Genomic DNA, 57671 nt, shown 5'->3' on the forward strand with positions numbered 1-57671 from the left:
CGCGCGCACCGGCCGCCGTCGCCGTGCTCCTCGTGCCTTTTCCCCCGTCGGGGGCTGCTCAGTTCCAGCCCCGCGAGTCCTGCTTGAGCGCGGTGTCGACGGTCAGGGCCGTCGCCACCACGAGGCTCAGCAGCGGCTCGGGCAGCTGGTAGTGGATCTGCAGGACGTAGTTGTCCGCGGTCGTGAAGAGCGTCTTGGCGAGGCCCTCCCAGGTCTTCGTGATCCGGGCGACCTCGTTGTCCGCGTGGTCGACGATCGCGAAGTTCCACGCCCGCCAGTTCTCCGCCTTGATCGCGCCGACCTGCTGGCCGTTGGCGTTCATCGCGAAGTTGATCTTCCCGATCATGTTCTGCTGGACGATCTCGCCGACCTGCGACCCGTCCGGACGCGACACGATCACGCGGGACTTGAAGAACTTCGCCGGCCGGGTCAGCAGCAGCTGCGGCTGGCCGTAGGCGTCACGGATCTCCAGCTTGTGGGTCATGAACTGGTCGAGGCTGGAGACGAAGCGCAGGATCTTCTTCAGCGCGCCCTGCCCGACCTCCATGACCGAGCCGATGTCCCGGCCGTTCTGATCCATGACCTTGTACTCGTTGGTCACCTCGATCAGCTTGGCCTTCTGGTTCACGACCAGGACGGGCTCGGTGAAGAGGGTGCCGCCGCCGGGGCCGCCGGCCGCGACCCCGGCCTGCTGCTGCACCTGGCGCTGCACCTTGGGGTCTGCGCCCTGCGCCTGCGGGGCGCCGTACTGCTGCGGAGCGGCCTGCTGCTGGGGAACGGCCTGCTGATGCGGAGCGGCCTGCTGATGCGGAACCTGACCGGCGGGCTGCTGTGCCGGGTTGGTGTGCTGGGTCCACTGCGAGCCGTCCCAGTAGCGGAGCGTCTGCGGCGCTCCGTGCGGATCCGGGTACCAGCCTGCCGGAGTGTTCGATTGCGTGGTCACCGGGGCACACTACCCTGATATGACCGGTACCTGACCAGTCCGCACGGAGCGGTGTTCATCGCCCGTTCACTCCGAGGCGATCGCCGGGTCGCTGACGCCGGGGTGGCCGTTCTCGACATGGCCGGCGAAGCCGCGCAGGAAGGCCGGGTCGGCGTCGCAGGTCACCGTCACGTCGTACCAGCGCTTGCTGGCCGTGAGGTCCACGGTGTGCCTGACGGTCGCGCCGGGACGTACGGTGACGGTGGCCGGGTGGCCGCCGTAACCGTTCGCCACCTTCAGCTTCACGGTACCGGAACCCTTGTTGGTGAAGGTGAGTTCCAGGTCGTCGCCCACGTGCCGCGCGCTCGCCTCCGGTCCCGCGGCCTTGCCCCTGCCCTTGAAGACGCGCAGGAAACCGTTGGGGCCGTGCACGGCGAGATCGTGCACGCCGCCGGAGTAGGCCGAGTTCCAGGTGTCGGAGAGGGACTTGCCGGCCGTGGTGGTGTAGGTCCAGGGGCCGTCGGTGCGGTTGCCGGAGGTCACCAGGAAGGCGGCGCCCGCGTGCGCCCCCGAGGCGAACGCGAGCGTGAGGGTGCCGGCCGCGGTGTCCGCGGAACCGTCCACCACCGGGACGTACTTCAGCGGGCGGGTGGGCCGGTGGCCGCGCTCCTGCTTGGGCAGGGCGGGGTTGGCGGGCGGCTTGGGCACGTAGTCGGGGTGCCGGTTGTGGTCCGGCGGCTCATAGGCGGCCGTGGACGGCAGCGCGACCGGTTTGGTGTCCTTGCGGGAGAAGTCGAAGGCGCTCGTCAGGTCGCCGACGACGGCACGGCGCCAGGGGGAGATGTTCGACTCCTGTACACCGAAGCGACGCTCGATGAACCGGACGATCGAGGTGTGGTCGAAGGTCTCGGAGCAGACGTAACCGCCCTTGCTCCACGGGGAGACGACCAGCATCGGCACCCTCTGGCCGAGCCCGTAGGGGCCGGCGGCGTGGCTCGCGTCCCCCTTGTACAGGTCGAGGGAGGCGTCCACGGTCGACTTGCCCTGGGCGCCGGAGGCCGGCGGGAAGGGCGGTATGACGTGGTCGAAGAAGCCGTCGTTCTCGTCGTAGGTGATGAACAGCGCGGTCCTGCCCCACACCTCGGGGTTGGAGGTGAGGGCGTCGAGGACCTGGGAGACGTACCAGGCGCCGTAGTTGGCGGGCCAGTTGGGGTGCTCGGTGAAGGCCTCGGGGGCGACGATCCAGGAGACCTGCGGCAGCTTGCCCGCCTTCACGTCGGCCTTCAACTGGTCGAAGAAGCCCTCGCCCTTGCGCGCGTCGGTGCCGGTGCGGGCCTTGTCGTACAGCGGGTCGCCGGGCTGGGCGTTGCGGTACTGGTTGAAGTAGAGCAGGGCGTTGTCGCCGTAGTTGCCGCGGTAGGCGTCGTCGATCCAGCCCCAGCCGCCGTTCGCGTCGAGGCCGTCGCCGACGTCCTGGTAGATCTTCCAGGAGACCCCGGCCTTCTCCAGGCGCTCGGGGTACGTCGTCCAGCCGTAGCCCTTCTCGTCGTTGCCGAGCACCGGGCCGCCGCCCTGGCCGTCGTTGCCGACGTACCCGGTCCACATGTAGTAGCGGTTCGGGTCGGTCGAGCCCATGAACGAGCAGTGGTAGGCGTCGCAGATGGTGAAGGCGTCCGCGAGGGCGTAGTGGAACGGTATGTCGTCGCGGGTCAGGTGCGCCATGGTCGTGGTGCCCTTGGCCGGCACCCACTTGTCGTACTTGCCCCCGTTGAAGGCGGCATGCGTGTCCTGCCAGCCGTGCGGCAGGTCCTGGATGAACGCGAGGCCCAGGTCGTCGGCGTCCGGGTGGAAGGGCAGGATGTCCTTGGTGCCGTCGGACTGCTTCCAGACCGACCGGCCGTTCTGCGTGACGGAACGGGGGTCGCCGAAGCCGCGGACGCCGCGGAGCGTGCCGAAATAGTGGTCGAAGGATCGGTTCTCCTGCATGAGGACGACGATGTGCTCGACGTCCTTGACCGTCCCGGTGCGATGGAGCGCGGGCAGGGCGGCGGCGCGCTGGATACTGCTGGACAGCGCCGTGAACGCCGTGGTGGCGCCCGCGAGTTGGAGGAAGCGGCGCCGGTTGACTTCGGCCATGGGTCTGAGGGTCCTCTCGTCCTGACGTACGTGATGCCGCCCAAATGACGGAATCTGCGCGGAGCGAGTGTTCCAAGAGCAACAAACGTCAGGGAAGGGTCTGGTGGCGCCTGTGTGAAAGTCGACGGTCCGTGTGGTGCCGTCAACCGGTCGCGGCGGCCGCGCACGCCGCACAGGATCCGGGTGCGACGGATTCCGTAGGCCGTCTCGCGGGCCGCGTTCGCACGAAGACCGCCGCGCCGGTCCGAGCCGACCGACGGCTCATCAGCCTTTGCGTCAGGGGCCGCCCCTCGCCGACGGACGTGCCGGCTCCGGCTCCGGGAAGGCTTGCGTCAGACGGAAGTTCCCGTTGCGGCGGGCGGTGTCTGTGACCGGCTCGCGGACCACCGCGGGAGCGCCGTGGTCATCGTCCGCGGCGGCCGCGACATCCTGGTCCCCGCACCACGCCCCCGGCGGGGCCCCTTCCGCCTGGCACTGCCGGACGGGTGCGCCCTCACCCCGGAGCCGGCCGCGTGGTCCCCGACGGGAGGGACCGGGGGATCGCCACCGACGGCCGGCCGATCCCCGTCGTCCCCGCCGCACCCTCCCTCCGAGAGCCTGCCGATCGAGGACGGGGGAACCCCGCGCACAACCGGCAGACGCCGCGCATGCGCCCCGCGGCGCGGGCCGCCGAACGACAGAAGCTCGCACTGTCTTCGGGGTCCCGTACCAGGCCGGTGCCCACTCACCAGCGGCCCCTTCCTGACGGCCGTCTCAGGGACAGCACCTCGCACACCTGCCGGGACCGATCCGCCACAAACGCATTACCGGCATAAATGGTTCATTTTCGAATCAGACTCTCCCGGGATGCGAAATCAGACCGGAGACGGCACCGTAAATACACATGAAGCTGACTGGAACCGGACAAAAGTTCCACCCGGTACGCTGGAGGCTGCTGCTGGCCAGCGCCACCATGCTCTTCGTCGAGCTAGCGCTGATCAGGTGGGCGGGCGCCAACGTGGTCCACCTCAGCTACTTTTCGAACTTCGTCCTTCTGGGGTCGTTTCTCGGCATCGGGATCGGGTTCCTCATCCCCGCCGCGCGCGGGCAGTGGATCATACGGTGGGCACCGGTGCCGCTCGCGGTTCTCGTCGTCCTGGTGCGCGCGTTTCCGGTGCAGGTGCGTCAGAGCAGCCCGCAGATCATCTACTTCACGTCCGTGAAGACCACCGGCTTTCCCGAGTGGGTGACGCTGCCCGTCATCTTCCTGCTCACCGCGGTGATCATGACCGCGATCGGCAAGATCACCGCCGACCTCTTCCGCCGGCTTCCCTCACTCGATGCCTACCGCTACGACCTGCTCGGCAGCCTCACCGGCTCGGCGTCCTTCGCCCTGCTCTCCTGGCTGCGGGCTCCATCGGTCGTATGGGGCGTGCTCGCCGCCGCGGCCCTGCTGATCCTCGGCGGACGACGCAACATCCTGCGGTACTCCGTCCCGCTCACGGCGATGGTCGCAGCACTGTTCGTGGAGACGACGACGGTCGGCATCTCCTGGTCGCCCTACTACAAGATCCAGGTCACACCGTTGTCACCCACCGTCCCGGAGTACACCATCTCCGCCAACGGCGTCCCGCACCAGGCGATCGTGCCGCTTTCGGTGCTGACGCAAGCAGGCTCACCCTATCGGCAGGCATACGACCAGACCCCCGCCAATCCGCACAAGCGCGTGCTCGTCATCGGAGCCGGCAACGGCAATGACGTCGCCGTCGCGCTGGCGCACGGAGCGCAGCGTGTGGACGCGGTCGAGATCGATCCCCGACTGCAGCAGATCGGCGCACAGCTGCACCCCGCCAAGCCGTACGACGACCCCAGGGTGCACGTCCACATCAACGACGGACGGGCTTTCCTGGAGCGGACGAACAGCAAGTACGACCTCGTCGTCCTCGCGCTGCCCGACTCGCTGACGCTGGTGGCCGGGGCGAGCAATCTGCGCCTGGAGAGCTACCTGTTCACGCAGCAGGCGTTCGAGGCTGCGCGCGATCACCTGACGCCGCACGGCGCCTTCGCCATGTACAACTACTACCGGACGAGCTGGCTGGTCGACCGCTTCGCCGGCTCTCTCAATGACATCTACCGCCATGCGCCGTGCGCAACGACGTTCGCCGCGAACGCGGCCGTCCTCGTGGCCGGAATGACGACCGCCGACCAGTCGTGCAAGCAGACCTGGCGGCCCAGCGCCGCGGTCCCGGCGGCCGCCAGCGACGACCACCCTTTCCCGTATCTGCTGCACCGTGACATCCCCACGCTCTACCTGGGCGTGCTGGGCGGGATCCTGCTGGTGACGCTCGTGGCGGTGCGCCTGACCGGGGTCCACATCCGCAGGACGCTCCGCTACACCGACATGTTCCTGATGGGCGCTGCCTTCATGTTGCTCGAAACGAAGAACGTGATCGGCTTCGCGCTCTACTTCGGTACGACCTGGCTGGTCAACGCCCTGGTCTTCATCGGCGTCCTGCTCGCCGTCCTCGGGGCGGTCGAGGCCCGGCGCCGGATGCAGCGGGTCAGCCGGCTGCCGCTGCAGCTACTGCTCTTCGGCACCCTTGCGATTGCCTGGCTCGTCCCGGCGCACGTCGTGCTCTCGCTGCCCTTCCCCGGACGACTCGCCGCCGCCATCGCCCTGGCCTTCGCCCCCATCTTCTGTGCCAACCTGATCTTCTCGGACCGCCTCGCCCTCGCCCCTGATCCGGCATCCGCGTTCGGCGCGAACCTGCTGGGCGCCCTGACCGGGGGTGTGCTCGAGTACCTCGCCCTGGTGACGGGCTATCAGGCACTGCTGCTGGTCGTTGCCCTGCTGTACCTGGGTGCGTGCGTCGTCATGCGGTTCACCGGGCGCCGGCCGGACGCGCAGTCGACGTCTGCGCCGGACGGCATGGTGGCCGTCAACAACCAGTAGACGCACGCCGCTGCCGTGCGGCAATCTCCAACACCTCTTCCGCGAGGCAGAAGTCGTGTTGCGCTCCCGCGAAGCCCGTCTCGACGATGTCGGCATCATCCAGAGACGGGAGCCGCCCGCATGCCGCACATGACTGCCTTTGCCAGGAACCGGTGGTACGTCGCCGCCTACGGCGAGGAGATCGGGCGCGAGTTGCTCGGCCGGACCATCCTCGGTGAGCCGCTCGTTCTCTACCGCGCCGAGGAGGACGGCACCCCGGTCGCCCTGCACGACCGGTGCGTCCACCGCCGCTACCCGCTCTCCTCGAGCGGCCTGGACGGCGACCGGATCGTCTGCGGTTACCACGGTTTCACCTACGACCGCACCGGCGCCTGTGTGTACGTACCGGGCCAGAAACGCATCCCGCGTACCGCACGCGTCGCCTCCTACCCGGTGGTGGAGCAGGACTCGCTCGTCTGGGTGTGGGTCGGCGACCCGGCACTCGCCGACCCGCAGACCATCCCGCGGGCCCGGCACCTGGACTCCCCCGGCTGGACCACCGTGCGCGGCATGGAACCGATCGACGCCGACTACGGCCTGCTCGTCGACAACCTCCTCGACCTGTCCCACGAGACGTATCTGCACGGCGGTTACATCGGCACCCCCGAGGTCGCCGAGACGCCCATCATCACCGAGGCGGACGAGGACGCGGGCGTGGTCCGGGTCAGCCGGCACATGGACGATGCCGAGTGCCCGCCGTTCTACGCCCGTTCGACCGGCATCGAGGGACGGATCACCCGCTGGCAGGACATCGAGTACCACGCGCCCTGCCTGTATCTGCTGCACAGCCGGATCGCGCCGATGGGCGTCGTACCGGAGCCGGACGGCAGCGACCCGCACGGCTTCCACACCGAGATCACCTACGCCATCACACCGTCCGCCGACGGCAAGGTGTACGACTTCTGGGCGGTGTCCCGGGACTGGGCAACCGAGGACGCCGAGGTCACCGAGTTCCTGCGGGCCAACAACCACACCGTCGTCATGCAGGACGTGGACGCGCTCAACCTGCTGCAGCGCACCCTCGGCACCGAACGCACCGGGTACCAGGAGCTGAGCGTCAACATCGACACCGGCGGCCTGGCCGCGCGCCGGATCCTGGCGCGGCTGGTCGAGGAGGGCGACAAGCCGGTCGAGGGGGTCCGGTGAGCCCCGGCACCGGCGGGGTCCACCGGATCGGCTGGCTGCCGGGCACGGACCTGCTGCACGGCACCTGCCACTGCGGTGTGCAGCACACCGCCGAGGACCCGGTGCTGATGTGGGAGTGGATGACGGCGCATCCCGAAGGACACGGCAGCGAAGAGGCCGTACGGTGACCGAACTCGAACTCGTCGTCAGGAAAAGGGAGTTCGCGGCCGCGGGCGTGCTGGCGCTGACCTTGCGCGATCCGCTGGGCCGGGAGCTGCCCTCCTGGGAGCCGGGCGCCCATCTGGATCTGCTCCTCGGGCCCGGGCTGGAGCGGCAGTACTCGCTGTGCGGGGATCCGGCGGACCGGTCGGCATGGCGGATCGCGGTGCTGCGCGAACCCGCCGGGCGGGGAGGGTCGGCCCGGGTGCACGAGCAGGTGGGCGAGGGCACGAAGGTACGGGTCCGCGGGCCGCGCAACCACTTCCGGCTCGAGCCCGCGCCCCGCTACCGCTTCATCGCGGGCGGCATCGGCATCACCCCGATCCTGCCGATGCTCGCGGCCGCCGAACAGGCGGGCGCCGACTGGACGTTGCTCTACGGCGGACGCACCCGTTCATCCATGGCGTTCACGGGCGAGCTGACACGCTACGGCGACCGGGTCACCCTCGCCCCGCAGGACGAGACCGGCCTGCTGGACCTGGGCCCGGTGCTGGACGACCTGTGCGAGGGCACCCTGGTGTACTGCTGCGGTCCGGGGCCGCTGCTGGACGCCGTCGAGGAGCGCTGCCCGGCCGGGGTGCTCCGGGCGGAGCGGTTTCGGCCGGGGGGCCAACAGCGGTGCGATTCCGAGCAGTTCGAGGTCGAGCTCGCCCGTAGTGGCCGTACCGTCACCGTCCCGCCGGAGGTGTCCGTGCTGGACGCGGTGCGGGCCGCCGGGGTCGAGGTGCTGTACTCCTGCACCGAGGGGACGTGCGGCACCTGCGAGACGGACGTGCTGGAGGGCGCCCCGGATCACCGGGACTCGGTCCTCACCGAGGAGGAGCGGTCGGCGGGTGACACGATGATGATCTGCGTGTCCCGGTGCCGGGGCGCCCGTCTGGTGCTGGATCTGTGACGCGGTCCTGAATCAGGACGTCAGGTACGCCTCCACCTCACTGAACTGCCCGGCCGGCCAGCCGGTGTTGGCGCTGACGGTGAGCCGGAGGTACCGCAGGTTCGTGCTGCTCGGCAGGGAGACGGTGGCCGTGTTGCCGGTGGCCGGGTCGAATCGGTAGCCCTGGGAGCCCACGGCGGTCGAGTAGTTCGAGCCGTCGGTGCTGCCGAGCACGGTGATGGTCTGGGTGCGGGCGCCCCAGGCCGAGGACGGCGGCAGCTTCAGCACCAGGCGGCGTACGGCGTAGGACGCGCCGAGGTCGACCGTCCAGGACTGCGGGAAGGCGTTGTTGGTGGACTCCCAGTAGGAGTTCGCGTCGCCGTCGACCGCCTTGCCGGGAATGTAGACGTCCTGGGAGCCGGTCGCGGCGGCCGGACGGCCCTTGGCGAGGTTGCGGTTCGGGTCGGGGTCGGGGTTGCCCTGACCGGGCTGAGGCCAGGTGGAGCAGTCCGGCCATGTGCTGTTCCAGCCGGAGTTGCCGCCGCCGTCGCTCAGGGTGAAGGAGCCGGAGTCGGCCGGGTAGGGGCAGTTGTAGATGCCGGCGGCCCCGACCTGGGTGGCGGTGACCTTCCCGAAGGTGGCCGCGCCCTGCGCCTCGGCCTGGAGGACGACGGTGCCGGTGTTCCGCACGGTCGCGCCGGTCACGTTGACGTTCCGGACCGGGTAGCCCCGTCCGCCACCGGAGACGAACTCGAAGGCGCTGTACGGGCTGTCGGTGATCGTCGTGTTGGTGATGTCGACGGTCGCATTGATCGCGCTGTCGTAGGAGTCGACGCGCAGCGCGCCCATCGGATGGTTCCAGTTGGGGTTCATCGCCCCGGTGCGGACCAGGGTGTTGCCGTCGACGGTGATGGTCCCCGACAGCGGGGAGAAGGGATCCATGAACTTCTGGTTGGAGATCGCGATACCGCTGCCGAGGGCGTTGGTGTCGGAGATCAGGTTGTTCTTCACGGAGATGTCGGTGCCGCCGTAGATGGCGATGCCGTTGGCGAGGTTGGGCTGCGAGATCGTGTTGCTCTCGAAGCTGGAGTTCGTGTCCGGGGAGTACAGCGACCACATGGCCAGGGCGTCGTCTCCTTGGTTCCGCAGGAAGTTGTTGCGGACGACGACGCCCTTGGCGGTGCCGTTGAGGTTGATGCCGTCGGCGGTGGTGTCGAGGAAGCGGTTGTTCTCCACCACCAGGTTGTCGTCGTTGCCCATCAGCCACATGCCGCACTTCATGTGCTGTATCCACATGCCGGAGACGGAGGAGTTCGGGCCGAGGGAGCCGTTCACGAAGTTGTCGGGGCTGGAGTCGACACGTTCGGTGACCTCGCCGATGACCGCGAAGTCCTTGATGTGGACGTTTCCGGAGGAGCTGGACTGGTCGATGAACCGGGAGGTGTGCACCACCGAGTACCAGCTGCCGGCGCCCTGGAGCGTCACGTTCTGCACGCCGTTGAGGGACGAGGTGATCTTGTAGTCCCCCGGCGGGATCCACACCGTTCCGCCCTGTGCGGCGGCGATGGCATCCCGGAAGGCCTGGGTGGAGTCGCCGTTGCCGCTGGGGTCGGCGCCCTTGGAGACCACGGACACCGAGCCGGCGGGCTGGGAGGCGGGTGCCGCGACCTGCTCGAAGTCGGCGACGTCGACCGTGACCTGGGTGCCGGTCGACTCGAAGGCGACCTTGTCGCCCGCCTGGATGTTCTGGCCGAGCATCAGGCGCGCGTCGTCGAAGAAGTGGTGCCGCTTGGCGCCCGGGATCCAGCCAGTGTCGATGTAGGAGTACTTGGAGGTGACGGTCAGGGTCCTGGCGAGCTTGACCCCGTTGACGTACACGTCGAGCGTGCCGGACTGGCCGTCGGGGACGCTGTAGGAGACGTTCACGGCGTTGGCGGCCCGGGGTGCCGTGAACTCCACGCGCTGTCCGGAGTTGAGGCGCACGGCCTGCCGTCCGGAGGCCTCGGAGGCGAGCGTGCCCTGGGTGTAGTCGGGGCCGATCTTGGTGCCGTTGGTGGTCGCCGACTCCGCCTCCACCGAGGTGAAGGGGAGGCCGGCGCCGGCGGCCGCGTGGGCGGCGGGCGCGACGGCGACGAGCATGCCGGCGGCGAGGGCCACAGCGACCGCAATGACTGGCATGCTCCTGACAGTTCTGCCCATGGTGCTCTGCATGTGCTGATCCCTTCGGGGTGGGGGCGCGGGGATAGCGCGGTGCGTCGGCGGCTCAGCTCCGCAGCCAGACCGCCGTGTCCTGCGGCAGCCGGCCCTTGTCGTCCAACGGGCCGCTGGTGAGGATGAGTCGGGTGTGCTCAGGCAGCTCGGCGGGGGTGGGCGCGAGGTTGACCACGCAGGTCATGCCCTCGGCACGGGTGAAGGCGAGGACGCCCTCGGGGGCGGACAGCCAGGACAGCGGGCCGCCGCCGAAGAGGGGGCGGGCGGCGATGGCCTGGCGGTGGAGCGAGAGCATGGAGTCGGGGTCCTGCTGTTGACGGTCGACCGCGTACCACGGCCAGTCGGCCGGCTGGGGCAGCCAGGGCTCCTGCTGGGAACCGAATCCCGCGTACGGCATACCGGCGGCCCACGGCAGCGGCACCCGGCAGCCGTCCCGGCCGGGATCGGCTCCCTGGGACCGGAAGTGCATCGGATCCTGGATCCGGTCGACCGGAATCTCGGACTCGGGCAGGCCCAACTCCTCCCCCTGGTAGAGGTACACCGCGCCGGGCAGGGCCAGCGACAGCAGGGCGGCGGCCCGGGCCCGCCGGGTGCCGAGCACCAGGTCGGTCGGCGTGCCGAAGGCCTTGGCGGCGAAGTCGAACCCGGTGTCCTCGCGGCCGTAGCGGGTGACCGTACGGGTGACGTCGTGGTTGCACAGCACCCAGGTGGCCGGAGCTCCGACGGGGGCGTGCTCGGCGAGGGTGGTGTCGATCGTGGCGCGCAGCCGGTCGGGGTCCCAGGGGCAGGAGAGGAAGGAGAAGTTGAAGGCGGTGTGGAGTTCGTCGGGGCGCAGATAGCGGGCGAAGCGCTCGGCGTCGGGGAGCCAGACCTCGCCGACGAAGACGCCGTCGTACGCGTCCGCCAGGCGCCGCCAGGAGCGGTAGATGCCGTGGAGTTCGTCGCGGTCGACGAAGGGGTGCGGCTCGGGGTGCGTGGCGAGGTCGGGCAGGGCAGGGTCCTTGGCGAGCAGGGCGGCGGAGTCGATGCGGAAACCGGCGACGCCCCGCTCGAACCAGAACCGCAGGATGTCCTCGTGCTCCTGGCGGACGGCCGGGTGGGACCAGTTGAGGTCCGGCTGCTCGGGCGTGAACAGGTGCAGATACCAGTCGCCGTCGGGCAGGCGGGTCCACACCGGTTCGGTGGAGCCGACGAACTGCGAGGGCCAGTCGTTCGGTGGTAGTTCGCCGTGCGCGCCGCGCCCGGGCCGGAAGTGGAACAGTTCGCGCTCGGGGCTGCCGGGTCCGGCGGCGAGCGCGGCGCGGAACCAGGGGTGCTGGTCGGAGACGTGGTTGGGCACGATGTCGACGATGGTCCGGATGCCCGACTCCCGTGCCTCGGCGATGAGTTTCTCGGCCTCGGCGAGGGTGCCGAAGGCCGGGTCGATGGCGCGGTAGTCGGCGACGTCGTAGCCGCCGTCCTTCAGGGGTGACAGGTACCAGGGGGTGAACCACAGGGCGTCCACGCCGAGTTCGGCGAGGTACGGCAGCCGGGCGCGGACGCCCGCGAGGTCGCCGGTGCCGTCGCCGTCGCCGTCCGCGAAGCTGCGGACGTAGACCTGGTAGATGACGGCCGAGCGCCACCAGTCGCGGTCCTTGTGGGCATCGGTGGGCTGTCCCACGGGGCTTCCCTTTCTCGTGAGGCGGTGCGGAGCCTTCGGTGAGGCGGTGCGGCGTGTCAGCCCTTGGTGCTGCCCGCGCTGATCCCGGCGATGATGTGCCGCTGCAAGACGAGGAACAGCGCCACCATCGGGATGCTGGCGATCACCATCGCGGCGATGAGCACGGTGAGCTGGATGTTCTGCGACAGCTGGACCAGGGCCACGCTGATCGGCTGCTTGTCGGTGTCGGAGAAGACCATCAGCGGCCACAGGAAGTCCTGCCAGACGGCGACCAGCGCGAAGATCGACACCACGCCGAGCACCGGCCGGGACATGGGCAGCACCACCGACCACAGGATGCGCAGCTTGCCGGCGCCGTCGATCTCGGCGGCCTCCAGCACATCGCGTGGCAGCTGGTCGAAGAATCGTTTGAGCAAGTAGAGGTTGAAGGCGTTCGCGACGGCCGGCAGCCAGATGGCGAGGGGGTCGTTGAGCAGGCCGGTGTGGATCAGCGGCAGGTCCGCGACTGTCAGGTACTTCGGTACGACCAGGGCCTGCGCCGGGACCATGAGGGTGGCCAGGATGCCGCCGAGGATCACCTTGCCGAAGGCGGGCCTCAGCCTGGACAGGGCGTAGGCGGCGGCCGTGCAGAAGACCAGCTGGAACGCCCAGGCGCCGGCCGCCTGCACGACCGTGTTCCACAGGTGCTGCGGCAGCTGCATCAGGTCCCAGGCGTCGGTGTAGCCGCCGAGGTGCCAGTGTTCCGGGACCAGTGTCGGCGGAGTGCGGGCCACCTCGTCCGGGGACTTCATCGCGCCGGTCACCATCCAGTAGACCGGGAAGAGGAACGCGAGCGCGAAGAGGACCAGGACGGCCGTGAACACCGTCCAGTAGACCGCCCTGCCGCGCGGGCGGGCGAGGGTGGCCGGGGAGACCAGGGTGCGGGTGCTCATGCGCTGTCCCCCTCGGTGCCGGTCAGCCGCAGGTAGACGGCGGAGAAGGCGCCGAGCAGCACCAGGAGCATGACGCTGAGGGCGCAGGCCCCGCCGAAGTCGTTGTAGAGGAAGGCGTACTTGTAGATGAGGTAGAGCACGGTCACCGTGGCGTTCTCCGGGCCGCCGCCGGTGATGACGAACGGTTCGGTGAACACCTGCATGGTGGCGATGATCTGCAGGAGCATCAGCATCAGGATCACGAACCGGGTCTGCGGGACGGTGACGTGCCGGACGCGCTGGAGCAGGTTCGCGCCGTCCAGTTCGGCGGCCTCGTACAGCTCGCCGGGGATCGACTGCAGGGCGGCGAGGTAGATGAGGACGGTGCCGCCCATGTTCGCCCACGTCGCCACGATCACCAGGGAGACGAGCGCGGTGTCGGTGCCGTTGGACCAGTTGGACGTCGGCAGGTGGAGGAAGCGCAGCGCCTCGTTGGCGAGACCGGCTCCGGGGTCGTAGAACCACTTCCACAGCAGGGCGCTGACCACCGGCGGGATCATCACGGGCAGGTAGACCACGACCCGGAAGAACGCCTTGGCGTGCCGGAGTTCGTTGAGGACGAGGGCGAGGAGGAAGGGGATCGCGAAGCCGATCAGCAGGGCCAACAGGGTGAAGGTGAGCGTGTTGCGCCAGGCCGCGCTGAACTCGGGGTCGTGCAGGACACGGGTGAAGTTGGCGGTGCCGGCCCACTGAGGCTTCGAGCCCGGCGTGTACTTCTGGAAGGCGATGACGACCGCGCGGATCGCCGGGTACCAGGAGAACAGGGCGAAGCAGACGAGGCCGCCGAGGAGGAAGGCGTAGGCGCGGGCCTGGTCGGCGAGGCGGCGCCGCCTCCGGCCCCCTACCGGGGGCGGCGCCGGGACCGGGTGGACGGCGGCCTGCGTCACGGGCCGCCGTTCGGCCGTCTTCGTCATGGCGGTCAGCTCCGGGCGAGGATGGCGTCGATCTTGCCGGACGCGTCCTTGAGGAGCTGGTCGATGTCGGCGTCCTTCTTGGTGAGGACGGCGGAGACGGTCGAGTCGAGGACGGAGTAGATCTGCTGGGCGTCGGGCGGCTCGATCTTCATCTGAAGCTGCTGGTTGCCGTCGAGGAAGGCCTGGTAGTTCTCCACCGGGACATTGGCGTCGGCCTTCTTGGCCTGCTGGTCCCTGGCGTCGGCGGCGCCGGTGAACAGGCGGGGCTCGGGCAGGCCGACGGGGGCGTTGTTCTCCTTGGCGCGGGCGTAGTCGCCGAGGAAGCCGGTTCCGGGGGTGAGGAACATGTGGTCCAGCCACTTCAGGCCGGCCCGGATCTGGGCGGGCGTGTCGTGCCTGTTGAACATGTAGCCGTCGCCGCCGATGAGCGTACCCCTGCCGCCCGGCATCGGGCCGATGGCGATGTCGTCGTAGTTCGCGCCCTTCTCCTTGACCAGGATCGGGATGTTGTCGGGGGCGGCGAGATACATGCCGAGCCTGCCCGACCCCATCATCTGCTGGACGTCGTTGATGACGAGGAGCTGCTTGCTGCCCATGGAGTCGTCGGCCCACCGCATGTCGTGCAGGTTCTGCAGGACGGCGTGGCCCTCGGGGGTGTCGATGGTGGCCTTCTTGCCGTCGGCGCCGACGACGTCGCCGCCTTGCGAGTACAGCTCGGCGGTGAAGTGCCAGCCGCCCTGGTTCTGGGCGCTGTAGTCGGCGTAGCCGACGGTGCCGTTGCCGAGGGCGGCGATCTTCCTGGCGTCGGCGCGTACCTCGTCCCAGGTGGTCGGGGGCTTGTCGGGGTCGAGGCCGGCCTTCCGGAACAGCTTGCGGTTGTAGATCAGCCCCATGCTGTATCCGGTGCGCGGGATGCCGTAGACCTTTCCGTCGACGGTGTAGATGTCCCGCAGCTGCTTCTGGAGGGTGTCGTAGGACTTCAGCTCCTTGAGGTACGGCGTGAGATCGGCCGCCTGGCCTATGTCCACGACGTGCCTGGCGTCGGTGAAGTACGTGTAGAAGACGTCTTCCATCTGACCGCCGGCGAGCTTGGCGTCGAAGGTCTTCGGGTCCTGGCAGGGGAAGGCGTCGTGTGCGGCGACGTCGATGCCCGGGTTCTGCTTCCCGAAGGAGGCGAGGTCCTCCTCGAAGAACTCCCGGTCGACCTTGGCGCTTTTCGGCGGTTCGCAGTTGACGGTGATGCGGGTCTTCCCGCTCGCCGAGTCGTCGTCACCCGACCCGCAGGCGGTGGCGGCCAGGGCGAGCGAGGAACAGACGCCGATCGCGACGAAGGTACGGCGGAACCCGGTGCTTGTCATCGGTGGACCCCCTGATGGCACTCATGGCAGGAGCGGTGGGCGCCGCACACTCAAGCACCGCCGACATCAGGACGCAAGATGTCGTGCGTACTCTGTAATTATTTGACAGTAGGGTGGATCTTCAGGATCACAGTCGGGAAATCAGTCGCGCGGGGCTTGCGCGGTGGATCCGCGCACCACCAGCTCGGGCTCGAACAGCAGCTCCTCGGCGGGTACGGCGCTGCCGCCGATCTGCGCGTTCAGCAGTTCGACGGCTGCGCGCCCCATGGCCTCGATGGGCTGCCGGACCGTGGTGAGCGGGGGTTCGGTGCAGTTCATGAACGCCGAGTCGTCGTATCCGACGACCGAGATCCGCCCCGGCACGCCGTGTCCCTTGCGGCGCGCGGCCCTGACCGCGCCGAGCGCGAGCGGGTCGCTGGCGCAGATGATGCCGGTGACACCCCGGTCGATCAGCCGGGACGCGGCGGCGTGACCGCCCTCGATGGAGAAGATCGCCCGGGCGACGAACTCCTCCGGCAGTTCGCCGGCGATCGCCCGCGCGGCGGCCAGTTTGCGGGCCGAGGGCACGTGGTCGCCGGGACCGAGGACCAGCCCGATGCGCTCGTGGCCGAGGGAGGCCAGGTGCCGCCACGCCTGTTCGACGGCGACGGCGTCGTCACAGGACACGCCCGGGAAGCCGAGGTGTTCGATGGCCGCGTTGACCAGCACGACGGGGATGTTTCGCTCGGCGAGCAGCCGGTAGTGGTCGTGCGGTGCGTCCGCCTGCGCGTACAGGCCGCCGGCGAAGACCACGCCGGAGACCTGCTGCTGCAGCAGCAGGTCGACGTAGTCCGCCTCCGAGACCCCGCCCTTGGTCTGCGTGCACAGCACCGGGGTGAGTCCGAGCTGGGCCAGCGCGCCGCCGATGACCTCGGCGAACGCCGGGAAGATGGGGTTCTGCAGCTCCGGCAGCACCAGTCCGACGAGCCGGGCGCGTTCGCCGCGCAGCTGAGTGGGGCGCTCGTAACCGAGGACGTCGAGAGCCGTCAGCACCGCCTGCCGGGTGGCGTCGGAGACCCCGGGTTTGCCGTTGAGCACCCGGCTGACGGTCGCTTCGCTGACGCCGACCTTCTTCGCCACTTCCGCAAGTCGTCGTGTCATGCACGCAAGCCTAGCGCAAGTCATGCAAATGACTTGCGTAAGGCAGGCAGGTACGAGGTGCCGGCCTTGGGGACGCGAGGAAGACGCAAGGCGGACGAGCAGGGGCACGAGATGCCGGGGCTTCCGACCCGGCGCCGCCGGCGACCTGAACGCCGGCGGTGCCGGGTCAGTTCTCGGGGGCCGGGACGACCGTCAGATGGGCTGCCGTGCTTCGCAGCCGGCGCGGACGGCGTACGGGCGCGGCGGGCCGGCGGTTCTCGCGCAGGACCATCGAAAGGCGCCGGTAGCCGAGGCCGCCCAGGACCTCCGGCGTCTCCTCGACGATGCGGCACTCGGTGGGGCCACGCCGCGGGTCGGGGTGGAGCAGCAGCCGGACGGCCCCGTCCAGCCGGGTCGCGCGCTCGCCGACGGCGTGGATCCAGTGCGGCAGGCCCTGCCGGTAGGCGGCCTCCATGAGCGGGTCCTGGGCGATGTCGCGGCGGACGGCCTGCAGCTCGTGGTCGTGACCGTACGTCTCCAGGGCGGCCTTGAGGTGGGCCAGCATCGGCAGGCACCAGCCCTGTTCGTGCTCGCCGAGGACGTCGGCCGCGTCCGGATGGAACAGGACGAACCGCAGGAAGTTGTCCCCGGGCATGGCCGTCGCCTGCCGGCGCACGCCGCGGAAAAGTGTCTCGAACGCACCGTTGGCCATGACGACGTCCCAGCGGTGGTCGACGACCAGGGACGGGCAGGCGAGGGACTCCAGCAGTACGGCGTAGTCCTGGAGGTACGCCTGGGTCTCGCAGGTCTCGGGGACGGGCCGCGGTGCCGGCCGCTGCCCTCCTGCCTGATGTGCCATCGGGAGGTCACCCCTCTTGCCTCTGCGGCCTTCACGCGGCTCTGCGATCCTGCGGCCCGCGACAAGACCGTGTCAACTATCGTGGCATTCCGTGCTCGTTGACGGCTGAAATTCGCCACAGTTGTGGCGACACCTGGATGTGAGTTCGAGACACCCGCTACTCTCCGGGAAGTTCACGGCGATCGCTCGTGAGAAGCACGGACACATCTGAAGCCCTCGAGAGACGTAGGAGTTCTGTCGGTGACGGATGGCTACGAGGATCCGGGCGCCACGGCGACCGCCCAGCTGCCGGCCGTCGTCGCCCGCGTCACCGCGCTCGCCGACCGGCTCGGCGTGGCGCACACCGAAGTCTTCGACGTCGGGCGGCTCTCCGTGGCCTGCGGGGTCCCGGAGCCGGTGGTCAAGGCCCTGCTCGCCGGCCGGCCCGCCGGCGAACCGGACGTACAGGCACGCTTTCTGCAGCGCCTGGGCCTGTTGCGGCGCACTCGGCTGAAACCGAACGGCCGCAAGTACACCCAGCAGGAGATCGCCGACGGCGCGGGCATGTCCCGGCAGCAGGCCGGCGCCCTCATCAACGGCGACCGGCGGCCGACCATGGAGCACTGCGACGCGCTGCAGCGTTTCTTCCGGGTGCACGCCGGCTTCCTCACCGCGGAGGACCCCGAGGCGCTGGCGGGCGCGCTGCAGCGCACCCAGCAGGAGCTGCTGACGAAGCTCGCCGACCGGGAGCGGGCCGCCGCCGGGGCCGAGGAGGATCCGTTGGAACGGCTGCTGCAGGACCACGGGGTGCGCGGAATAGCCTGGCGGGCCGCACAGTTGCCCACCGACCAGCACCGGGACAAGGTCGCGGAGTGGCTCGACATGCTCCTGGAGAGCGTCAAACGGCCCGAGTCGTGAGCCGGGGGAGGACTGTGGGCATCGGCAGGGACATGCGCCGGCTGTGCAACGAGCTGGTGGGCGGTCTTGCGCTGCCCGCGCCGGTGCCGCCGCGGGAGCTGTACGGCGCGCTGTGCGAGGCGATGAGCCGCCGCCGGGGCCGCCCCGTGCACTTCCGTGCGGCCGCCTTCCCGACGGGCACGGCGAGCGGTCTGTGGCTTGACCTGACCGACCGCGATCTCGTCGTCGTGGAGGAACGCACCGCGCCGGACCACCAGTTGGTGATCCTGGGCCACGAACTGTGGCACATGCAGGCCGACCACCGCGGACACCACGTCGACGGCGTGGGCGTGGCCACGCGGCTGCTGCACGACGACACCGACCAGGAGGCGCTCCAGGCCACGGTGCAGCGGGTCGCGGCCCGGACCCGTTTCGACCTCGCCGAGGAGCGGGACGCCGAGACCTTCGGGCTGCTGCTGGCCAGCAAGTGCCGCACCTGGCTCGCCGGTTCTGCCCTGCGCGGCCCGGTGCAGCGCGACGACGTGGCCGGGCGCATCGAGGCGTCCCTGGGGTATCCGGGGGCGCAGGGCTGACGCCGATGCGGGGCCGCAGGACCGACCCGGGGCCGTACGGCGCAGGGGCGAAAGGACTCGGCCTCGGCTGAGCGGGCGAACCGGGACGCGACCGAACGGCGTTGTCAGTGGTGGGCGGCAAGCTGGAGAGGTGCGCCGCAGCGCGCGCGACCGTGACGCCTACTCGGGGAGAGCCGACCGATGCCCACCGCCGTACTGACCGACCGTGAGCGCACCGCCGTACAGGCCTACCTGCGGCTGCTGCACACCGTGCGCGCCGCCTTCGACGGGCCACCGGACGCCGGCCGGCCCGCCGTGGTGCCGCCCGCCGTGCTGGCCGAGGCGGAACAGGCTCTGGCGCGCGCGGGTCTCGCGGGCAACGAGGAGCAGTTCTTCCGCCTGCTGCGCGACTGGTGCCCGCCGGCCTGACCGCGCCGGGCCCCGCGCGCCGCCACCGGGTTTCAGGGATGCGGGACGACCACGGCGGTGCTGATCACTCCGTCGCGTACGGCCCACCGGCCGTCGAAGACCTGGATCCGGCGGCCCCCGACCCGTGGCCCTGGGACGAGGAGTTCGGCACGCAGGGTGCCCCGCGACTCGTCGCCGGGGCTCGGGTCGAGGGTCATGTCGGCCTCGGAGAAGTCCAGCCAGGTGCGGGCCAGGGGGAACCACGCCTTGTAGACGGACTCCTTGGCGCTGAACAGGATCCGGTCCCAGTGCACGTCGGGCCACTGACCGTGGAGCCCCGCGAGCCGATCGGCCTCGGCGGGCAGGAAGACGGCGTCGGCGACGCCGTCCGGGAGCGCGCCGTGCGGTTCGGCGTCGATGCCGAGGGACGCCAGGTCGCCGGCCCGGGCCAGCGCGGCGGCGCAGTAGCCGTCGCAGTGGGTCATGCTGCCGATCAGACCGTCCGGCCAGCGCGGCGCGCCCCGCTCGCCTCTGAGGACGGACTGCGCGGGCACGCCGAGCTTCTCCATGGCGAGCCGGGCGCAGCCGCGTGCGGCAGCGAACTCGCGGCGGCGTTTGGTCAGCGCCCGTGCGACGAGCGCTTCCTCCCCGGGGTGGAGCGGGGCGTCCCACAGCGGGTCGTCACCGTGTGCCTCCACGGCCACGACCGACTCCGGGAGCAGCTCCTCGATCACCTGTTTCGACCTCCATCGGCAGGATGCGGCGCAGCCGTCCCGGCGGCTCCGGGCGCTTGCGCCATTCACGGGGATAGCCTACGGAGACCTCCTCGAAGCGGACTCCGTCGTGCCAGGTGGTGCGCGGGATGTGCAGATGGCCGTAGACCATGGTCGCCACGCGGAACCGGCGGTGCCAGTCGGCGGTCAGCAGGGTGCCGCACCACATGGCGAACTCGGGGTACCACAGCACCTCGGTGGGATGCCGGTGCAGCGGGTAGTGGTTGACCGGTACGACCGGCAGGTCCGGGGGCAGCTCGGCAAGCCTGCGCTCGGTCTCGGCGACCCGCGCCCGGCACCAGGCGTCACGGGTCGGGTAGGGATCGGGGTGCAGCAGGTACTCGTCGTTGCAGACCACGCCGGTGCTCTCGGCGTAGGCCAGGCCCTCGGCCTTGGTGGCGCAGCCGGGCGGCAGGAACGAGTAGTCGTACAGCAGGAACAGCGGGGCGACGGCGACCGGGCCGCCGGGACCGTGCCACACCGGGTAGGGGTCCTCGGGGGTGACGACACCCAGCTCGCGGCACAGCCCGACCAGGTGCTCGTAGCGGGCGACGCCGCGCAGGGTGACCGGATCCTTCGGGTGCGTCCACAGCTCGTGGTTGCCGGGGGCCCACAGCACCTTGCGGAAGCGGCTCGCGAGTTTCTCCAGGGTCCAGCGGATGTCGGCCACCGTCTCGGCGATGTCACCGGCCACGATCAGCCAGTCCTCGTCGCCGGCGGGCCGCATGTCCTCGACCAGGGCACGGTTCTCCGGATAGCCGATGTGCAGGTCGCTGACGGCCAGCAGCTGCCCGGCCCCGGCCTCAGACTCCACCCGACTCCCCTTCCGATCATCCTCCGCCGGGACCACGAGATCACATTCCCGGACAATCAGACAAGAGGGTCCCCGGCCGCCGTGTCGCGAGGGTCCGCCGGCGGGCCGAACAGCGACCGGACGGGCCCGGCGAGCCTCCTGGACGAGTCCCGGAATCCGTAACATCCGCGTTGCACGCGCGGGCTGTCGAAAGCCGTATGATCGCCCCGACACCATCACCCCAACCTCCCTCTTCGCAGGGGTTGTTTGGCGTCCCTTCCTCCCTCCTGCCCGGGCACGGGCCGCTGAGTCCTGCCCGAAAACCCTGAAAGGCGGCCTGCATGCTCTCTCGCGTACGCGTCTGGCTCAACCGCACGTACGCGGAGAACGTCTTCTTCATGGATCAGCTGCGCAGAAATCCCAGCGATCGCGCGGTGGAGATCCACGCCACGCACGGGGACCCCGACTCCCCCGTCCTGGCCGCAGCCGACACCGCCGACCTGGAGCCGGAGGACCTGTCCCCGGCCGCCTACGTCGAGTACGCGCTCGACCAGTGCGTCCGGCGCGGCATCGACGTGTTCGTGCCCCGGCTGCACCAGGCGGCGATCGTCCGGCACCGTGCGGAGTTCGCGGCGGCGGGTACGGCCCTGCTGGCGCCGACGCCCGAGGCGGTGGCCGTGTTCGAGGACAAGGCGACCGCGTACGAGGCGGTCCGCTCGGTGGGCGTCCCGGTGCCGCAGTGGTGGCGGGTGCGAACGGCCGACGAACTCCTCGCCGCCGTGGAGGAGTTGGAGGCGGCCGGGCACAAGGCGTGCTTCAAGCCGGCCGCCGGTGCCGGCGGGGTCGGCTTCCGGGTGATCACCCGCGCCCCGTTCTCGCTGGCCCACCTCGAAGGGTTCCCGAGCCCGTACGTCCAGCTCGACCTGGTCGTCGAGGCGTTGCGGCGGTCCGGGGAGCCGGTGGACTGGCTGGTGATGCCGCGCCTGGAACAGCCGGAGGTGTCGGTCGACTGCCTGACCGGGCCCGACAACCGGCTGCGGTTCGCGGTGGGCCGCACGAAGAACGGCCGCCGCAGGGGCTTCACGCTGGACGAGCGGTGGCTGGAACCGGCCCGGCTGATCGCCGAGGGCTTCGGGCTGCATCACCTGTCCAACATCCAGTTCCGCATGCTGGGCGACCGGCCGGTGCTGCTGGATGTCAACACGCGGCCCTCCGGGGGCCTGCACCAGGTGTCGCTGTGCGGGGTGAACGTGCCCTGGGCCGCCGTGCGGTTGGCGCTGGGCGAGGATCCCGGTGTGATCGTGCCGCCGTTCCTCGGGCAGGACTACACGGTGGTGGCGGGGCCGCGATCGCTGCTGCCGGTGGCACTTCCCCGGCAGAGGAATGCCGAGTTCGCCCTTCCGGCGGTGCCCGTGCAGGCGGCTTCGGCGGTGGAGGCCCTGCCGCTCTAGTCCGCCGGTATGGACCAATTCTGCGTCCGTCCTTGACAGCAGGATTGGTCCATACCAAATTCATTGGCGCACCTCCGCACCTCCGCACCTCCGCACACCCGTGCACTCCCGAACACCCCATCCCCACAGGGAGATCGCGTGCGCAATCCACTCGGACGTCACAGACGTCGGCTTCTCGCTCTCCTCGGTTCCGTCGCCCTCGCGGTCGGCGGGGCCATCGCCCTTCCGGGTACCGCTCAGGCGGCCAACATCCTCAGCAACCCCGGCTTCGAGTCCGGCGGCCTCTCCCCCTGGACCTGCACCGGCAACCTCGGCTCGGTCGTCTCCTCCCCCGTGCACAGTGGCTCGAAGGCTCTGCAGGGCGCGGTGACCGACAGCGACAACGCGCAGTGCAGCCAGACGGTCGCCGTCCAGCCGAACACGACGTACACCCTCAGCGGCTGGGTACGCGGCAGTTACGTGTACCTGGGCGTGAACGGCGGCGCCTCGACCTGGACGACGTCGCCGACGGCGTACAGCCGGCTGAGTGTCTCGTTCACCACCGGTGCCTCGCAGACCAGCGCCACCATCTATGTCCACGGCTGGTACGCCCAGGGCACCTACTGGGCCGACGACATCGGCCTCGACGGCCCGGGCGGCGGCGGGGGCGGCGGGGACACGCAGGCGCCGACCGCACCGACGGGCCTGACCTCCACCGGCAAGACGTCGTCCAGCGTTTCGCTGTCGTGGAACGCCGCCACGGACAACGTGGGCGTAACCGGTTACGACGTCTACAGCGGCGCCAACCAGATTCTGACCGTCTCCGGCACGTCCGCCACGGTCAGCGGGCTGTCGCCCAGTACGTCGTACACCTTCACGGTGAAGGCGCACGACGCGGCCGGGAACGTCTCGGGCGCCTCCAACGCCGTCTCCGTGACCACGAACGCGGGCAGCGGCGGCGGCACCGGGTTCAAGCAGGCCGCGCCGTACCTGTACGAGGGCTGGGGCGATCCGCCGAGTCCGACGACGGTGATGAGCGCGACCGGGATCAAGTGGTTCACGATGGCGTTCGTGCTGGACTCCGGCGGCTGTACGCCCGCCTGGGACGGCAGCCGGCCGCTCACCGGCGGCGCCGACCAGAGCGCGGTCAACGCCGTCCGGTCCGCCGGCGGTGACATCGTCCCGTCCTTCGGTGGCTGGCAGGGCAGCAAGCTCGGCGCCAACTGCTCCTCCGCGGCCGCGCTCGCCGGCGCCATCCAGAAGGTGATCGACGCCTACGGCCTGAAGGCCGTCGACATGGACATCGAGAACACGGACGAGTTCGAGAACGAGGCCGTGCAGGCGAAGATCCTCACCGCGCTGAAGACGGTCAAGGCCAACAATCCCGGCCTGAAGACCATCGTCACCTTCGGCACCTCGACCACCGGGCCGACGTACTACGGAAACCGGCTGATCGAGCAGGCGCAGTCGCTCGGCGCGAACATCGACGTGTTCACCATCATGCCGTTCGACTTCGGCGGCGGTTCGGACATGTACGGCAACACCGTGAACGCCGCGGAGGGCCTGAAGAACCAGCTGAAGTCGACCTTCGGCTGGGACGACGCGACCGCCTACGCCCATATCGGCATCTCGGGCATGAACGGCCTGTCCGACCAGCAGGAGACGACCAGCCCGGCGATCTGGACCCAGATCCGCGACTGGGCGAACTCGCATCACATCGCGCGGCTCGCCTTCTGGTCGGTCAACCGCGACCGGCCGTGCCCGGGCGGCGGCGTGGTGAGCAACTGCTCCGGCATCAGCCAGAACAACTGGCAGTTCACCTCGATCACGGCCGGCTTCACCGGCTGACGGTCGCTTGCGGTACGGCGGAGGGCCGCTCGGCGGGGCGGCCCTCCGTCGCGTGCCGTCTCAGCGCCCCACGGCCAGGCGCAGCGTGCGCACCTCGAACGGACGCAGTTGCAGGGGTACGGCGTTCCCGTCGGCCCCGGCCGGGCCGAGCGGGCGTTCCAGCAGGTCGGTGACCTCGGCTCCGGCCAGCGGGAACCCGGTGCGCAGCACCCCGGAGGCCCGGCCGCCCCGGGACTCGTACAGCCGCACCACCACGTCCCCGGAGCCGTCGTCGGCGAGCTTGACCGCCTCCACGGTCACACCCTCGCCCTCGGCGGACACGACCGGCTCGGGCTCGCCCGCCGAATCGGCGATGCGCAGCGGCAGGTTGAGGGCGTAGCCCTCGGCGACCGCGTCCTCGATGGTCGCGCCGGGCAGCAGGGCGTAGGTGAAGCGGTGCCGGCCCTGGTCGGCCTCGGGGTCGGGCACGCGCGGGGCGCGGACCAGGCTGAGGCGGACCGTGGTGGTGGTGCCCCCGTCCTCGCGGACGGTGCGGGTGACGTCGTGGCCGTAGGTGGAGTCGTTGATGACGGCGACGCCGTAACCGGTTTCGGCGATGTGCACCCAGCGGTGGCCGGAGACCTCGAAACGGGCCGCCTCCCAGCTGGTGTTGGTGTGGGTGGGCCGCTGGACGTGGCCGAACTGGATCTCGGCGCAGGAGTGCGGGGCGCGCAGATCGACGGGGAAGCCCGCCTTGAGGATCTTCTCCGTCTCGTGCCAGTCGATGTCCGTCTCGACGTCGATGCGGGCGCTGCCGGCGCGGACGGTGATCGTCTGGGTGATGCGGGAGCCCTTGCCGAAGGAGCGGACCACTCGGATCGCGCCCGCCAGGGGGTCCTCCTCGACCACGGTGACGGAGTCGGGCTCCAGCAGGTCGGTGTAGCGGTTCCGGTAGTGCTTGTCGATGTCCCAGGCGTCCCAGCAGTTGGGCAGGTCCGTGTGGAGGCGGAGCAGGTTGCCCGGGCCGGCGAGGACCTCGCGTCCTGCCCGTAGATCGCGTACGGACGACAGTGTGCCGTCTGTGCCCACCTGCACCCGGACGATCCCGTTGTCCAGTGTGCGCCCCTCGACCGTCACCGGGTGCGGGGGTTCGGCGGGCGTGAGGGGCGCGGAGCCGTTCGCGGGCACCCGCACGTACATCGGTGCGCCCTCGGGGGTGCGGACCACCTCGGTGCGGTCGCGGGGGGCGGTGTTGAACACGCGGGGACCGCCGGTGCCCAGCGCGGCGATCGCCTCGCCGGTGAGCTCCTTCGACTCCCCTGCCACCCGGGCGTATTCGGCCTCGGCCTCGCGGTGCACCCAGGCGATGGAGGAGCCGGGCAGGATGTCGTGGAACTGGTGCAGCAGGACCGTCTTCCACAGGCGGTCCAGCCTCTCGTACGGGTAGGCGTAGCCGGGTGCGTGCAGGGCGGCCGTCGTGGCCCACAGCTCCGCCTCGCGCAGCAGGTGTTCGGAGCGCCGGTTGCCCTGCTTGGTGCGGGCCTGGGTGGTGTAGGTGGCGCGGTGCAGTTCCAGGTACAGCTCGCCCGCCCAGACCGGAGCGTCCGGGTACTCCTCGCGGGCCTTGGCGAAGAAGGCGTCGGGGTGTTCGATCTCGACCTTGGCCGAGCCCTCCAGGTTCTTCAGGCGGCGGGCACGTTCCATGATCTCGCGGGTGGGGCCGCCGCCGCCGTCGCCCCAGCCGAAGGGTGCGAGGGAGCGGGTGGCACCGCCCTTCTCGGCGTAGTTGCGGACCGCCAGGGCCAGCTCGGCGCCGCTGAAGCGGGCGTTGTAGGTGTCGATGGGCGGGAAATGGGTGAAAACGCGGGTGCCGTCGATGCCCTCCCACCAGAAGGTGTGGTGGGGGAAGGTGTTGGTCTGGTTCCAGGAGATCTTCTGGGTGAGGAACCACTCGTTGCCGGCGAGCCTGGCCAGCTGGGGGTAGGCCGCTGTGTAGCCGAAGGAGTCCGGCAGCCAGACGCCCTTGGTCTCGATGCCGAAGTGCTCCATGAAGAACCGTTTGCCGTGGACCAGTTGGCGGGCGAGGGCCTCGCCGCCGGGCAGGTTGCCGTCGGCCTCCACCCACATCCCGCCGACGGGCGCCCACTGGCCCTTCGCCACCGACTTCTTGATCCGCTCCCACACGTGCGGTTGGTTCTCGCGCACCCACTCGTACTGCTGGGCCTGGGAGCAGGCGAAGACGAACTCCTCGTACTCGTCGGCGAGCGCGGTGACGTTGGCGAAGGTCCGGGACGTCTTGCGCTTGGTCTCACGGATGGGCCACAGCCAGGCGGTGTCGATGTGTGCGTGGCCGACGCCGGAGAGGATGTGCGCGCTGGCGTGGGCGGGCTTGGCCAGCGCCGGGCGCAGGGACTCCCGTACGGCGGGGGCCGAGGCGGAGACGTCGTCCAGGTCGAGCAGGTCCATGGCGCGGTCGAGGGCGTGCATGATCTCGTGCCGGCGCGGTTCGTGCTCGCCGAGCTCCAGCATCAGTTCGCGCAGGACCTGCAGGTCGAGGTCGAGGTGCCAGACCTCTTCGTCGAGCACGGCGAGGTCGGCGCGGCGGAAGGTGTACAGCGGGCGGTCGCCCGCCGTCCGTACGTCGCCGAGCGGGGTCGGGGCGGCGAAGCCGTTCGCGAGGACGTCCGGGTTGGAGGCCGCCTCCACCAGGTACTCGACCACCTCGTCGCCCGCCGCCGGGTGGGCGACCGGCACGTACTGGTTGAGTGGGTTGACCGCCTTCAGCGGGGTGCCGTCGGTGCGGTGGACGAGCGCCTCGGCCTGGTTGCCGGGCCAGTCGCCGACGAACCCGAGGTCGATGACCGTCTCCACCCGCCGGCCGGCCCAGTCGGCGGGGACCCGGCCGCGCATCCGGAACCAGGTCGTCCCCCAGGGCGGACCCCAGGGGGTGTTCGTCGTGAACGGCGTGTACGGGGCGGCCGCGGCCTCCTCGAAGGGGACCGGTTCCCCCGGGGCCTGCCAGGCCTCCACCTCCAGGGGGACGTTTGCGGCGTAGATCGCGGGCTTGATGCGCTGGCTGTGGAGGCGTTCGACGCGGTCCTCGATCCTGCGGCGTTCGTCGTGCATGGAGATCTCCAGGAGGGAGCGGCGAGCGAAACTGGGGAAAGCGCTTACCGGCTGTGCTCACTCAAGGTACGCCAGGCCAGGATGGACCTCGAGGTAGCCTTCGACCAGCCTGCGGGCCACGTTGACCGAGTCGACCAGCGGATGCAGCGCGAACGCCTTCACGGCCGCCTGCCGGGAACCCGACTCGGCGGCGGCGAGCACCTCCCGCTCGACGGCCTTGACCGAGCAGACCAGCCCGGTGGCGTGATCGGGCAGCGGGGCGACGGCGACCGGATGGGCGCCGCCCGCGTCGACCCGGCAGGGGACCTCGATCACGGCGTCGCCGTCGAGCAGGGAAAGCGAGTCGCGGTTGCGCACGTTGAGGATCAGCGTGGTCCGCTCGTCGCGGGCGATGGCCCGCATCAGGGCGAGCGCGACCTTCTCGTAGCCGCCGGACAGGTCCTCGGCCTCGCGCTCGCCCGCGCCGGCGCTCTCCCGGTTCTCGGCCATGTAGGTGGCCTCGCGCTCGGCGCGGGTGCGGTCCCACACCCCGAGCGCGGACCGGTCCGCGCGCAGTGCCTCCGTGTAGAACCGGGCCTGCTGGTCGCGCAGGAAGGCACCCCGGGTCCGCTCGGCCCGCTGGTAGGCGTGTACGGCCTCCCGGTTGAAGTAGTAGTAGTGCAGGTACTCGTTGGGGATCGCGCCGAGCGACTGCAGCCAGTCGACGCCGAACAGCCTGCCCTCCTCGAAGGAGCCGAGCAGGACGGGGTCGGCGAGCAGGCGCGGGAGCTCGTCGCGTCCGGCGACGCGCAGGCCGCGCACCCAGCCGAGGTGGTTGAGGCCGACGTAGTCGACGAAGGCCTCCTCGGGGTCGGCGCCGAGGGCGCGCGCGATGCGGCGGCCGAGGCCGACGGGCGAGTCGCAGATGCCGATGACGCGGTCGCCGAGGTGCCGGGACATGGCCTCCGTGACCAGTCCGGCCGGATTGGTGAAGTTGATGACCCAGGCGTCCGGGGCGAGGCGGGCCACGCGCCGGGCGATGTCGACGGCGACGGGCACCGTCCGCAGCCCGTAGGCGATGCCGCCCGCACCGACGGTCTCCTGGCCGAGGACGCCCTCGGCGAGCGCCACCCGCTCGTCGTCCGCCCGGCCCTGGAGGCCGCCGACGCGGATCGCGGAGAAGACGAAGTCGGCGCCGGCGAGCGCCTCGTCGAGGGCGGTGGTGGCGGTGACGCGCGGTGCGTCGGGGATGCCGGCGGCTTGTTCGGCCAGGACACGCGTCACCGCATGCAGCCGGCGCTCGTCCAGGTCGTGCAGGACGACCTCGGTGACCCGCCCCTCGGCGTGGTCGGTCAGCAGCGCACCGTGGACGAGCGGCACCCGGAACCCGCCGCCGCCCAGAATCGTCAGTTTCACGTCAGCACCCTTCCCCGAACTCCCGCCACGACCACCTCGGCCCCGGCCCCGGACCCCGAGAGGCCGGACCGGGTGGTGACCGGTTCCACCGGCATCCCATCATTTCCGGGCGCGCGGACCACTGGGCGGCCACCGAGTCCACCCCGGGCCTTCAGCGCGGCTTCATCCGGGAGTCCCGGGGCCACGGAATCCTGCGTCGCGTGAGCGAGGGAAGACCGGCCGGGCGCGCGGGTGCCGGGCTGTACGACAACGGTGTCACCGCACCCGTCGGCGGCTGGGCGTACGGCGGTGGCCTCGGTGGCGCGCCGTACGCCGGTCCGTTCGTCGCGGCAGCGGCAGACAGGGCGCACGAGGCCGACGCGGCGGACTTGACGGTCTTCCGTGACCGCAGCGACCGCGTCCCCAGGCCGGACGACCCGCAGCACCGCCGGGAGATCACGGCGCCGGTCCGGATCCGGTGCTATCGGCACGAGGGGATCGTCGTCGCCAACCACCGGCGTTTCCCGGGTCTCGCCGGGCTGGTGGCGACCTGGGAGCTGGCGTCGGCCGACGGCCGTACCCTGACCGCTCCGGCCGACCTGCCCGATCTGCGGCCGGGCGAGACCGCGGCCGTACCGCTGCCCTTCACACTGCCGGAGGACGGCGGTGGGGTGTGGCTGACGCTGCGGGTGGTGACGGCCGAGGACGAGCCGTCGGCGCCGCGCGGTACCGCGGTGTGCGCGCCGCGGATCCGCCTGCGGGCGGCGGCGCCGGTGCTCACCCCGGGCCGGACGCCCGCCGACGGCGGTCCGCGGCTCGACGCCCTCGTACGGAAGATCGCGCAGGCGCACCACGAGCCCTTCCTTCCGTAGATCCCTGGCCCTCTGGCCCCCTGGCCCCTGGCCCCTGGCCCCCGCACGACTTCCCCTCAAAGCCCTCCCACTCTCACGGAGCACACGTGTGTACGTCGCATGACCACAGCCAGGGCGAGGCCGTGCAGGCCGGTGCCGGACGACGCAGTTTCCTCAGGGCCACCGCGCTGCTCGGCGCCGCGGCCACGGCCGGGGTCGCCGTACCGGCCGCTGCCGTACCGGCCGCTGCCGAGGCGGCCGAGCGGGGCGGCCGGCGGCCGGACACGGACAGCCGCCGGTTCACGCTCGCGGTGATGCCCGACACGCAGTACCTGTTCGACGGCCCGAGCATCTACCCGGCGCCGCTCGAGGCCTCGTTGCGCTATCTCCTCGAGCACGGCAAGGACGACAACATCGTCTTCCTGACCCACCTCGGCGACCTCACCCAGAACGGCGCCGAGGACGAATTCGCCGCGATCGGCGAGGCCTTCGGGATCCTGGACCGCCGGGACGTCGGCTACAGCGTGCTGGCCGGCAACCACGACATCAGGTCGTCCACGGACGACCAGCGCGGCGCGACGCCGTACCTGGACACCTTCGGGCCTCGGCGCTTCAGGGACAAGCCGACGTTCGGGGGCGCTTCTTCGGACGGCTACAACATCTACCACCTGTTCAGGGCCGGCGGCCGTGAGTGGATGGTGCTCGCGCTGGATTGGCGGCTGTCGGCGAAGGGGTACGCCTGGGCCAAGGACGTGCTCGCCCGGCACCCGAGGACGCCGGTCGTGCTCACCACGCACGAACTGGTCGCCGGGGACGATCAGTTGTCGTCCTACGGGCAGCAGCTGTGGGACCAGCTGATCGAGGACCACGACCAGATCTTCCTGACCCTGAACGGCCACTACTGGCCCGCGGGCCGAGCGACCCGCAAGAACGCGGCAGGCAACGAGGTGCACCTGCACCTCACGAACTACCAGAACCGCTACTTCGGCGGGGCGGCGATGATCCGCCTCTACCACTTCGACCTGGACCGGAACGTCATCGACGTGGAGACGGTCTCGCCGTGGATCCTCGGCCGGGCCAAGAAGGGCCTCAACGAGCTGGAGCGGCAGGAGATCGAGCTCAGCGGCGACGCGGACCGTTTCTCCGTAGAGATCGACTTCGCCGCCCGTTTCTCCGGCTTCGACCCGGTGCCGGCCCGCCCGGCGCGGCCGGCGTCGAAGATGCTGATACCGGGCACGGTCGCCTACTGGCGTTTCGAGTCGCCCGTCTCCGGCACCGTCCGCGACCTCTCCGGCCGGGGCAACGACCTCACCGTGGTCTCGGTGGGCGGCGGGTCGCTCGGCTGGTCGGCGGACCACCACCCCGACCAACCGGGCCACGGCAGCCTGGAGTTCCAGGGCTACAAGTCGCCGTTGAAGGGCGCGTATCTGCGGACGGTCGACGGCGCCCCGCTCAACTCGGCCACCTTCGAGCACGGTTACACCATCGAGGCGTTCTATTGGCTGCCCGCCGACTGGGACGCCTCGCACAACGCCTGGTCCGGCCTGGTGAGCCGCACCGGCCGCAACGGCTCCGTGGGCACGGTCACGGACGACCCGGACGAGCCGCTGGCCACGCTGTCCGTCTCCGACGGCCCTGGTCCGCAGTGGGCGGTCCACCCCCTCAACCAGCGGCAGCTCGCCACCAACTGGGGCGACGAGACCGCCCGCGAGACCTGGTGGCACCTGGCCGTGGTCAACGACGGACAGCACACGACCATGTACGTGCAGGGCTGCCCCGTGGCGCGCAACCCGCACGCCCCCGCGATCGGCATCGCCTCGTCCGGGCACCCCTGGCTGCTCGGCGGCTACGAGTACGCGGACAAGATCGACCAGATCCTGCACGGACGCCTCGGCGACGTCCGGATCGTCTCCCGGCCGCTGCCCGTCACCTCCTTCATGACCCACTGACCCGCCAGAGGATCCGTGACCGGCATGACCGGGCAGCGGCTGCCCTCCTGGGCCGACGGCGTCGGTTACGATCCGGGCCACGACGTACGGCGACCGGGTGAGGTGCTGCAGTGAGCGAGCGGTCCGCGGCCGACCGGCTGCTGGCCGTGCTCGCCGCGTTCGACCACGAGCACCCCGCCCTGTCCCTGACGGACATCAGCCGCCGGGCCGGGCTCAGTCTGACCACCGCGCACCGGCTGGCGGCTGCCCTGACCGCGTGGGGCGCGCTGGAGCGCGACGCCTCCGGGATGTACCACGTGGGGCTGCGGCTGTGGGAGGTGGCCGCGCTCGCGCCGCGCGGCCTGGGCCTCAGGCAACTGGCACTGCCGTACTTGGAGGACCTGTACGAGGCGACGCACGAGAACGTGCAGTTGGCCGTGCGGGACGGCACGGAGGTCGTCTACATCGAGTGGCTGTCGGGCCGTTCGGCGGTGGGCGTGCACATCCGGGTCGGCGCGCGCTGGCCGTTGCACGCCACCGGCGTCGGGCTCGCCCTCCTCGCCCACGCCGGCCCGGACCTGCAGGAGGAGTACTGCTCCGGGCCGCTGGCCGCCTTCACGCCGTACACGATCAGCGAGCCCGTGCGGCTGCGTCGTGCGCTCGCCGAAGTGCGCCGGTCCGGTGTGGCGGTGAGTGAGCGTCAGGTGACCGATGACGCGCTGTCGGTGGCGGCGGCGGTGCGCGGGCCGGGCGGGGAGGTGGTGGCGGCCGTGTCGGTGGTGGTGCCGCGGGCGGGTGCCCAGGTGCCGGCGCTGGCTCCGGCGGTACGGCTGGCGGCCCGGGGAATCTCACGGGCGCTGGGCTGGCGGCCGGAGCGACGCTCAGGATGACGCGGTCGGGCCGGATCCCGTAGGCATGCGGCGGGCAGTTCACACCCGTCCGCCGAAGAAGACCTGCACCTCCCGGACGAGCCCGTTCCGCACCGTGATCGCCTCCACGTTGCGGTAACGCTCGCCGCCGGTCAGCTCGTACTCGTACTGGACGAACACCACCTCGTCGTCGGCCGCCACGAGGTACAGGATCCGCTGCTCGGCGAACCGGTCCGCGGTGGGAAAGCAGCGCTCGAAGAACGCCGCCTTGTCGATGTGGTCGTCCTGGGGGCTGGTGAAGGTGAAGTCGTCGGCGTAGAGGGGGAGAGCCGCCTCGCGGTCCTGGGACCGGTAGTGCCGGAAGGCCGCCTCGACGACGTTCGCCGGAGATCCGTTCATGCGTTGTCCTCGGTCGGAGGGGGCGGAGGAGCGGTGTCCTCTCGTGAATCTCTGGAAGCACCCTCGGGATTCAAAGGAGCATCCCGGACAAGCCTCGCAGGATGACCGGGCACCGTCGGGAGAACTCGGGAAGGCGTGTCGCGTCGGCACCAGAACACCAGCCACGGCTAGGTCTGGCTGCACGACGCCAAGGGGGCGGACGACAGCTCGGTGGACGGCTACACGTTCTACGAGAGCTCGATGCTCGGCGATGTGGTGATCGTGACGAACTCCGGCGAGAGGACCGTCGACCCGGCCAACGGACTCAAGGATGGAATCTGTCCTGGGCCGACCGGAAGGCGGGCAGCGCGGTCTGAGCCGGTACGGGCGACTTCACCCCCTGAACTCCCTTGCGGATCAACGACTTTCTTTGTTTCACGTCTTGACGGCCGGAGGGGCGGGGAGCACATTGGCGGCACCTTGAGAGCGCTCTCAGTCTGAGTGTGGGAGCGCTCTCACATCGCCCCGCACACTCCCCGTACCCACCGAGAGGCCCCCCATGAGCGATCCCTCCGGCATACCCAGACCCCGCCCCCTGCGGCGTGCGCTCGTCGCCGCCTTCGCCACGCTCGGCCTGGCGGTGGCGGTCGCCACGGCCGCCACCGCCCCCGCCGGTGCCACCGCCCCCAGCCCGCCCTCGGGCTGGACCCAGGTCTTCCTGGACGACTTCAACGGCGCTGCGGGCTCCGGCGTCGACACCTCCAACTGGCAGTACGACACCGGGACTTCTTATCCGGGCGGAGCCGCCAACTGGGGCACCGGCGAGGTCGAGTCGATGACCTCCAGCACGAACAACGTCGCACTCGACGGCAACGGCGACCTGCTCATCACCCCGCGCCGCGACGCCTCCGGCAACTGGACCTCCGGCCGGATCGAGACCACCCGGACCGACTTCCAGCCCCCGGCCGGCGGCAAGCTGCGCGTGGAGGCCCGGATCCAGATGCCCAACGTGACCGGGAACGCGGCCGCCGGCTACTGGCCCGCCTTCTGGATGCTGGGCGCGCCGTTCCGCGGCAACTACCAGAACTGGCCGAGCGTCGGCGAGCTGGACATCATGGAGAACGTCCAGGGCCTGAACAAGACCTGGGCCACCATGCACTGCGGCACCAACCCGGGCGGCCCCTGCAACGAGACCTCGGGCCTCGGCAACTCCACGGCATGCCCCAACACCACCTGCCAGTCGGGCTTCCACACCTACACCATGGAGTGGGACCGCTCGGTGAGCCCCGAGGCGATCCGTTTCTACGTCGACGGGGTCAACTACCAGACGGTCACGGCGAACCAGATGGACGCGACCACCTGGGCCAACGCCACGAACCACGGCTTCTTCGTCATCCTGAACGTGGCGATGGGCGGCGGCTTCCCCGGTGCCTTCGGCGGCGGTCCCACCGGTGCCACGGAGCCCGACCACCCGATGGCCGTCGACTACGTGCAGGTCCTGCAGTCCTCCGGCAGCGGCGGCGGCACCACTCCCCCGCCGCCCGGCAACCGCGATGCCTACAGCGCCGTCCAGGCCGAGTCCTACGACGGCCAGTCCGGCATCAGTGCCGAGACCACGAGCGACACGGGCGGCGGCCAGGACATCGGCTGGATCGCGAACGGCGACTGGGCGCTGTACAAGGGCGTGAACTTCGGCTCGACACCGGCCACGCAGTTCTACGCGCGCGTGGCGAGCGGCGCGGCCGACGGCGTCAGCGGACTGGTCGAGGTGCGCCTGGACAGCCGTGGCAACGCGCCCGTCGGCAGCTTCGCGGTCGGCAACACCGGGGGCTGGCAGTCCTGGAGGACGGTCCCGGCCAACATCGGCTCGGTCACTGGAACACACGACGTGTATCTGACCTTCAGCAGCGGCCAGCCGTCCGACTACGTGAACGTCAACTGGTTCGACTTCGGCCACTGACCACCCGGCGCCGGGGGTGGCCTTCGCCTGCGGGTCGCCCCCTGGCGTCGCGCCATTACCGCCACAACGCAGGTCGCCCGTCATGGACTTCAGGCCCGCGCGGAGGCCGGGATCTGCCGACGGGTGGACCGGGATGCCTGCCCCCGCCCGTCCCTGCACCTCGGCTTCGGTTCGTCGCCGGGCGCGGGACGGGTGATCGGCAGTGCGGACCAGGCGGCGGAGGCGGCCCGTCGTCCGACCGGCCGGCTCGGTTTCGACGCCTCCTTCGACGGCCACGACGGGCCATTCGTCGGCCGGTTGAGCGGGGCCGCACCCGACGGGATCGACGTCTGCTTCGACAACGTGGGCGCCGAGCACCTGCGGGCCGCCGTCGAGGTGGTGAACGTCCACGGGCCTGTCGCGGTCTGCGGCGCCCTGCACCGGCAGTCCACGGGCCGGCCCGATCCGGGGCCGGGCGATCTGCTGACCGTCCTCGGCAGGCGACCGACCATCCGCGGCTGCAGGGGCCACCGCCACCTCGATGTGACCGCCGTATGCCGTCGCCCGCCGCGCGCTGAACCCTTCAGCGCAGTTCAGCGCGGAACGCGACCGGTGTCTGCCCGGTGTGCAGGTGGAAGAACTTGGTGAAGTTCGCCGCGTCGGGGAAGCCGACGGCCGCTCCGACACGGCCGATCGGCAGGTCGGTGTGGGCGAGGAGGCGCTTGGCCTCCAGGACGACGCGTTTGTCGATGAATCCCTTGGGGGTCTCGCCGGTGGCGGCGCGGACGGCGCGGACGAGGGTGCGGCGGGAGTATCCGAGCGCGTCGGCGTAGGCGCTGACGCTGTGGTTGGTGGCGAAGCCCTGCTCGACGGCTTCCCGGAAGCGGGTGAAGGTGCTGTCCGTCTGCTGCCGGTCGGCCTCCGCGGAACTGGCCGCGAGGTGGGCGAGGCGCAGCAGGAACGCGGTCAGGGTGTGGCGGAGGACGGCGGTGTGCAGGCTCAGCGGGAGCGTGGCGGTGTCCTCGTACTCGCGGCGCAGCTGGTCGAGGGACGCCTGGAGGGCGGCGAGCCGGTCCGGGTCGGGGTGCAGCAGGGGCGGGAGGTCGTAGCGGTACAGGCCGGTGGCCTCGACGGTGGCGCGCGGCAGGAAGCCGGGCTGCATGGTCAGGACGGTTCCGCGGTACACGGCCTCGCGGGAGAAGCGGTGGACCTGTCCGGGGCGGATCCACAGCAGGTCGCCGGCGCCGGCCTCGTACTCGGCGAAGTCGGCCATGTGCCGTACGGGGCCGTCGGTGAACAGCATGACGACGTGGAAGTCGATGCGGTGGACGCGGTGCAGGGGGGCGTCGGCGTGCCAGGTGCGGTCGGTGCCCATCGGGCCGATCTGCATGCCGACGCCGCCGACGGCCAGTTCGGTCGGGAAGGGGAAGGTCTTGATGCCCTCGCCGCCTGTGCCTGACCCCTCACCTTGGGGCGTTCTGTCAGCCATGTCCTTTTCGTGCCGTCCCTGTCGCGCGATCACTGTCCCAGATTCACCACAGGCTGACACACCCCGACCTTTCCTCGAAAAAGTCAGACTTTTAAGTTTGAACGCATCAGGCCAGCGCTCCCGCACTGAACGAGGACTTCTTGAAGATGACCACGCAGACTTCCGACGGCTTCGAGTGGACGGACCTCGACCGGCGTGCTGTGGACACCGCCCGTCTTCTGGCGGCCGATGCGGTGCAGAAGGTGGGGAACGGGCACCCGGGCACGGCGATGAGCCTGGCACCTGCCGCGTACACGATCTTTCAGAAGGTGATGCGTCACGATCCCGCCGACCCCGAGTGGACCGGCCGGGACCGTTTCGTGCTCTCCCCCGGTCACACCTCGCTGACCCTGTACACGCAGCTGTTCCTCTCCGGGTACGAGCTGGAGCTGGACGACCTGAAGGCGTTCCGGACGCAGGGCTCCAAGACGCCGGGTCACCCCGAGTACGGGCACACCGCCGGCGTCGAGACCACCACCGGCCCGCTCGGCCAGGGCGTCGCCAACGCCGTCGGCATGGCGATGGCGGCCCGCTACGAGCGCGGCCTGTTCGACCCGGAGGCCCCCACGGGCACCTCCCCCTTCGACCACACCGTCTGGGCGATCGTCTCCGACGGCGACCTGGAGGAGGGTGTCTCCGCCGAGGCCTCCTCCCTGGCCGGCCACCAGAAGCTCGGCAACCTGGTCTTCGTCTACGACGACAACCACATCTCCATCGAGGGCGACACCGCGACCGCCTTCTCCGAGGACGTGCTGAAGCGGTACGAGGCCTACGGCTGGCACACCCGGCGCATCGAGCCCACCGCCGACGGCGACATCGACGTCCCCGCCCTGCACGCGGCGCTGAAGGCCGCGCAGGCCGAGACCGAGCGGCCCTCGATCATCGCGATGCGCACGATCATCGCTTGGCCCGCCCCGAACGCGCAGAACACCGAGGCCTCCCACGGCTCCGCGCTCGGCGAGGAGGAGATCGCCGCCATTAAGCGCGTCCTCGGCTTCGACCCGGAGCAGACCTTCCAGGTGGAGGACACGGTCATCGAGCACACCCGGCGGGCCCTGGACCGGGGCGCCGAGGCGCACGCCGCCTGGGACAAGCGGATCGCCGAGTGGCGCGCCGCGCAGCCGGAGCGCGCCGAGCTGTTCGACCGCGTCAGCAAGGGCGAGCTGCCCGAGGGCTGGCAGGACGCGCTGCCGGTGTTCGAGGAGGGCAAGTCGGTCGCGACCCGCGCCGCCTCCGGCAAGGTGCTGCAGGCGCTCGGCCCCGTCCTCCCCGAGCTGTGGGGCGGCTCCGCCGACCTCGCCGGGTCCAACAACACCACCATCGACAGGACCAGCTCCTTCCTGCCCGAGGGCAACCCGCTGCCCGAGGCAGACCCGTACGGCCGTACCGTGCACTTCGGCATCCGCGAGTTCTCCATGGCCGCGGAGATGAACGGCATCGCCCTGCACGGCAACACCCGGATCTACGGCGGCACCTTCCTGGTGTTCTCCGACTACATGCGCAACGCCGTCCGTATGGCGGCGCTGATGCAGCTGCCGGTGACGTACGTGTGGACGCACGACTCCATCGGCCTCGGCGAGGACGGCCCCACCCACCAGCCGGTCGAGCACCTGGCCTCGCTGCGCGCCATCCCGGGCCTGAACGTCGTCCGCCCGGCCGACGCCAACGAGACCGCCGCGGCCTGGGCCGAGATCCTGAAGAGGCACGCCGTGAACCCCGCCCCGCACGGGCTCGCGCTCACCCGCCAGGGCGTGCCGGTGTACGCGCCGAACGAGGACGCGGCCAAGGGCGGCTATGTGCTGCGCGAGTCCTCGACCCAGGTCCCGGAGGTGATCATCATCGCGACGGGCTCCGAGGTGCAGCCGGCCGTGGCCGCACGCGAGCAGCTGGAGGCCGAGGGGATCGGCACGCGCGTGGTGTCGATGCCGTCCGTGGAGTGGTTCGAGGAGCAGCCCCGTGAGTACCGCGAGCGGGTGCTGCCGCCGGCCGTGAAGGCGCGGGTGGCCGTCGAGGCCGGGATCGCCCTGACCTGGTACCGCTACGTGGGCGACGCCGGCCGGATCGTCTCCCTCGAGCACTTCGGCGCCTCCGCGGACGCCGGGACCCTGTTCACCGAGTTCGGCTTCACCCCCGAGAACGTCGCCGAGGCGGCCCGCGAGTCACTCGCCGTCACGCGCGCCTGACACCGACGCCCGATACCGACCCGAAAGAAGAATGATCACTGTGACCGAAGCAATCGCGACCCCGGGAGCCCTCAAGCGCCTCGCCGACGAGGGCGTGTCGATCTGGCTCGACGACCTGTCGCGGAAGCGGATCACCTCGGGCAGCCTCGCCGAGCTTGTGGCGAGCGGGAGCGCCGTCGGTGTCACCACGAACCCGTCGATCTTCCAGGCCGCCATCGGCTCCGGCGAGGGCTACGAGGAGCAGCTCACCGACCTCGCCGTGCGCGGTGTGACGGTGGACGAGGCGGTGCGGATGATGACGACCGCCGACGTGCGCGACGCCGCCGACATCCTGCGTGAGGTGTACGACGCCTCCGGTGGCCGGGACGGCCGGGTCTCCATCGAGGTCGACCCGCGCCTGGCGCACGACACGGCAGCGACCGTCGCCGAGGCCAAGCAGCTCTTCTGGCTGGTCGACCGCCCCAACGTGATGATCAAGATCCCGGCGACCAGGGCGGGCCTGCCGGCCATCACCGAGGTCATCGGCCTCGGCATCAGCGTCAACGTGACCTTGATCTTCTCCCTGGAACGCTACCGCGAGGTCATGGCCGCCTACCTGGCCGGCCTGGAGAAGGCCAAGGAGCGCGGCATCGACCTCGCCACGATCCACTCGGTGGCGTCCTTCTTCGTCTCCCGCGTGGACTCCGAGATCGACAAGCGGCTGACGGCCCTCGGCACCGGCGAGGCCCTCGCCCTCAAGGGCCGCGCGGCCCTCGCCAACGCCCGGCTCGCCTACGAGGCGTACGAGGAGGTCTTCGCCTCCGACCGCTGGGTCGCGCCGGCCGGTGCCAGGGCGAACAAGCAGCGCCCGCTGTGGGCCTCCACGGGTGTGAAGGACCCCGCCTACAAGGACACCCTGTACGTGGACGAGCTGGTCGCGCCGGGCACCGTCAACACGATGCCCGAGGCCACCCTGAACGCCGTCGCCGACCACGGCGAGATCACCGGTGACACGGTGACCGGCGGCTACGCGCAGGCCCGCGCCGACCTGGCCGCCGTGGAGCGGCTCGGCATCTCCTACGACGAGGTCGTCCAGCAGTTGGAGGACGAGGGCGTCGCCAAGTTCGACGCGGCCTGGCAGGAGCTGCTGGACGCCGTGGCCACGTCCCTGAAGAGCAAGGGAGTTGACGCCCGATGACCGACAACGCCCCCGCCGCCGAGGCGCCCGCACCCGAGGCGCCCGCACCCGAGGCGGTTCAGGTCCCGGTGGCCCCGGCCGCCGACTGGGAGAACCCGCTGCGGGACACCCGCGACCGCCGGCTCCCCCGCATCGCCGGCCCTTCCGGCCTGGTCATCTTCGGTGTGACCGGTGACCTGTCCCGCAAGAAGCTGATGCCGGCCGTGTACGACCTCGCCAACCGGGGCCTGCTGCCGCCGGGCTTCTCCCTCGTCGGGTTCGCCCGCCGGGAGTGGGAGGACCAGGACTTCGCGCAGCTCGTGCACGACGCCGTGAAGGAGCACGCCCGCACCCCGTTCCGCGAGGAGGTGTGGCAGCAGCTCGCCGAGGGCATGCGGTTCATCCCCGGCGACTTCGACGACGACACCGCCTTCAAGCAGCTGAAGGACGCCGTGGAGGAGCTGGACGCCTCCCGCGGCACCGGCGGCAACTTCGCGTTCTACCTCTCGGTGCCGCCGAAGTTCTTCCCGAAGGTCGTGCAGCAGCTGAAGAAGCACGGCCTGGCGAGCCCGCCGAAGGGTTCCTGGCGGCGCGCGGTCATCGAGAAGCCGTTCGGCCACGACCTGGCCAGTGCCCGCGAGCTGAACGCGCTCGTGCACGACGTGTTCGAGCCGGACCAGGTGTTCCGCATCGACCACTACCTCGGCAAGGAGACCGTCCAGAACATCCTGGCGCTGCGCTTCGCCAACCAGATGTACGAGCCGATCTGGAACCGCAGTTACGTCGACCACATCCAGATCACGATGGCGGAGGACATCGGCATCGGCGGCCGGGCCGGCTACTACGACGGCATCGGCGCCGCCCGTGACGTCATCCAGAACCACCTGCTGCAGCTGATGGCGCTGACCGCCATGGAGGAGCCGATCGCGTTCGACGCCGAGGCGCTGCTCACCGAGAAGCTGAAGGTGCTGAAGTCGGTGCACCTGCCGCAGGACCTCGGCAGGCACACCGTACGCGGCCAGTACGCGGCCGCCTGGCAGGGCGGCGAGAAGGTCGTCGGCTACCTCGAGGAGGAGGGCATCGACGCCAAGTCGAAGACCGACGCCTTCGCCGCGATCAAGCTGGGCATCGACAACCGCCGCTGGGCGGGCGTCCCCTTCTACCTGCGCACCGGCAAGCGGCTCGGCCGCCGGGTCACCGAGATCGCGGTGGTGTTCAAACGGGCCCCGCACTCCCCCTTCGACTCCACCGCCACCGAGGAACTCGGGCAGAACGCGATCGTCATCCGCGTCCAGCCGGACGAGGGCATGACCGTGCGGTTCGGCTCCAAGGTGCCGGGCACCTCGATGGAGATCCGGGACGTGTCCATGGACTTCGCCTACGGCGAGTCGTTCACCGAGTCCAGCCCGGAGGCGTACGAGCGGCTCATCCTGGACGTGCTGCTCGGCGACGCGAATTTGTTCCCCCGTCACCAGGAAGTGGAAGAGTCCTGGAAGATCCTCGACCCGATCGAGGAGTACTGGGCGGCGCACGGCCGGCCGGCGCAGTACGCGTCGGGCAGCTGGGGACCGAGGGAAGCGGACGAGATGCTCGCACGAGACGGACGGAGCTGGCGCAGGCCATGAAGATCGACCTGACCGACACCACGGCAAGCAAGATCAACAAGGCGCTGGTGCAGGGCCGCCGCGCCATCGGCACCCCGGCCGTGGGCATGGTCCTGACGATGGTCATCGTCACGGACGAGGAGAACGCCTACGACTCGATCAAGGCCGCCGAGGACGCCTCGCACGAGCACCCCATGCGGACCCTGGTCGTCATCAAGCGGCACGTCCGCACCCTGCGCGACCGCACCCACTCCCGGCTCGACGCCGAGGTCCGGGTCGGCTCCGAGGCAGGCACCGGCGAGACGGTCGTGCTGCGCACCTACGGCGAGGTGTCCGACCACGCCGACTCGGTCGTGCTGCCGCTGCTGCTGCCGGACGCGCCCGTCGTCGTGTGGTGGCCGGTGGACGCGCCCGACGCCCCGGCCGAGGACCCGCTCGGCGCGCTCGCGCAGCGCCGGATCACCGACCTCTACGCGTTCGAGCGGCCGATGGAGGTCCTGGAGACCCGCGCCCGCAACTACGCCCCCGGCGACACCGACCTCGCCTGGACCCGGCTCACCCTGTGGCGGTCCATGCTGGCCGCCGCCCTGGACCAGGCCCGGGTGCGGATCACCTCGGCGGCCGTCGAGGCGGAGGCGGACAACCCCAGCGCCGAGCTGCTGGCCCGCTGGCTGGAGGCCCGCCTGAAGGTGTCCGTGGACCGCGTGGTCACCGCCGGACCGGTCGTCACCGCCGTACGGCTGGGCACCCAGAACGGCGAGATCCGCATCGACCGCCCCGAGGGCCCCCTCGCCACGCTGTCCCTGCCCGGCCAGCCGCCGCGCACCCTGGCCCTGAAGGTCCGCCCCACCTCCGAACTCATCGCCGAGGAGCTGCGCCGCCTCGACGCCGACGAGATGTACGCCGTCGCCCTGAAGGGCGAGGCCGCCAAGGAGAACGCCTGAGATGGCAGAGTCCGAGTTTCCGAAGCTCACCAACCGGCCCGAGTGGACGGCACTCGCCGACCACCGCGCCGAGGGGCAGCCGCACCTGCGCGAGCTCTTCGCGGCGGACCCCGGCCGCGCGGAGCGGTATGTCGTACGGGTCGGCGACCTGTACATCGACTACAGCAAGCACCTGATCACCGACGAGACCCTGGCCCTGCTGCAGGAACTCGCCACCGCCACCGGCGTGTTCGGGCTCCGGGACGCCATGTTCCGCGGCGAGAGGATCAACGTCACCGAGCAGCGGGCCGTCCTGCACACCGCGCTGCGCGCCCCGCGGGAGGCGGTGATCGAAGTCGACGGCGAGAACGTCGTCCCGAAGGTGCACGCCGTCCTGGACAAGATGGCCGGCTTCGCCGGCAAGGTCCGCTCCGGCGAGTGGACCGGCCACACCGGCAGGCGCATCAGGAACGTCGTCAACATCGGCATCGGCGGCTCCGACCTCGGCCCGGCGATGGCCTACGAGGTGCTGCGCCCGTTCACCGCACGGGAGTTGACGTTCCGGTTCGTGTCGAACGTCGACGGCGCCGACCTGCACGAGGCCATCCGCGACCTGGACCCGGCGGAGACCCTGTTCATCGTCGCGTCCAAGACGTTCACCACGATCGAGACGATCACCAACGCGACCTCGGCGCGCTCCTGGCTGCTGAAGGCCTTCGAAAGCGACGAGAAAGCCGTGGCCCGGCACTTCGTGGCGCTGTCCACGAACGCCGAGAAGGTGACCGAGTTCGGCATCGACCCGGAGAACATGTTCGAGTTCTGGGACTGGGTCGGCGGCCGTTACTCGTACGACTCCGCGATCGGCCTGTCCCTGATGATCGCCATCGGACCCGACCGGTTCCGGGAGATGCTCGACGGCTTCCGGCTGGTCGACGACCACTTCCGCGCCGCGCCCGCAGAGGCCAACGCACCCTTGCTGCTGGGCCTGCTGGGCATCTGGTACGGCAACTTCCACGACGCCCAGTCGCACGCGGTGCTGCCGTACAGCCACTACCTGTCGAAGTTCACCGCCTACCTCCAGCAGCTGGACATGGAGTCCAACGGCAAGTCGGTGCAGCGCGACGGGCGGCCGGTGGAGTGGCAGACCGGGCCGGTGGTGTGGGGAACGCCGGGCACCAACGGGCAGCACGCCTACTACCAGCTGATCCACCAGGGCACCAGGCTCATCCCTGCGGACTTCATCGGCTTCGCCCGGCCCGTCGGGGAGCTGAGCGGTGAACTCAAGGCGCAGCACGACCTGTTGATGGCCAACTTCTTCGCCCAGACCCAGGCGCTGGCCTTCGGCAAGAGTGCCGAGGTGGTCCGCGCGGAAGGCGTGCCTCAGGAGCAGGTCACGCACCGCACCTTCCGCGGCGACCACCCCACCACCACGATCCTCGCCGGCGAGCTGACCCCGTCCGTGCTCGGCCAGCTGATCGCCCTCTACGAGCACAAGGTGTTCGTGCAGGGCGCGGTGTGGCACATCGACTCCTTCGACCAGTGGGGCGTCGAGCTGGGCAAGGTCCTCGCCAAGCGGGTCGAACCCGCCCTCACCGAGGGTGCGGACGTGCCCGGTCTCGACCCGTCCACCACGGCCCTCGTCGCCGCCTACCGCACTCTCAAGAACGCTCAGGAAGTGAACTGACATGCAGCTCGGTCTCATCGGTCTCGGCAAGATGGGCGGCAACATGCGCGAGCGGATCCGCCGCGCCGGCCACACCGTCATCGGCTACGACCGCAACCCCGAGGTCTCCGACGTCAAGTCCCTCGCCGAACTGGTCGAGAAGCTGGACGCGCCCCGCCATGTGTGGGTGATGGTCCCGGCCGGCACCGCCACGCAGACCGTCGTCGACGAGCTCGGCGACCTGCTCGAGCCCGGCGACACGGTCATCGACGGCGGCAACTCCCGCTGGACGGACGACGAGAAGCACGCCGCCGCCCTCGGCATCAAGGGCATCGGCTTCGTCGACGCAGGTGTCTCCGGCGGTGTCTGGGGCCTGGAGAACGGCTACGCGCTCATGGTCGGCGGCGACGAGCAGCACGTGGAGCCGCTCAAGCCGATCTTCGAGGCGCTCAAGCCTGAGGGCCCGTACGGCTATGTCCACGCGGGCCGGGTCGGCGCCGGGCACTTCTCCAAGATGGTCCACAACGGCATCGAGTACGCCATGATGCAGGCCTACGCCGAGGGCTGGGAGCTGCTGGAGAAGGTGCACTCGGTGGAGAACGTCCGCGAGGTGTTCCGCTCCTGGCAGGAGGGCACCGTCATCCGCTCCTGGCTGCTCGACCTCGCGGTCAACGCCCTGGACGAGGACGAGCACCTGCAGAAGCTGCGCGGCTACGCGGAGGACTCCGGTGAAGGCCGCTGGACCGTCGAGGCGGCCATCGACAACGCCGTACCGCTGCCCGCGATCACCGCCTCCCTGTTCGCCCGGTTCGCCTCCCGGCAGGACGACTCGCCGCAGATGAAGATGATCGCCGCGCTGCGCAACCAGTTCGGCGGCCACGCGGTCGAGAAGAAGGACTGACCCGCCGTGGGGGACCTCCTGCTGGTCCGCCACGGTGAGACGGAGTGGAGCCGGTCGGGACAGCACACCAGCTGGACCGACCTGCCCCTGACCGAGGACGGCGAGCAACAGGCCAAGTCCCTCGCCCCGCTCCTCACCGGCCGGACCTACGCCCTCGCGCTCGCCAGCCCGCTGGGCCGCGCGCTGCGCACCGCCGAACTGGCGGGCCTCGTCGGGGTCGTGCCCGACCCCCACCTGCACGAGTGGGACTACGGCGGCTACGAGGGTGTCACCACGGTCGACATCCACCGGACGCGCCCCGGCTGGGACCTGTGGACCGACGGCGTGCCGCCGGGCCCCGAGGGGCATCCCGGCGAGTCACCGGAGGAGATCGGGGCCCGCGCCGACCGGGTGGTGGCCCGGCTTTCCCCGGCCCTGGCCGAGGGGGACGTGATCGTCGTCGCCCACGCCCACTTCCTGCGCGTGCTCACCGCGCGCCGGCTGGGCCTGCCGCCCGCCGAGGGCCGGCTGTTCCAGCTGGCCACGGGCACGGTCAGCCGGCTGTCGACCGAGCACGGGCGGCCCGTGATCGCCGAGTGGAACAGACGGCCGTAACGACTCCCGATCCGCAAGTCCCTTTGCTGCGCGGCCCGGTTCACCCCTGGTGGGCCGGGCCGCAGTGGTACAGCAGCCCGGACCGGTCACCGGGATCGTAGGCGGCCGCCGGGACCAGCGCGCAGTGCGCGACGGTCCAGCGCAGCACAGCGCCGACGGGGCTGCCGGCCGTGAGGGCACTGGGGCGCAGGTCGGCGCGTGGGACGAGGACGTAGTGCAGCCGTCCGGTGTCCACCAGCCGGCGGAAGGCGTCCGGCGCCGGGTAGGGGACGCGGCCGGTGAAGCCGCCCATCGGCAGCACGGACGCGTCGGCGGCGATGACGTACGGCGCGGCGCTCTCCCAGCCGGGTACGGCGGCCAGGTAGCGGGCGCCGTCGCGGTGCGCGGTCAGGTAGGCGAGCAACCGCCGGCGTTGGGGGCCGAGGGTGGTGGACGCGGTGCCGGCGCCGGTGCTGGTGGGGCCGACCCGGCCGAAGGAGCCGGGCTGGTTGTAGCGCAGGGACAGTGCGGACGCCGTCCAGACGGCGGGGACCAGCAGGACGGCGGTGAGAGCGGTGGCGAGCGCGGCCCGCGGCGGGATGCGGCGGGCGGCCGCGCCGGTGCGGTGACGCAGGCCCGCGAGCAGCAGCGCGAGCAGGCCGAGGGCGGCCGCGCAGGGCGCCGACCAGGGCTGGAAGCGCGGGTACCACAGCGTCAGCGCCGCGGCCCAGACGAGGTTGACGGCGATGACGGCGGCGAGCAGACGGGAGCGGCGGGCGCGGACGACGCCGGCCGCGGCGAGCGCGGCCACGGCCACCGCGACGACGCCCATGTAGTAGGTGTGGCCGGTGACGCTGCCGAAGCTGAAGGCGGCGAAGAAGGTCGCGAACCACATGCCCCACAGCACCTGCCCGGCGAACAGCGGGTCGGTGCGCGGCACCCGGCGCCGCCGCAGCGCCAGCAGCCCGCCGACGAGCCCGAGCGCGGCCAGCGGGTACAGCCAGCCGGTCTGGGTGGCCAGCCCCGGACTGAACATCTTCCCCACGCCGTCGCCCATGCCCGGTCCCAGGTGTGCGCCGGCCCGGGCCACCCGGCTCGCCATTATGCTGCCGGTGCCGGCCGCGTCGACGCCGACGTCGTGGAAACGGGTGAGGAAGTTGTAGCCGACGACGAGGGCGAACGGCGAGTCGTCGGTGGTGCCGTCGAGGTACGGGCGGGCGCCGGCCGGGGTGAGGGCGGCCACCAGCATCCACGACACCGACACCGCCACGGTCACCGCTCCGGCCAGCGCCACATGGCCGATACGGCGGCGCCGCGCGGCGGGCGCGGCGACCAGGTAGGTCGCGGCCAGCGCGGGCAGTACCGCCCAGGCCTCCAGCATCTTGCACTGGAAGGCGAGGCCCACCCAGACGCCCGCGAGCAGCAGGGTGCGCGGGCGGGCCTTCGCGGTGGCCCGCCAGGTGGCCTCGGCGGCCAGCAGCAGGAGCAGCACGAACGGGGCGTCCTCGGTGACCGAACGGCCGAGGCCCACCGTCACCGGGGTCAGCGTCAGGAACGCGGCGGCCAGCAGCCCGGCGGGCACCCCGGCCCAGCGGCGCACCAGCACATGCAGCAGCAGGACACAGCCCACCATCTCCAGTGCCTGGGGCAGCACCAGCGCCCAGGGGTGGAAGCCGAACGCCAGCGCCGCGAGCGCTTGCGGCCACAGGAAGCCGGGCAGCTTGTCCAGCGTGATGGAGCCCGCCGGGTCGAAGGAGCCGTAGAAGAAGTCGGCCGGGCTGTCGGTCATGCTGCGCACCGCGCTCGCGTAGAAGGCGTGGTAGGTGCTGTGGTCCAGGCCCCACAGGCACAGTACGGCGGCGAGCACGGCGATGGCGGCGAGCACCGGACGTTCGTAGTGGTCGGCGCGGGCCGCCGTGGGCGGGGCGGGCGGGGGCGGGACGGTTGCGGTCGGCTCGGTCGGCGGCAGGTCGGGGCGCAGCAGCGGCCGGCCGGCGGGGATCGGCATGGGACTTCCAGGCACCCGGTCCGGGACTCTCGGGTCCGGGACACCGGGTATGTCCTGGACCGTGCGAGTATCGGCCGCCGGACCGGGGGGCGGCGCGTGCCGGAGCCGGGTCTCACCGAGGTCTCACCGCGGGCTCACCGCCTCCTTCACCTCCTCTTCCGGTCTGCTCCTTCGCCCTGTTCTTCCGCCCGCCTCTCTCAGCGCCGCCCGGCGTGCTGGGCCGCGAGCCGGACCGGGGCGTTCACGGCGCCGTACCCCTGGTAGCCGGGGTCGCGCTGGACGAGTTCGAAGAAGACCCGGCCGACGGTCTCGGTGTAGCAGTGGCGGAAGGCGCCGCCCGCGTCCCGGTCGTACAGGATGCCGAGTTCGCGGTAGGTCTCCAGCTCCCCGTCCGGGAACTCGTAGCGGGCGGCGAGGTCGTCGTGGTAGTTGGCGGGCACCGGGAGCAGCCGGCCGCCCGCGGCGCGGAAGGCGCGGGCCGCGGCCACCACGTCGTCGGTGGCCAGCGCGATGTGCGCCGCGTGCACGGTGTCGTCGGTGGGTGCCGCGCCGACGCCGAGGGCGATTCGGACGCTGCCGTCGGCATTGGCGACGGCCCGGCTGCGCATCAGGCCGTAGGGGTCGGCGAGGTCGACGCTCTCCTGGGCGGTGAGGCCGAGGACGCTGCGGTGGAAGAGCGTGGCCTCGTCGAAGTGGTGCCAGGGCTGGGTGAGCGCGAGGTGGTCGATGCGGGTCGCGGAGGGCGCCGGGGTGTCCGGAAGGTCGGCGAAGTCCGCCCGCCAGTCCGGTGGTTCGGGATCGCCGGTGGCGCAGAGGAACAGTTCCGTGCCGTCGGTGGCCGCGACGGCGTCGAGCGGGGCGTCCCCGGGGGCGCGGCGGCGGGGCAGGACGGGGGCGAGCAGGGCTTCGGCGCGGCGGGCGGCAGCGGCGGGGTCCGGGGACTCCAGGCCGATCGCGGCGAGCCGGGTGCCGTCACGGCGGGCGGTGGCGGCGGTGTTGACCAGGACGCGTGCCGCACCGCGCTGCCACAGGTCGACGGGCTTGCCGCGGTGCCGGGCGGTGCGGGTGAATCCGAGCGCGGTCAGCAGTGCGGTGACGGGTTCGGCGTCCGGGGTGAGGAGTTCGGCGAAGGCCACCCCGGTGGGCACGACGGGGGGCGGCAGCTCGGCGGCGCCGGCGGCCTCGCGCAGGAGGAGCAGGGAGCGGTGGGCGTCGACGGCGGTGGGGCCGGCGTCGGCCTGACGGAAGACGTCGTTGAAGACCTCCAGGGACAGCGGCCCGCGGTACCCGGCGGCGAGGACGCGCCGCAGCAGCCCCGGCGACGTCGAAGCCGCCCTGTCCGGGGAAGCAGCGGTAGTGGCGGCTCCACTGCAGGACGTCCATGGCGAGCAGCGGGGCGTCGGCGAGTTGCAGGAAGAAGATCTTCTCGCCGGGGATGTCCGCGATTCCCTCGAGGTCCTCGGGCTCGGAGCACCGGGAGAGGATGTGGAAGCTGTCCAGGCAGACGCCGAGCGCCGGATGGTCGGCGGCCTCGACGATCCGCCACGCGTGCCCGTGGGTGTTCACATGCCGCCCCCAGGCGAGCGCCTCGTACGCCACCCGTATGCCGAACTCCTCCGCCAGGTATGCCAGTCGAGCGAGCTGACCGGCGGCTCGCGCGTCGTCGTCCACGGCGTCCGGCGACACGCCGGAGCACACGAGGACGGTGTCTGCGCCGAGCCGGTTCATCAGCTCGAACTTGTGCCGGGCGCGCCGCAGATTGCGCACGAAGACGTCGTCCGGCACGCCCTCGATGTCCCGCATCGGCTGGTACAGATCGATGCTCAGCCCGAGGTCGGCGCAGCGTGCACGGATCTCCTCGGGAACGAGCGGGCAGGCGAGGAGATCGTTCTCGAAGATCTCCACCCCGCCGAAGCCGGCCCGCGCGGCGGCGGCGAGCTTCTCGGTGAGGGTGCCGCTGAGGGAGACGGTGGCGATGGAGGTGTGCCTGCCCGTGTTCCTCGTCATCCGGCCGCACTCCCCGAGCGCTCGACGCCCACCAGTTCCTCGAAGTCGGCCAGCATGCGCCCGCTGTCCGGCTCCCGCCCGGTGAACAGCCGGAACGCGTCGGCGGCCTGGAACACGGCCATGCCGCCCCCGGGCAGGACGGCGCAGCCACGCGCGTGGGCGACCCCCAGCAGCGCGGTCCGAAGCGGCCGGTAGACGACTTCGGCCACCCACAGACCGGCGTGCAACAGCTCGGCGGACAGGGGCAGTCCGGGATGCGCGGCCATGCCGGTGGGGGTGGCATGGACGAGCCCCCCACAGCCGTCGGCCTCGCCGAGGAGCGCCGGAAGCCGATCGACCGTCGCCGCGCCCGCCCGGCCTGGGCCGAAGTTGCGTACCAAGGAGTCGGCGAGCGCGGCGGCCCGCTCGGGCAGCGCGTCGACGACGGTGACCCGCCCGGCGCCCAGGGTGAGCACGGCGTGGGCGACGGCCGCGCCCGCGCCGCCCGCGCCGAGCTGGACGACCCGCTCCAGCGGGGCGTCCGGCAGGCCGCGCGCGAAGGAGGCGGCGAAACCGGTCACGTCGGTGTTGTGGCCGACGGCCCGGCCGTCGTCGAAGACCACGGTGTTGACCGCGCCGAGCGCCTCGGCCCGCGGATCGAGAGCGTCGAGGTGGTCGATGACCAGCTGTTTGCAGGGGTGGGTGATGTTCAGCCCGTCGTAGCCCAGATCGCGGGCAGCGCGGACCAGGTCGCCGACCGCCTCCGGCGCCCGGCCGAGGACGTCGATGTCGAGGAGCCGGTAGAGGTGGCGCAAGCCCTGCCGATCCGCCTCCCGCTGGTGCAGGGCGGGGCTGAGCGAGGGGCCGATACCGGCCCCGATCAGCCCGACGAGATACGCGTCCTTGGCCATGTGGCCCTCCCGAGGCGACACTAATGTACGAACCAGTTCGTTAGCTGTATCAGCCGGGAGAGCCGTGCGGAAGAGCCGGGCGACTTCGGGGGCCCTGCTTCTACAATCACCGGCACGCACACAGCGAGCGCGCCGCCCAGGCGTCCACCGGCCCGAAGGACAGCGATGACCAGCGTCGAAGAACCCGCACGACCCGGGGGACGGGTGCGCGACGCGGCCCGCACCAAGGCCGAGATCCTCGACGTGGCCACGCAGGAGTTCGCGCGGGCCGGCTACGACGGCGCCCGCGTCGACGAGATAGCGGCCCGCACCCGCACCACCAAGCGGATGATCTACTACTACTTCGGCGGCAAGGAACAGCTGTTCACAGCCGTGCTGGAGCGGGCCTACGGGGTGATCCGCCAGGCCGAGCAGGAACTGGACGTCGACCACCTGGACCCCGTCGCCGCGATCCGGCGCCTGGCCGAGCTGACCTTCGACCACCATGAGCGCCACCCGGACTTCATCCGCCTGGTCAGCATCGAGAACATCCACGGCGCCGAGCACATCGCGGCTTCCGAGAAGCTCGGGAAGATCGGTTCCCCGGCGCTGGAGGTGATCCGCCGGATCCTCACCGCGGGGCAGGAGTCGGGGCTGTTCACGGCCGACGTCGACGCGGTCGACCTGCACGCGGTGGTCAGCTCGTTCTGCTTCTTCCGGGTCGCCAACCGGCACACCTTCGGGGCCCTGTTCGGCCGGGACCTGGTGGACCCCGCCCAGCGGGAGCACTACCGGACCATGCTCGGCGACATGGTGATCGCCTACCTGACCGCGGAGCGCGCGGCCGGCTGACCCCGGCGGGCCCGCGCTCCCGCAGGGACTGTCGCGCCGGCTCTTGACAGCGGGGAAACACCGGCGCAACATCCCACCCACCACCACTAACTATCCAGTGGGTTAATCAGCAGCCGAGATCCGGCCCCTCGCCCGCTCCCTCCCCTCGTCGCTCACTCCGCCCTTCCGTAGGGTGGAGTTCCCAAAGGCCGCTCATCGCCTCGGTCAGCACGGTCTTCACGGTGTGGGCGCTGGCGTACGCCACCAGTGACGGGGTCGGGATGTCCCGTACGTTCATGCTGGGGGTGGGTGCCCTGGCCAACCTCGCCGCGCTGGCGGTGATCCCGCTGTGGGCCACGCTCTCGGACCGGATCGGGCGCCGGCCGGTGTTCCTGCTGGGCGCGGTGGGCAGTGCGGTCGCGATGGCCGGCTATCTGTGGGCGATCTCCACGGGCTCGCGCCCGCTGATCCTGATCCTCGGGATCGTGGCCTTCGGCCTCGTCTACAGCGCGGCGAACGGTGTGTGGCCCGCCTTCTACGGCGAGATGTTCGCGACCCGGGTGCGGCTGTCGGGCGTGGCCATCGGCACGCAGATCGACTTCGCGGTGGCCGGGCTCGCGGTCACCTTCGCCGCCGAGATCGCCGGTCCGGGCGGCGCCGACTGGTCGGCGGTCGCCCTGTTCACGGGCGCGCTGTGCCTGCCGCCGGCCCTGGCCGCGCTCACCGCCCGCGAGACGCACAGGGTCCCGACGGAACTGCTCGGGGAGCGGCCGGGGAGGCAGGCGAAGCGGGCGGAAAGGGTGACGGCCTGAGGCGAGCGGCTCCGGGCCGGCGGACTGCTAGGGCTGCGGGTGGCGCGGCTCGTACAGGGCGAGTTCGCCGCCGCCCGGCAGGCGCAGGGCGGTCACCCGGCCCCACCGGGCCTCCTCCACCGGCCGGGTGAACTCCACGCCCTGCTCTGCAAGTTGACGTTGTGTCACGTCCAGGTCGTCGCACATCAGCATCAGCTCGTGCGCGGGCTCGCCGTCGGTGGGATGGCAGGCCACCTCGGTGGGCGGCGCCTGGAAGATCAGCCATCCGTGGCCCGCGTCGACGTGCGTCCATCCGAGGGTGTCGCGCAGGAAGGCCCGGTCGGCCTCCGCGTCCCGGCTGTAGAGCACCACATGTGCACCGTTGATCACGCGCGGAGGCTAGTGCGGCGGGCGCCCCCGGACAAGCACCGCCCACCCGCGACCCGCCGCGCGCCCTCCGCATCCAAGGCATCCGCCGATGCCGACCACACCTTTTGTACGGCGCACCGACCGCTTGTACGGCGCACCGACCGCACCCGCCGTACCGGCTGCCCCGCCAGACCGGTTGCTCCAGGCGCACCCGGCGCACCCGGCGCACCGCCACACCGACCGAGCCACACCGACCACCAGCGCCGCCTGCCACATCGGCCGCATCGCCGCACCGCCGCACCGCCGCACCGGCCGCCTGACCAGACCGGTTTTCACCCGCCACCCTGACACGCCGGCCGCCCGGTCACACCGGTTACCCCAGCCACCACCCCATCGCCCCGACCGCCCATGCACCGACGTCCCGACCGCCCACGACCCGCCACCCCGGTCCCGCCCGCCGGCCCCGATGGCCAGTCACGCTCACCCGGTCAGTGGCCCCGTCGCGCTCACCCCGCCGGCGTCACCGCCGCGTCGAGCAGGGGCCCGAGTTCCCGTGCGGCCGTGGTCAGCGGCCGTGCGTCCTGTTCCGCGCGGGACATCAGAATCGCGCCCTCCAGGGTGCTGATCATCAGCGTGGCCACGGATTCGGCGCGTGCCGCGGGGACGCCCATGCCGGTCAGGGCCTCGGCGAGCGGGGCCCGCCAGGTCGTGAACGCGGCGGCCACGGCCTCGCGGGTCGAGCCGTCGCCCGAGGCGCAGTCGACGGTGGCGGCGGCGACCGGGCAGCCCGCAGCGAAGCCGCGCGCCGCGTACTCATCCGTCCACTGGGCGACCATCGCCGCGAACAGCCCGCTCGGCGTCGGCTCCTCGAGCCCGGCGAGAAAGCGTGCGATCCGCTTGCCCGCATACCGTCCGGCCCAGCCGACCGCCTCGTTGACCAGCTGTTCCTTCCCGCCAGGGAAGTAGTGCTGGAGCGAGCCGCGCGGTGCGCCCGCGTGCGCGGCGACCTCCCGCATGCCGGTCGCGGCGACACCGTCGCGCCGCATGAGCTGGGCCGCGCTGAAGACCATCCGCTCCCGCGGCCCGTGTCGCGACTCGCCCATTGACGGCCTCCCGATCCTCATCCTCCCCCACTCTATGACCGGCGTCATAACGGCCGCTACTATGACGGTGGTCATAATCGGCTCCCGGAGCGGAGGGACGGTCCCGTGAACGTCGGCTTCATCGGTCTCGGAGTGATGGGCCACCCCATGGCACAGCGCCTGGTGTCCGCCGGCACCCCCCTGGTGGTCTGGAACCGGACCCCGGAACGCGCCGCACCCCTGCGCGCCGCCGGCGCCACGGTCGCCGCGGACGCCGACGAGGTGTTCGCCAAGGCGGACGTGGTGCTGCTGATGCTCGCCGACGAGGCCGCCGTCGACACCGTGCTCGGCCGGGGCACCCCCGCGCTGGCGGCACGGGTCGCCGGGCGCACGGTCGTCCACATGGGCACCACCTCGCCCGAGTACTCCCACGCCCTGGAGAACGACGTCCGCGCCGCCGGCGGCCGGTATGTCGAGGCACCCGTCTCCGGGTCACGGGTCCCGGCGGAGGAAGGCCGGCTGGTGGCCATGCTCGCCGGGGAGCAGGACGCCGTGGACGCCGTACGGCCGCTGCTGGCGCCGTTGTGCCGGGAGACGTTCGTGTGCGGTCCGGCGCCCGGCGCGCTGCTGATGAAGCTGTCCGTGAACCTCTTCCTGATCACCCTGGTGACCGGGCTGACCGAGGCGTTCCACTTCGCCGAGCGGCAGGGCCTGGACCGGCGGCTGTTCCTGGACGTCCTCGACGCGGGCCCCATGGCCAGCGGCGTCTCCCGGATGAAGGCGCCCAAGCTGTTCGACCGGGACTTCGCGGTCCAGGCGGCCGCACTGGACGTCCTGAAGAACAACCGGCTCGTCGCCGAGGCGGCCCGCAAGGCGCACCTGGCCTCACCGCTCCTCGACGTGTGTCACACCCTGTTCGAGGAAACGGTGGCCCAGGGGTACGGCGACGAGGACATGGTCGCCGTACTGCGAGCGATCGAGACGCGGACCGCCGGGGCGTCGTAGCCGGGAACCGGGGCGGGTCAGCGCTTCGGGATACCGTACGCCCGCTCGACGTGCAGCCGCACCACCAGTCGGCGGTCGCGGACCATCGCGGCCCGGTAGTCGTCCCAGTCCGGATGCTCGCCCTGAACGTCCCGGTACAGGCGGATCAGTTCCTCGACGGTGTCGTCGTGCGGGTCCCGGGCGACCGAGGAGAGTTCGGCCGTGCCCTCGGCGACGGTGAACGCCCAGCGGTCGGCGCTGGTGACGTGATAGGAGGCGCGGGGGTCGCGGCGCAGGTTGCGGGCCTTGGCGCGGTCGTCGGTGACGGAGATCCGGATCACGCGCTCGTCGGGATAGTAGGCGTGGTTGACGTTGGACAGCTGGGGGCGGCCGTCGCGTTTGAGGGTGACCAGGACACCGGCGTCGCCTTCGGCGAGCAGTTCGAGCAGCGTGTCCTGCGTGGGGTCCAAGATGGAGTCTTCGCTCATGACACGGTCAACTCACCGGAGCGGGCCCCGCATTCCCGCGATCCGACCAGGGAGTAGACACTGTCTACACGGCCTGGTAGACACTGTCTATGACTGAGTCCGACATGGGGTTGCGGGAGCGTCTGGTCGACGTGGGCGTGGAGCTGCTGGCGGTGGAGGGGCTGCAGGCGCTGACCCTGCGGGAGATCGCCCGGCGCGCCGGCGTCTCGCACGGGGCCCCACGCCGCTACTTCCCCACCCATCTGGAGCTGCTGTCGGCCATCGCGCGCCGCGGCTTCGCCGACCTGGCCGAGCGGGTACGGGCGACGCTCGCGCCCGGCTCCGCCGGCCCGCGCGCTCAGGTGGCGGCGCTGGCGCGAACGTATCTGGAATACGCGCGCGACAACCCCGGCATGTACGAGCTGATGTTCCGTCACGATCTGCTGGAGAGTGGCCACTTGGGGCTACGGGAAACGAGTCTTCCCCTGTTCCGCGTGCTCGCCGGGCTCGTCGGCGAGGTCCGGCCCGCCGCCGACGCCCGGCGGGTCGCGGGCGCCCTGTGGGCCAATCTGCACGGGGTCGCCCAGCTGTGGCGCTGGCGCAGTCTCCAACTCGCCCTCGGCGAGGAGGACTTCGGACCACTGCTCGATGCGGTGCTACTGGCCCACCTCGGCCCGGAGCGCGGCCGGTGAACCGGCCGTGGACGCTGGCGAGCAGCGTGGCGGGTGCGGTGGTCGTCGCGCTGGACGGGACGGTCCTGACGGTCGCGCAGCCCCGTCTGCAACGCGAGTTGGGGGCGTCGTTCGCGGAAGTGCAGTGGACCAGCACCGCGTATCTGATCGCCGTGGCCAGCCTGCTGGTGTTCGCGGGACGGCTCGGTGACCGGTACGGGCAGCAACGGGTGTTCGCGCTCGGCATGCTGGGGTTCGGAGCGGCGTCGGCGGGGATCGGTGGCGCGCCCGGCGTGGGCTGGGTGATCGGGCTGCGGGCGGTGCAGGGGGTGTTCGGCGCGCTGCTGCAGCCTGCCACGCTGGGCATGCTGCGGGCCGCGTACCCGCCGGACCGGCTCGCGCGGCCCCTCGCCGTGCGGACCGCCGCGATCGGGCTGGCGGCGGCAGCGGGGCCGCTGGTGGGCGGGGCGCTGGTGACCGGCCTGGGCTGGCGGGCGGTGTTCTTCGTCAACGTGCTGCCCGCGCTCGTCTTCGGCCTGCCGACGCTGCTGCGCCCGCAGCGGCCCGCGGCGGGCTCCCGGGCTCCGCTGGACCTGCCGGGGGCCGCACTCCTCGCGGTGGCCCTCTCCTGTCTGGTGCACTCGGTGACCGCGCGGCCCGCCTCCGTCACGGGACTCGCCGTCGCCGCGGTCGCCGCCGCCGTCCTCGTGCGGCACGAGCGGCGTACGGCGAGCCCGCTGCTGCCGCCCGCGGTCATCGGCTCGCGGGCGGCCGGGGCGGCGCTCGGCGTGCTGGTGGTCGTGTCCGCGGCCTTTTTCGGCGCCCTCTTCGTGGCCACGTACGTTCTCCAACGCCGCCTGGGCCTCGACCCGTTGGACAGCTCCCTGCGCAGTCTGCCGCTCGCGGTGCTGATGGTGGCGTCCGCCGCGCTGTGCCCGGCGCTGCTGCGCCGCTTCGGGACGCGCGGTACGACGACGGGGGCGACGGCGCTGCCGGCGCTCGGTGTCCTCGTACTGTCCGGGGCCGGCTCGACGCCCACGCTCGGCTGTGCGTTCGCCCTGCTGGGGGCCGGCTTCGGGACGGTGATGGTGGCGGCCACCCAGGTGGTCGTACGCCGGGCGGAGGTGGCGGTGGCCGGAGTGGCGGGCGGGCTGCAGCAGACGGCGCTGAACGTGGGCCCGGCCGTGGGAGTGGCCACGGCGACCGCGCTCATCGGCGCCGGGACCACGACCGCCCTGCTCGCCCTGGCGGCCGTCGCGGCGCTCGGCGTGCCCTTGGCCGGTGCGCTGCCGAAGGCCGACTGCGCCGGCGCGCGGGCCGGGACCGACGACGACCGCACGTCGGCCGCGGCAGGTGACGATCGCGTGCCGGCCGGGGCAGGTCACGATCGCCTGCCGGCCGAGACCGATGGCGATCGCGTACCAGCCGGAACGAGTGGCGAGCACGCACCAACCGGGACCAATGGCGAGCGCGGGCCGGCCAGAACCAGTGGCGAGCGCGGGATGCCCGGCGCCGACGGCGTCGCGTCGATCACAAACAGCGCTGATGAACGGGTCCATGGTGGTGTTCCTGGGCGACGATGAGGGCCGGGTGCGTCCCGGCGGGCAGCCGGGACAGCGCGTACACGGCGACCGGAGGAGAGCGATGGCAGGGCTGCGGCAGGAAGTCGACCCGGGTGAGGCGGGGCTGGACGTCAAGGCGCTGGACCGCCTGGACCGGCAGTTCGCGCACCACGTCGACGAGGGGCGGCTGCCCGGCTTTCTGGTGGCCCTCTCGCGTAGTGGCCGGGTCGCCCACCTCACCACGTACGGCCGGCGCGATGTCGCGGCCGGGCTGCCGGTCGAGGCGGACACGCTGTGGCGGATCTACTCCATGACCAAGCCGGTCACCGCGGTCGCGGTGCTGCTGCTGGTGGAGGAGGGCAGGCTGTCCCTGGACGACCCGCTGGAACGTCATCTGCCGGTGTTCGCCAACCCCCGTGTGTACGACGGCGGTTCGGGCCCGGACCTGCGCACCCGCCCGGTCGCCGGCCCGATCCTGATCCGGCATCTGCTCACCCACACCGCCGGCCTGACCTTCGGCTTCTACTACAAGCACCCCGTCGACGCCCTCTACCGCGAGTCCGGCCTGGAGTACTCGGTGCCGCCGGGCGCCGATCTGGCCGAGACGGTCGAGGTGTACGCACGGATGCCGCTGCAGTTCGATCCCGGCACACAGTGGAACTACTCGGTGGCCTCGAACGTGCTGGGCCGGGTGATCGAGGTGGTGTCCGGGCGGCCGCTGGACACGTTCCTCACCGAGCGGATCCTGCGCCCGCTCGGCATGACCGACACCGGCTTCCACATCGCGCCGGAACAGGCGGGCAGGCTGGCCCAGTTGTACGGGGAGACGGAAGAGGGCGGGATCGAACCGGTGGCGGGGCTGCCGGTGCACGGCCGGCCGAGGTTCCTGTCCGGCAGCGGCGGCCTGGTCTCCTCGGCGTACGACTTCCACCGGTTCATGGAGATGCTGCGCCGGGGCGGCGAACTGGACGGCGTACGGCTGCTGTCCACGGACGCCGTCGGCATGATGACCCGCA

General features: G+C 71.3%; 44 protein-coding genes and 4 pseudogenes (1 of these 48 running past the window's edge). 27 read left to right on the forward strand and 21 right to left on the reverse strand.

From position 1 onward, the window contains the following. Nucleotides 1-58 precede the first annotated feature (58 nt). Together ACWGJ5_RS39625 and ACWGJ5_RS39630 are read right to left on the reverse strand one after the other, a co-directional pair. A complete protein-coding gene (locus tag ACWGJ5_RS39625; RefSeq protein ID WP_453314474.1) occupies nt 59-943 on the reverse strand; it encodes a phospholipid scramblase-related protein in 885 nt (294 codons plus the stop codon). Between the two features lie 66 nt (nt 944-1009). Then, nucleotides 1010-3058: a phosphocholine-specific phospholipase C gene (locus ACWGJ5_RS39630; RefSeq protein ID WP_453314475.1), complete on the reverse strand. Its 2049-nt coding sequence runs from the start codon at nt 3056-3058 to the stop codon at nt 1010-1012. A gap of 883 nt (nt 3059-3941) precedes the next feature. Between ACWGJ5_RS39630 and ACWGJ5_RS39635 the strand changes: the two genes are divergently transcribed. The 4 genes from ACWGJ5_RS39635 to ACWGJ5_RS39650 all read left to right on the forward strand — a co-directional run bounded on the left by ACWGJ5_RS39635 (nt 3942) and on the right by ACWGJ5_RS39650 (nt 8268). Further along, a complete protein-coding gene (locus tag ACWGJ5_RS39635) occupies nt 3942-5990 on the forward strand; it encodes a spermine/spermidine synthase domain-containing protein (protein ID WP_453314476.1) in 2049 nt (682 codons plus the stop codon). Between the two features lie 120 nt (nt 5991-6110). After that, complete coding sequence (locus ACWGJ5_RS39640; protein WP_453314477.1) at nt 6111-7175, forward strand: Rieske 2Fe-2S domain-containing protein; 1065 nt, start codon at nt 6111-6113, stop codon at nt 7173-7175. After that, nucleotides 7172-7342, forward strand: a complete 171-nt coding sequence (locus ACWGJ5_RS39645; RefSeq protein WP_453314478.1) for a hypothetical protein — start codon at nt 7172-7174, stop codon at nt 7340-7342. Before ACWGJ5_RS39640 ends, ACWGJ5_RS39645 begins: the two co-directional genes overlap by 4 nt. Next, nucleotides 7339-8268, forward strand: coding sequence for a PDR/VanB family oxidoreductase (locus tag ACWGJ5_RS39650; protein WP_453314479.1), 930 nt, complete (start codon nt 7339-7341; stop codon nt 8266-8268). The genes ACWGJ5_RS39645 and ACWGJ5_RS39650 overlap by 4 nt, the downstream gene beginning before the upstream one ends. Nucleotides 8269-8280: 12 nt before the next feature. Here the strand turns inward: ACWGJ5_RS39650 and ACWGJ5_RS39655 are convergent, their stop codons facing one another. The 7 genes from ACWGJ5_RS39655 to ACWGJ5_RS39685 form a co-directional block, all read right to left on the reverse strand. Next, on the reverse strand, nt 8281-10425 hold the full coding sequence (locus tag ACWGJ5_RS39655; protein ID WP_453314480.1) for a galactose-binding domain-containing protein: 2145 nt from the start codon (nt 10423-10425) through the stop codon (nt 8281-8283). A gap of 85 nt (nt 10426-10510) precedes the next feature. Beyond that, entirely contained in the window at nt 10511-12118 is a 1608-nt protein-coding gene (locus ACWGJ5_RS39660; protein WP_453314481.1) for a glycoside hydrolase family 13 protein, read from the reverse strand. 56 nt (nt 12119-12174) lie between these two features. Further along, entirely contained in the window at nt 12175-13050 is an 876-nt protein-coding gene (locus tag ACWGJ5_RS39665) for a carbohydrate ABC transporter permease (RefSeq protein WP_453314482.1), read from the reverse strand. Beyond that, complete coding sequence (locus ACWGJ5_RS39670) at nt 13047-14003, reverse strand: carbohydrate ABC transporter permease (protein ID WP_453314483.1); 957 nt, start codon at nt 14001-14003, stop codon at nt 13047-13049. The genes ACWGJ5_RS39665 and ACWGJ5_RS39670 overlap by 4 nt, the downstream gene beginning before the upstream one ends. A 5-nt stretch (nt 14004-14008) precedes the next feature. Further along, nucleotides 14009-15361, reverse strand: a complete 1353-nt coding sequence (locus ACWGJ5_RS39675; RefSeq protein ID WP_453314484.1) for an ABC transporter substrate-binding protein — start codon at nt 15359-15361, stop codon at nt 14009-14011. A gap of 141 nt (nt 15362-15502) precedes the next feature. Continuing rightward, nucleotides 15503-16501: a LacI family DNA-binding transcriptional regulator gene (locus ACWGJ5_RS39680; RefSeq protein ID WP_453314485.1), complete on the reverse strand. Its 999-nt coding sequence runs from the start codon at nt 16499-16501 to the stop codon at nt 15503-15505. 166 nt (nt 16502-16667) lie between these two features. Then, entirely contained in the window at nt 16668-17339 is a 672-nt protein-coding gene (locus ACWGJ5_RS39685; protein WP_453314486.1) for an MmyB family transcriptional regulator, read from the reverse strand. Between the two features lie 240 nt (nt 17340-17579). Between ACWGJ5_RS39685 and ACWGJ5_RS39690 the strand changes: the two genes are divergently transcribed. The 3 genes from ACWGJ5_RS39690 to ACWGJ5_RS39700 all read left to right on the forward strand — a co-directional run bounded on the left by ACWGJ5_RS39690 (nt 17580) and on the right by ACWGJ5_RS39700 (nt 19216). Continuing rightward, the gene (locus ACWGJ5_RS39690; RefSeq protein ID WP_453314487.1) at nt 17580-18236 is read left to right on the forward strand and encodes a helix-turn-helix domain-containing protein; all 657 of its coding nucleotides are present in this window, start codon (nt 17580-17582) and stop codon (nt 18234-18236) included. Between the two features lie 14 nt (nt 18237-18250). Further along, the gene (locus tag ACWGJ5_RS39695; RefSeq protein ID WP_453314488.1) at nt 18251-18808 is read left to right on the forward strand and encodes a toxin-antitoxin system, toxin component; all 558 of its coding nucleotides are present in this window, start codon (nt 18251-18253) and stop codon (nt 18806-18808) included. Nucleotides 18809-18988: 180 nt separating this feature from the next. Then, on the forward strand, nt 18989-19216 hold the full coding sequence (locus ACWGJ5_RS39700; RefSeq protein WP_388627037.1) for a hypothetical protein: 228 nt from the start codon (nt 18989-18991) through the stop codon (nt 19214-19216). A 32-nt stretch (nt 19217-19248) separates the two neighbouring features. Here ACWGJ5_RS39700 and ACWGJ5_RS39705 read toward each other — a convergent pair whose 3' ends face one another. Then, nucleotides 19249-19929 (reverse strand): 4'-phosphopantetheinyl transferase family protein, encoded by a 681-nt coding sequence (locus tag ACWGJ5_RS39705; protein ID WP_453314489.1) that lies wholly within the window; start codon nt 19927-19929, stop codon nt 19249-19251. Then, a complete protein-coding gene (locus tag ACWGJ5_RS39710) occupies nt 19877-20782 on the reverse strand; it encodes a metallophosphoesterase family protein (RefSeq protein ID WP_453314490.1) in 906 nt (301 codons plus the stop codon). Before ACWGJ5_RS39710 ends, ACWGJ5_RS39705 begins: the two co-directional genes overlap by 53 nt. A gap of 320 nt (nt 20783-21102) precedes the next feature. Between ACWGJ5_RS39710 and ACWGJ5_RS39715 the strand changes: the two genes are divergently transcribed. Both ACWGJ5_RS39715 and ACWGJ5_RS39720 read left to right on the forward strand, forming a co-directional pair. Next, nucleotides 21103-22212, forward strand: coding sequence for an ATP-grasp domain-containing protein (locus tag ACWGJ5_RS39715; RefSeq protein ID WP_453314491.1), 1110 nt, complete (start codon nt 21103-21105; stop codon nt 22210-22212). Between the two features lie 138 nt (nt 22213-22350). Beyond that, entirely contained in the window at nt 22351-24039 is a 1689-nt protein-coding gene (locus ACWGJ5_RS39720; protein WP_453314492.1) for a carbohydrate binding domain-containing protein, read from the forward strand. 60 nt (nt 24040-24099) lie between these two features. Here ACWGJ5_RS39720 and ACWGJ5_RS39725 read toward each other — a convergent pair whose 3' ends face one another. Beyond that, nucleotides 24100-27144, reverse strand: a complete 3045-nt coding sequence (locus tag ACWGJ5_RS39725; protein ID WP_453314493.1) for an alpha-mannosidase — start codon at nt 27142-27144, stop codon at nt 24100-24102. 57 nt (nt 27145-27201) lie between these two features. Continuing rightward, nucleotides 27202-28539, reverse strand: coding sequence for a 6-phospho-beta-glucosidase (locus ACWGJ5_RS39730; RefSeq protein ID WP_453314494.1), 1338 nt, complete (start codon nt 28537-28539; stop codon nt 27202-27204). A 113-nt stretch (nt 28540-28652) separates the two neighbouring features. On the opposite strand from ACWGJ5_RS39730, the pseudogene ACWGJ5_RS39735 reads away from it, so the two are divergent. From ACWGJ5_RS39735 to ACWGJ5_RS39745, 3 genes and pseudogenes are all read left to right on the forward strand, one after another. Beyond that, a pseudogene (locus ACWGJ5_RS39735) lies at nt 28653-29312 on the forward strand (DUF4981 domain-containing protein); the annotation flags it as partial. A 164-nt stretch (nt 29313-29476) separates the two neighbouring features. Then, on the forward strand, nt 29477-31318 hold the full coding sequence (locus ACWGJ5_RS39740) for a LamG-like jellyroll fold domain-containing protein (protein WP_453314495.1): 1842 nt from the start codon (nt 29477-29479) through the stop codon (nt 31316-31318). A 110-nt stretch (nt 31319-31428) separates the two neighbouring features. Further along, nucleotides 31429-32187 carry an IclR family transcriptional regulator gene (locus ACWGJ5_RS39745; protein ID WP_453314496.1) on the forward strand — a complete coding sequence of 253 codons (759 nt, stop codon included), beginning with the start codon at nt 31429-31431 and terminating at the stop codon, nt 32185-32187. Between the two features lie 39 nt (nt 32188-32226). On the opposite strand, the gene ACWGJ5_RS39750 is transcribed toward ACWGJ5_RS39745, so the two are convergent. Then, on the reverse strand, nt 32227-32565 hold the full coding sequence (locus tag ACWGJ5_RS39750; protein ID WP_453314497.1) for a nuclear transport factor 2 family protein: 339 nt from the start codon (nt 32563-32565) through the stop codon (nt 32227-32229). A 147-nt stretch (nt 32566-32712) separates the two neighbouring features. Between ACWGJ5_RS39750 and ACWGJ5_RS39755 the strand changes: the two are divergent. Together ACWGJ5_RS39755 and ACWGJ5_RS39760 are read left to right on the forward strand one after the other, a co-directional pair. After that, nucleotides 32713-32921, forward strand: a pseudogene (locus ACWGJ5_RS39755) (hypothetical protein); the annotation flags it as partial. 182 nt (nt 32922-33103) lie between these two features. After that, the gene (locus tag ACWGJ5_RS39760; protein ID WP_453314498.1) at nt 33104-34504 is read left to right on the forward strand and encodes a glycoside hydrolase family 16 protein; all 1401 of its coding nucleotides are present in this window, start codon (nt 33104-33106) and stop codon (nt 34502-34504) included. Between the two features lie 562 nt (nt 34505-35066). Here ACWGJ5_RS39760 and ACWGJ5_RS39765 read toward each other — a convergent pair. Beyond that, a complete protein-coding gene (locus tag ACWGJ5_RS39765; RefSeq protein WP_453314499.1) occupies nt 35067-35972 on the reverse strand; it encodes a helix-turn-helix domain-containing protein in 906 nt (301 codons plus the stop codon). A 146-nt stretch (nt 35973-36118) separates the two neighbouring features. Between ACWGJ5_RS39765 and tkt the strand changes: the two genes are divergently transcribed. The 7 genes from tkt to ACWGJ5_RS39800 are packed head-to-tail and all read left to right on the forward strand — an operon-like array spanning nt 36119 to nt 45035. Then, on the forward strand, nt 36119-38194 hold the full coding sequence (gene tkt, locus ACWGJ5_RS39770) for a transketolase (protein ID WP_453314500.1): 2076 nt from the start codon (nt 36119-36121) through the stop codon (nt 38192-38194). Nucleotides 38195-38225: 31 nt separating this feature from the next. After that, complete coding sequence (gene tal / locus ACWGJ5_RS39775; RefSeq protein ID WP_453314501.1) at nt 38226-39371, forward strand: transaldolase; 1146 nt, start codon at nt 38226-38228, stop codon at nt 39369-39371. After that, nucleotides 39368-40975 carry a glucose-6-phosphate dehydrogenase gene (gene zwf / locus ACWGJ5_RS39780; RefSeq protein ID WP_453314502.1) on the forward strand — a complete coding sequence of 536 codons (1608 nt, stop codon included), beginning with the start codon at nt 39368-39370 and terminating at the stop codon, nt 40973-40975. Before tal ends, zwf begins: the two co-directional genes overlap by 4 nt. Next, entirely contained in the window at nt 40972-41898 is a 927-nt protein-coding gene (gene opcA / locus ACWGJ5_RS39785; protein ID WP_453314503.1) for a glucose-6-phosphate dehydrogenase assembly protein OpcA, read from the forward strand. The genes zwf and opcA overlap by 4 nt, the downstream gene beginning before the upstream one ends. A 1-nt stretch (nt 41899) precedes the next feature. Continuing rightward, on the forward strand, nt 41900-43561 hold the full coding sequence (pgi, locus tag ACWGJ5_RS39790) for a glucose-6-phosphate isomerase (protein ID WP_453314504.1): 1662 nt from the start codon (nt 41900-41902) through the stop codon (nt 43559-43561). A 1-nt stretch (nt 43562) separates the two neighbouring features. Continuing rightward, nucleotides 43563-44441 carry a phosphogluconate dehydrogenase (NAD(+)-dependent, decarboxylating) gene (gene gnd / locus ACWGJ5_RS39795; RefSeq protein WP_228625675.1) on the forward strand — a complete coding sequence of 293 codons (879 nt, stop codon included), beginning with the start codon at nt 43563-43565 and terminating at the stop codon, nt 44439-44441. 6 nt (nt 44442-44447) lie between these two features. Then, nucleotides 44448-45035 (forward strand): histidine phosphatase family protein, encoded by a 588-nt coding sequence (locus ACWGJ5_RS39800; protein WP_453314505.1) that lies wholly within the window; start codon nt 44448-44450, stop codon nt 45033-45035. Between the two features lie 40 nt (nt 45036-45075). Here the strand turns inward: ACWGJ5_RS39800 and ACWGJ5_RS39805 are convergent, their stop codons facing one another. The 3 genes and pseudogenes from ACWGJ5_RS39805 to ACWGJ5_RS39815 all read right to left on the reverse strand — a co-directional run bounded on the left by ACWGJ5_RS39805 (nt 45076) and on the right by ACWGJ5_RS39815 (nt 49919). Beyond that, nucleotides 45076-47022 carry an ArnT family glycosyltransferase gene (locus ACWGJ5_RS39805; RefSeq protein WP_453314506.1) on the reverse strand — a complete coding sequence of 649 codons (1947 nt, stop codon included), beginning with the start codon at nt 47020-47022 and terminating at the stop codon, nt 45076-45078. A 197-nt stretch (nt 47023-47219) separates the two neighbouring features. Further along, nucleotides 47220-49029: pseudogene (locus tag ACWGJ5_RS39810) on the reverse strand (TIM barrel protein). Beyond that, the gene (locus tag ACWGJ5_RS39815) at nt 49026-49919 is read right to left on the reverse strand and encodes a shikimate dehydrogenase (protein ID WP_453314507.1); all 894 of its coding nucleotides are present in this window, start codon (nt 49917-49919) and stop codon (nt 49026-49028) included. The pseudogene ACWGJ5_RS39810 and the gene ACWGJ5_RS39815 overlap by 4 nt, the downstream one beginning before the upstream one ends. A 165-nt stretch (nt 49920-50084) precedes the next feature. On the opposite strand from ACWGJ5_RS39815, the gene ACWGJ5_RS39820 reads away from it, so the two are divergent. Both ACWGJ5_RS39820 and ACWGJ5_RS39825 read left to right on the forward strand, forming a co-directional pair. Continuing rightward, on the forward strand, nt 50085-50750 hold the full coding sequence (locus ACWGJ5_RS39820) for a TetR/AcrR family transcriptional regulator (RefSeq protein ID WP_453314508.1): 666 nt from the start codon (nt 50085-50087) through the stop codon (nt 50748-50750). 191 nt (nt 50751-50941) lie between these two features. After that, nucleotides 50942-51541: pseudogene (locus ACWGJ5_RS39825) on the forward strand (MFS transporter); the annotation flags it as partial. Nucleotides 51542-51568: 27 nt separating this feature from the next. On the opposite strand, the gene ACWGJ5_RS39830 reads toward ACWGJ5_RS39825, so the two are convergent. Then, nucleotides 51569-51910, reverse strand: coding sequence for a VOC family protein (locus ACWGJ5_RS39830; RefSeq protein ID WP_453314509.1), 342 nt, complete (start codon nt 51908-51910; stop codon nt 51569-51571). Nucleotides 51911-52395: 485 nt separating this feature from the next. Continuing rightward, nucleotides 52396-52992, reverse strand: coding sequence for a TetR/AcrR family transcriptional regulator (locus ACWGJ5_RS39835; protein WP_453314510.1), 597 nt, complete (start codon nt 52990-52992; stop codon nt 52396-52398). Nucleotides 52993-53097: 105 nt separating this feature from the next. Between ACWGJ5_RS39835 and ACWGJ5_RS39840 the strand changes: the two genes are divergently transcribed. Further along, nucleotides 53098-53976, forward strand: a complete 879-nt coding sequence (locus tag ACWGJ5_RS39840; RefSeq protein WP_453314511.1) for an NAD(P)-dependent oxidoreductase — start codon at nt 53098-53100, stop codon at nt 53974-53976. A 17-nt stretch (nt 53977-53993) separates the two neighbouring features. Here the strand turns inward: ACWGJ5_RS39840 and ACWGJ5_RS39845 are convergent, their stop codons facing one another. Next, nucleotides 53994-54443, reverse strand: coding sequence for a PPOX class F420-dependent oxidoreductase (locus ACWGJ5_RS39845; protein WP_453314512.1), 450 nt, complete (start codon nt 54441-54443; stop codon nt 53994-53996). 89 nt (nt 54444-54532) lie between these two features. Here ACWGJ5_RS39845 and ACWGJ5_RS39850 point away from each other — a divergent pair, with 89 nt between their 5' ends. The 3 genes from ACWGJ5_RS39850 to ACWGJ5_RS39860 form a co-directional block, all read left to right on the forward strand. Continuing rightward, nucleotides 54533-55114, forward strand: coding sequence for a TetR/AcrR family transcriptional regulator (locus tag ACWGJ5_RS39850; RefSeq protein WP_453314513.1), 582 nt, complete (start codon nt 54533-54535; stop codon nt 55112-55114). Next, entirely contained in the window at nt 55111-56676 is a 1566-nt protein-coding gene (locus ACWGJ5_RS39855) for an MFS transporter (RefSeq protein ID WP_453314514.1), read from the forward strand. The genes ACWGJ5_RS39850 and ACWGJ5_RS39855 overlap by 4 nt, the downstream gene beginning before the upstream one ends. A gap of 61 nt (nt 56677-56737) precedes the next feature. Beyond that, nucleotides 56738-57671, forward strand: partial view of a serine hydrolase domain-containing protein gene (locus ACWGJ5_RS39860; protein ID WP_453314515.1) — the 5' portion only. Its footprint extends 290 nt past the window's final position; 934 of the gene's 1224 nt are visible here — the first part of the coding sequence; its start codon is at nt 56738-56740; the stop codon falls past the right edge of the window.

The sequence above is a fragment of the Streptomyces sp. NPDC054783 genome (assembly GCF_053611725.1).

What these genes read in the sequence shown, in the direction of transcription:
- ACWGJ5_RS39630 (WP_453314475.1), bottom strand. Translation starts at nt 3,058, where the DNA reads ATGGCCGAAGTCAACCGGCGCCGCTTCCTCCAACTCGCGGGCGCCACC.
- ACWGJ5_RS39635 (WP_453314476.1), top strand. Translation starts at nt 3,942, where the DNA reads ATGAAGCTGACTGGAACCGGACAAAAGTTCCACCCGGTACGCTGGAGG.
- ACWGJ5_RS39640 (WP_453314477.1), top strand. Translation starts at nt 6,111, where the DNA reads ATGCCGCACATGACTGCCTTTGCCAGGAACCGGTGGTACGTCGCCGCC.
- ACWGJ5_RS39655 (WP_453314480.1), bottom strand. Translation starts at nt 10,425, where the DNA reads ATGCCAGTCATTGCGGTCGCTGTGGCCCTCGCCGCCGGCATGCTCGTC.
- ACWGJ5_RS39665 (WP_453314482.1), bottom strand. Translation starts at nt 13,050, where the DNA reads ATGAGCACCCGCACCCTGGTCTCCCCGGCCACCCTCGCCCGCCCGCGC.
- ACWGJ5_RS39670 (WP_453314483.1), bottom strand. Translation starts at nt 14,003, where the DNA reads ATGACGAAGACGGCCGAACGGCGGCCCGTGACGCAGGCCGCCGTCCAC.
- ACWGJ5_RS39675 (WP_453314484.1), bottom strand. Translation starts at nt 15,361, where the DNA reads ATGACAAGCACCGGGTTCCGCCGTACCTTCGTCGCGATCGGCGTCTGT.
- ACWGJ5_RS39680 (WP_453314485.1), bottom strand. Translation starts at nt 16,501, where the DNA reads ATGACACGACGACTTGCGGAAGTGGCGAAGAAGGTCGGCGTCAGCGAA.
- ACWGJ5_RS39685 (WP_453314486.1), bottom strand. Translation starts at nt 17,339, where the DNA reads ATGGCACATCAGGCAGGAGGGCAGCGGCCGGCACCGCGGCCCGTCCCC.
- ACWGJ5_RS39700 (WP_388627037.1), top strand. Translation starts at nt 18,989, where the DNA reads ATGCCCACCGCCGTACTGACCGACCGTGAGCGCACCGCCGTACAGGCC.
- ACWGJ5_RS39715 (WP_453314491.1), top strand. Translation starts at nt 21,103, where the DNA reads ATGCTCTCTCGCGTACGCGTCTGGCTCAACCGCACGTACGCGGAGAAC.
- ACWGJ5_RS39725 (WP_453314493.1), bottom strand. Translation starts at nt 27,144, where the DNA reads ATGCACGACGAACGCCGCAGGATCGAGGACCGCGTCGAACGCCTCCAC.
- ACWGJ5_RS39750 (WP_453314497.1), bottom strand. Translation starts at nt 32,565, where the DNA reads ATGAACGGATCTCCGGCGAACGTCGTCGAGGCGGCCTTCCGGCACTAC.
- ACWGJ5_RS39760 (WP_453314498.1), top strand. Translation starts at nt 33,104, where the DNA reads ATGAGCGATCCCTCCGGCATACCCAGACCCCGCCCCCTGCGGCGTGCG.
- ACWGJ5_RS39765 (WP_453314499.1), bottom strand. Translation starts at nt 35,972, where the DNA reads ATGGCTGACAGAACGCCCCAAGGTGAGGGGTCAGGCACAGGCGGCGAG.
- tkt (WP_453314500.1), top strand. Translation starts at nt 36,119, where the DNA reads ATGACCACGCAGACTTCCGACGGCTTCGAGTGGACGGACCTCGACCGG.
- tal (WP_453314501.1), top strand. Translation starts at nt 38,226, where the DNA reads ATGATCACTGTGACCGAAGCAATCGCGACCCCGGGAGCCCTCAAGCGC.
- zwf (WP_453314502.1), top strand. Translation starts at nt 39,368, where the DNA reads ATGACCGACAACGCCCCCGCCGCCGAGGCGCCCGCACCCGAGGCGCCC.
- opcA (WP_453314503.1), top strand. Translation starts at nt 40,972, where the DNA reads ATGAAGATCGACCTGACCGACACCACGGCAAGCAAGATCAACAAGGCG.
- pgi (WP_453314504.1), top strand. Translation starts at nt 41,900, where the DNA reads ATGGCAGAGTCCGAGTTTCCGAAGCTCACCAACCGGCCCGAGTGGACG.
- gnd (WP_228625675.1), top strand. Translation starts at nt 43,563, where the DNA reads ATGCAGCTCGGTCTCATCGGTCTCGGCAAGATGGGCGGCAACATGCGC.
- ACWGJ5_RS39805 (WP_453314506.1), bottom strand. Translation starts at nt 47,022, where the DNA reads ATGCCGATCCCCGCCGGCCGGCCGCTGCTGCGCCCCGACCTGCCGCCG.
- ACWGJ5_RS39815 (WP_453314507.1), bottom strand. Translation starts at nt 49,919, where the DNA reads ATGGCCAAGGACGCGTATCTCGTCGGGCTGATCGGGGCCGGTATCGGC.
- ACWGJ5_RS39820 (WP_453314508.1), top strand. Translation starts at nt 50,085, where the DNA reads ATGACCAGCGTCGAAGAACCCGCACGACCCGGGGGACGGGTGCGCGAC.
- ACWGJ5_RS39835 (WP_453314510.1), bottom strand. Translation starts at nt 52,992, where the DNA reads ATGGGCGAGTCGCGACACGGGCCGCGGGAGCGGATGGTCTTCAGCGCG.
- ACWGJ5_RS39845 (WP_453314512.1), bottom strand. Translation starts at nt 54,443, where the DNA reads ATGAGCGAAGACTCCATCTTGGACCCCACGCAGGACACGCTGCTCGAA.
- ACWGJ5_RS39850 (WP_453314513.1), top strand. Translation starts at nt 54,533, where the DNA reads ATGACTGAGTCCGACATGGGGTTGCGGGAGCGTCTGGTCGACGTGGGC.